Annotated in this window: 48 protein-coding genes and 3 tRNA genes (1 of these 51 running past the window's edge); 39 read left to right on the top strand and 12 right to left on the bottom strand. The window is 54.8% G+C overall.

What is annotated here, in order from left to right:
• Positions 1 to 3: 3 nt before the first annotated feature.
• A complete protein-coding gene (rimO, locus tag CKW31_RS06610) occupies positions 4 to 1,347 on the bottom strand; it encodes a 30S ribosomal protein S12 methylthiotransferase RimO (protein WP_087274386.1) in 1,344 nt (447 codons plus the stop codon).
• Positions 1,348 to 1,637: 290 nt separating this feature from the next.
• Between rimO and CKW31_RS06605 the strand changes: the two genes are divergently transcribed.
• Positions 1,638 to 3,536: a potassium transporter Kup gene (locus tag CKW31_RS06605; RefSeq protein ID WP_095093559.1), complete on the top strand. Its 1,899-nt coding sequence runs from the start codon at positions 1,638 to 1,640 to the stop codon at positions 3,534 to 3,536.
• A 193-nt stretch (positions 3,537 to 3,729) separates the two neighbouring features.
• Here CKW31_RS06605 and CKW31_RS06600 read toward each other — a convergent pair whose 3' ends face one another.
• From CKW31_RS06600 to CKW31_RS06585, 4 genes are all read right to left on the bottom strand, one after another.
• Positions 3,730 to 5,064: a virulence factor family protein gene (locus CKW31_RS06600; RefSeq protein ID WP_095093558.1), complete on the bottom strand. Its 1,335-nt coding sequence runs from the start codon at positions 5,062 to 5,064 to the stop codon at positions 3,730 to 3,732.
• Entirely contained in the window at positions 5,064 to 7,706 is a 2,643-nt protein-coding gene (gene mprF / locus CKW31_RS06595) for a bifunctional lysylphosphatidylglycerol flippase/synthetase MprF (protein WP_095093557.1), read from the bottom strand. Before mprF ends, CKW31_RS06600 begins: the two co-directional genes overlap by 1 nt.
• Before the next feature lie 327 nt (positions 7,707 to 8,033).
• A tRNA-Met gene (locus tag CKW31_RS06590) sits at positions 8,034 to 8,110 on the bottom strand.
• Positions 8,111 to 8,350: 240 nt separating this feature from the next.
• Positions 8,351 to 8,427, bottom strand: a tRNA-Met gene (locus tag CKW31_RS06585).
• Between the two features lie 261 nt (positions 8,428 to 8,688).
• Between CKW31_RS06585 and dinB the strand changes: the two genes are divergently transcribed.
• The gene (dinB, locus tag CKW31_RS06580; protein WP_095093556.1) at positions 8,689 to 9,750 is read left to right on the top strand and encodes a DNA polymerase IV; all 1,062 of its coding nucleotides are present in this window, start codon (positions 8,689 to 8,691) and stop codon (positions 9,748 to 9,750) included.
• Positions 9,751 to 9,898: 148 nt separating this feature from the next.
• On the opposite strand, the gene CKW31_RS06575 is transcribed toward dinB, so the two are convergent.
• From CKW31_RS06575 to CKW31_RS06565, 3 genes are all read right to left on the bottom strand, one after another.
• Positions 9,899 to 10,852 carry a hypothetical protein gene (locus CKW31_RS06575; protein ID WP_095093555.1) on the bottom strand — a complete coding sequence of 318 codons (954 nt, stop codon included), beginning with the start codon at positions 10,850 to 10,852 and terminating at the stop codon, positions 9,899 to 9,901.
• Between the two features lie 73 nt (positions 10,853 to 10,925).
• A complete protein-coding gene (locus CKW31_RS06570; RefSeq protein ID WP_095093554.1) occupies positions 10,926 to 12,641 on the bottom strand; it encodes a proline--tRNA ligase in 1,716 nt (571 codons plus the stop codon).
• A gap of 171 nt (positions 12,642 to 12,812) precedes the next feature.
• Positions 12,813 to 14,150, bottom strand: a complete 1,338-nt coding sequence (locus CKW31_RS06565; protein WP_095093553.1) for an OprD family porin — start codon at positions 14,148 to 14,150, stop codon at positions 12,813 to 12,815.
• A 1,000-nt stretch (positions 14,151 to 15,150) separates the two neighbouring features.
• Here CKW31_RS06565 and CKW31_RS06560 point away from each other — a divergent pair.
• The gene (locus tag CKW31_RS06560) at positions 15,151 to 15,582 is read left to right on the top strand and encodes an HIT domain-containing protein (RefSeq protein ID WP_095093552.1); all 432 of its coding nucleotides are present in this window, start codon (positions 15,151 to 15,153) and stop codon (positions 15,580 to 15,582) included.
• The gene (locus CKW31_RS06555) at positions 15,579 to 15,785 is read left to right on the top strand and encodes a SlyX family protein (protein WP_095093551.1); all 207 of its coding nucleotides are present in this window, start codon (positions 15,579 to 15,581) and stop codon (positions 15,783 to 15,785) included. The genes CKW31_RS06560 and CKW31_RS06555 overlap by 4 nt, the downstream gene beginning before the upstream one ends.
• 71 nt (positions 15,786 to 15,856) lie before the next feature.
• On the opposite strand, the gene CKW31_RS30200 is transcribed toward CKW31_RS06555, so the two are convergent.
• The gene (locus CKW31_RS30200) at positions 15,857 to 16,459 is read right to left on the bottom strand and encodes a cold-shock protein (protein WP_162874446.1); all 603 of its coding nucleotides are present in this window, start codon (positions 16,457 to 16,459) and stop codon (positions 15,857 to 15,859) included.
• Between the two features lie 379 nt (positions 16,460 to 16,838).
• Between CKW31_RS30200 and CKW31_RS06545 the strand changes: the two genes are divergently transcribed.
• The 26 genes from CKW31_RS06545 (at position 16,839) to xerC (ending at position 48,457) form a co-directional block, all read left to right on the top strand.
• Positions 16,839 to 17,312, top strand: coding sequence for a Dps family protein (locus CKW31_RS06545; protein ID WP_027898221.1), 474 nt, complete (start codon positions 16,839 to 16,841; stop codon positions 17,310 to 17,312).
• Between the two features lie 340 nt (positions 17,313 to 17,652).
• Positions 17,653 to 17,994: a ribbon-helix-helix domain-containing protein gene (locus CKW31_RS06540; RefSeq protein WP_176469798.1), complete on the top strand. Its 342-nt coding sequence runs from the start codon at positions 17,653 to 17,655 to the stop codon at positions 17,992 to 17,994.
• Positions 17,995 to 18,311: 317 nt separating this feature from the next.
• Positions 18,312 to 20,087 (top strand): aspartate--tRNA ligase, encoded by a 1,776-nt coding sequence (gene aspS / locus CKW31_RS06535; RefSeq protein ID WP_095093550.1) that lies wholly within the window; start codon positions 18,312 to 18,314, stop codon positions 20,085 to 20,087.
• A 136-nt stretch (positions 20,088 to 20,223) separates the two neighbouring features.
• Positions 20,224 to 20,970 carry a YebC/PmpR family DNA-binding transcriptional regulator gene (locus tag CKW31_RS06530; protein ID WP_095093549.1) on the top strand — a complete coding sequence of 249 codons (747 nt, stop codon included), beginning with the start codon at positions 20,224 to 20,226 and terminating at the stop codon, positions 20,968 to 20,970.
• A gap of 128 nt (positions 20,971 to 21,098) precedes the next feature.
• On the top strand, positions 21,099 to 21,623 hold the full coding sequence (ruvC, locus tag CKW31_RS06525; protein WP_027898225.1) for a crossover junction endodeoxyribonuclease RuvC: 525 nt from the start codon (positions 21,099 to 21,101) through the stop codon (positions 21,621 to 21,623).
• A gap of 144 nt (positions 21,624 to 21,767) precedes the next feature.
• Positions 21,768 to 22,376: a Holliday junction branch migration protein RuvA gene (gene ruvA, locus CKW31_RS06520; protein ID WP_095093548.1), complete on the top strand. Its 609-nt coding sequence runs from the start codon at positions 21,768 to 21,770 to the stop codon at positions 22,374 to 22,376.
• On the top strand, positions 22,377 to 23,435 hold the full coding sequence (ruvB, locus tag CKW31_RS06515; protein ID WP_095093547.1) for a Holliday junction branch migration DNA helicase RuvB: 1,059 nt from the start codon (positions 22,377 to 22,379) through the stop codon (positions 23,433 to 23,435). It abuts the gene before it with no gap.
• 138 nt (positions 23,436 to 23,573) lie between these two features.
• Positions 23,574 to 24,041 (top strand): tol-pal system-associated acyl-CoA thioesterase, encoded by a 468-nt coding sequence (gene ybgC / locus CKW31_RS06510; RefSeq protein ID WP_027898228.1) that lies wholly within the window; start codon positions 23,574 to 23,576, stop codon positions 24,039 to 24,041.
• Complete coding sequence (gene tolQ / locus CKW31_RS06505) at positions 24,031 to 24,726, top strand: protein TolQ (protein WP_095093546.1); 696 nt, start codon at positions 24,031 to 24,033, stop codon at positions 24,724 to 24,726. The genes ybgC and tolQ overlap by 11 nt, the downstream gene beginning before the upstream one ends.
• 14 nt (positions 24,727 to 24,740) lie before the next feature.
• Positions 24,741 to 25,205 carry a protein TolR gene (tolR, locus tag CKW31_RS06500; RefSeq protein WP_027898230.1) on the top strand — a complete coding sequence of 155 codons (465 nt, stop codon included), beginning with the start codon at positions 24,741 to 24,743 and terminating at the stop codon, positions 25,203 to 25,205.
• Positions 25,205 to 26,284: a cell envelope integrity protein TolA gene (tolA, locus tag CKW31_RS06495; protein ID WP_087274352.1), complete on the top strand. Its 1,080-nt coding sequence runs from the start codon at positions 25,205 to 25,207 to the stop codon at positions 26,282 to 26,284. Before tolR ends, tolA begins: the two co-directional genes overlap by 1 nt.
• A gap of 50 nt (positions 26,285 to 26,334) precedes the next feature.
• Complete coding sequence (gene tolB / locus CKW31_RS06490; RefSeq protein WP_231665751.1) at positions 26,335 to 27,585, top strand: Tol-Pal system beta propeller repeat protein TolB; 1,251 nt, start codon at positions 26,335 to 26,337, stop codon at positions 27,583 to 27,585.
• Positions 27,586 to 27,642: 57 nt separating this feature from the next.
• Positions 27,643 to 28,143, top strand: coding sequence for a peptidoglycan-associated lipoprotein Pal (pal, locus tag CKW31_RS06485; RefSeq protein ID WP_027899119.1), 501 nt, complete (start codon positions 27,643 to 27,645; stop codon positions 28,141 to 28,143).
• 6 nt (positions 28,144 to 28,149) lie between these two features.
• Positions 28,150 to 28,968, top strand: coding sequence for a tol-pal system protein YbgF (gene ybgF / locus CKW31_RS06480; RefSeq protein WP_095093544.1), 819 nt, complete (start codon positions 28,150 to 28,152; stop codon positions 28,966 to 28,968).
• Between the two features lie 174 nt (positions 28,969 to 29,142).
• Positions 29,143 to 29,790 (top strand): 7-carboxy-7-deazaguanine synthase QueE, encoded by a 648-nt coding sequence (gene queE / locus CKW31_RS06475; RefSeq protein ID WP_095093631.1) that lies wholly within the window; start codon positions 29,143 to 29,145, stop codon positions 29,788 to 29,790.
• Between the two features lie 16 nt (positions 29,791 to 29,806).
• Positions 29,807 to 30,481: a 7-cyano-7-deazaguanine synthase QueC gene (gene queC, locus CKW31_RS06470; protein ID WP_176469797.1), complete on the top strand. Its 675-nt coding sequence runs from the start codon at positions 29,807 to 29,809 to the stop codon at positions 30,479 to 30,481.
• A gap of 63 nt (positions 30,482 to 30,544) precedes the next feature.
• Positions 30,545 to 30,620: transfer RNA gene (locus tag CKW31_RS06465), tRNA-Lys, on the top strand.
• Positions 30,621 to 31,603: 983 nt separating this feature from the next.
• On the top strand, positions 31,604 to 33,286 hold the full coding sequence (locus CKW31_RS06460; RefSeq protein ID WP_176469809.1) for a ShlB/FhaC/HecB family hemolysin secretion/activation protein: 1,683 nt from the start codon (positions 31,604 to 31,606) through the stop codon (positions 33,284 to 33,286).
• A 36-nt stretch (positions 33,287 to 33,322) separates the two neighbouring features.
• Entirely contained in the window at positions 33,323 to 44,920 is an 11,598-nt protein-coding gene (locus tag CKW31_RS06455) for a filamentous hemagglutinin N-terminal domain-containing protein (protein WP_095093542.1), read from the top strand.
• 11 nt (positions 44,921 to 44,931) lie between these two features.
• The gene (locus CKW31_RS06450) at positions 44,932 to 45,336 is read left to right on the top strand and encodes a hypothetical protein (RefSeq protein ID WP_010428178.1); all 405 of its coding nucleotides are present in this window, start codon (positions 44,932 to 44,934) and stop codon (positions 45,334 to 45,336) included.
• Positions 45,337 to 45,354: 18 nt separating this feature from the next.
• The gene (locus CKW31_RS06445; protein WP_176469808.1) at positions 45,355 to 45,693 is read left to right on the top strand and encodes a polymorphic toxin type 50 domain-containing protein; all 339 of its coding nucleotides are present in this window, start codon (positions 45,355 to 45,357) and stop codon (positions 45,691 to 45,693) included.
• Positions 45,690 to 46,007 carry a hypothetical protein gene (locus CKW31_RS06440; protein ID WP_095093541.1) on the top strand — a complete coding sequence of 106 codons (318 nt, stop codon included), beginning with the start codon at positions 45,690 to 45,692 and terminating at the stop codon, positions 46,005 to 46,007. The genes CKW31_RS06445 and CKW31_RS06440 overlap by 4 nt, the downstream gene beginning before the upstream one ends.
• Before the next feature lie 128 nt (positions 46,008 to 46,135).
• Positions 46,136 to 46,426 (top strand): hypothetical protein, encoded by a 291-nt coding sequence (locus tag CKW31_RS29470; RefSeq protein ID WP_141230115.1) that lies wholly within the window; start codon positions 46,136 to 46,138, stop codon positions 46,424 to 46,426.
• Complete coding sequence (locus CKW31_RS06435; protein ID WP_095093540.1) at positions 46,423 to 46,869, top strand: hypothetical protein; 447 nt, start codon at positions 46,423 to 46,425, stop codon at positions 46,867 to 46,869. Before CKW31_RS29470 ends, CKW31_RS06435 begins: the two co-directional genes overlap by 4 nt.
• 133 nt (positions 46,870 to 47,002) lie before the next feature.
• On the top strand, positions 47,003 to 47,347 hold the full coding sequence (locus CKW31_RS06430) for a hypothetical protein (RefSeq protein WP_141230114.1): 345 nt from the start codon (positions 47,003 to 47,005) through the stop codon (positions 47,345 to 47,347).
• Between the two features lie 12 nt (positions 47,348 to 47,359).
• Positions 47,360 to 48,457, top strand: a complete 1,098-nt coding sequence (gene xerC / locus CKW31_RS06425) for a site-specific tyrosine recombinase XerC (protein WP_095093538.1) — start codon at positions 47,360 to 47,362, stop codon at positions 48,455 to 48,457.
• A 384-nt stretch (positions 48,458 to 48,841) separates the two neighbouring features.
• On the opposite strand, the gene CKW31_RS06420 is transcribed toward xerC, so the two are convergent.
• Positions 48,842 to 49,165 (bottom strand): addiction module antidote protein, encoded by a 324-nt coding sequence (locus tag CKW31_RS06420; RefSeq protein WP_095093537.1) that lies wholly within the window; start codon positions 49,163 to 49,165, stop codon positions 48,842 to 48,844.
• A 279-nt stretch (positions 49,166 to 49,444) separates the two neighbouring features.
• Here CKW31_RS06420 and CKW31_RS06415 point away from each other — a divergent pair, with 279 nt between their 5' ends.
• The 5 genes from CKW31_RS06415 (at position 49,445) to CKW31_RS06395 (ending at position 52,021) form a co-directional block, all read left to right on the top strand.
• Positions 49,445 to 49,819: a hypothetical protein gene (locus CKW31_RS06415; protein ID WP_256582501.1), complete on the top strand. Its 375-nt coding sequence runs from the start codon at positions 49,445 to 49,447 to the stop codon at positions 49,817 to 49,819.
• Positions 49,816 to 50,349: a hypothetical protein gene (locus tag CKW31_RS06410; RefSeq protein ID WP_095093536.1), complete on the top strand. Its 534-nt coding sequence runs from the start codon at positions 49,816 to 49,818 to the stop codon at positions 50,347 to 50,349. Before CKW31_RS06415 ends, CKW31_RS06410 begins: the two co-directional genes overlap by 4 nt.
• A gap of 247 nt (positions 50,350 to 50,596) precedes the next feature.
• Complete coding sequence (locus tag CKW31_RS29760; RefSeq protein ID WP_176469796.1) at positions 50,597 to 50,779, top strand: hypothetical protein; 183 nt, start codon at positions 50,597 to 50,599, stop codon at positions 50,777 to 50,779.
• On the top strand, positions 50,776 to 51,279 hold the full coding sequence (locus tag CKW31_RS06400) for a hypothetical protein (RefSeq protein WP_095093535.1): 504 nt from the start codon (positions 50,776 to 50,778) through the stop codon (positions 51,277 to 51,279). The genes CKW31_RS29760 and CKW31_RS06400 overlap by 4 nt, the downstream gene beginning before the upstream one ends.
• Positions 51,280 to 51,793: 514 nt before the next feature.
• On the top strand, positions 51,794 to 52,021 hold the full coding sequence (locus CKW31_RS06395; protein ID WP_095093534.1) for a hypothetical protein: 228 nt from the start codon (positions 51,794 to 51,796) through the stop codon (positions 52,019 to 52,021).
• 393 nt (positions 52,022 to 52,414) lie between these two features.
• Here the strand turns inward: CKW31_RS06395 and CKW31_RS06390 are convergent, their stop codons facing one another.
• Together CKW31_RS06390 and CKW31_RS06385 are read right to left on the bottom strand one after the other, a co-directional pair.
• Entirely contained in the window at positions 52,415 to 53,023 is a 609-nt protein-coding gene (locus tag CKW31_RS06390) for an Imm5 family immunity protein (protein WP_095093533.1), read from the bottom strand.
• Between the two features lie 72 nt (positions 53,024 to 53,095).
• A complete protein-coding gene (locus CKW31_RS06385) occupies positions 53,096 to 53,518 on the bottom strand; it encodes a hypothetical protein (protein ID WP_095093532.1) in 423 nt (140 codons plus the stop codon).
• Positions 53,519 to 53,884: 366 nt separating this feature from the next.
• Between CKW31_RS06385 and CKW31_RS06380 the strand changes: the two genes are divergently transcribed.
• The 4 genes from CKW31_RS06380 to CKW31_RS06365 form a co-directional block, all read left to right on the top strand.
• Positions 53,885 to 54,364, top strand: coding sequence for a hypothetical protein (locus tag CKW31_RS06380; RefSeq protein ID WP_256582500.1), 480 nt, complete (start codon positions 53,885 to 53,887; stop codon positions 54,362 to 54,364).
• A gap of 65 nt (positions 54,365 to 54,429) precedes the next feature.
• The gene (locus CKW31_RS06375) at positions 54,430 to 55,416 is read left to right on the top strand and encodes a T6SS immunity protein Tli4 family protein (protein WP_256582499.1); all 987 of its coding nucleotides are present in this window, start codon (positions 54,430 to 54,432) and stop codon (positions 55,414 to 55,416) included.
• 185 nt (positions 55,417 to 55,601) lie between these two features.
• On the top strand, positions 55,602 to 56,711 hold the full coding sequence (gene tri1 / locus CKW31_RS06370) for an ADP-ribosylarginine hydrolase Tri1 (protein WP_176469795.1): 1,110 nt from the start codon (positions 55,602 to 55,604) through the stop codon (positions 56,709 to 56,711).
• Between the two features lie 102 nt (positions 56,712 to 56,813).
• A protein-coding gene (locus CKW31_RS06365; RefSeq protein WP_095093531.1) for an ankyrin repeat domain-containing protein crosses the window boundary here: on the top strand, positions 56,814 to 57,671 show its 5' portion. 204 nt of this gene lie beyond the right edge of the window; the window shows 858 of its 1,062 coding nt (coding positions 1-858); the start codon lies at positions 56,814 to 56,816; its stop codon lies beyond the right edge, outside the window.

The following is a 57,671-nucleotide window of genomic DNA, read 5'->3' as shown; positions in this document are numbered from 1 at the left end:
AGATCAGAGCGTCTCGGCCCACAGATCGTATTCATCTGCGTCTGTAACGCGGCACATCACTTTGTCGCCTGGCTTGAGGGTGCTGTTGTCATCCAGAGCGATGAACACGTTACCGTCGATTTCCGGCGCGTCGAAGAAGCAGCGGCCTACGGCGCCTTGTTCGTCGACTTCGTCAATCAGCACTTCGATTTCACGACCAATCTTCATCTGCAGGCGGGCGGCGCTGATGGCCTGCTGGTGAGCCATGAAGCGGTCCCAACGATCCTGTTTGACGTCGTCCGGCACAATGGCCGCGTCCAGCAGGTTGGCCGGTGCACCCTCGACTGGCGAGTACTGGAAGCAACCGACGCGATCCAGCTGCGCTTCGGTCAGCCAGTCCAGCAGGTACTGGAAGTCTTCTTCGGTTTCGCCCGGGAAGCCGACGATAAAGGTCGAGCGGATGATCAGGTCCGGGCACTGTTCGCGCCAGTTCTTGATGCGGGCCAGGGTCTTGTCTTCGAAAGCCGGGCGCTTCATCAGCTTGAGGACTTTCGGGCTGGCGTGCTGGAAGGGGATATCCAGATACGGCAGGATTTTCCCGGCTGCCATCAGTGGAATCAGCTCGTCAACGTGCGGATACGGATAAACGTAGTGCAGACGGACCCAGACGCCCATGGTGCTGAGGGCCTGGCACAGCTCGGTCATGCGTGTCTTGACCGGAGCGCCATTCCAGAAACCGGTGCGGTACTTGATGTCGACGCCGTAGGCGCTGGTGTCCTGGGAGATCACCAACAGTTCCTTCACGCCGGATTTCACCAGGCGCTGGGCTTCGTCGAGTACATCGCCTACCGGGCGGCTGACCAGTTTGCCACGCATCGACGGGATGATGCAGAAGCTGCAGCTATGGTTGCAGCCTTCGGAAATTTTCAGGTACGCGTAATGGCGCGGCGTCAGCTTGACGCCTTGTGGCGGTACCAGGTCGATCAACGGATTGTGATCGAGCTTTGGTGGCGCCGCATCGTGCACGGCGTTGACCACTTGCTCATATTGCTGCGGGCCGGTAACGGACAGCACGCTTGGGTGCACGTCACGGATCACGCTTTCATCAACGCCCATGCAGCCGGTGACGATGACCTTGCCGTTCTCCTTGATGGCGTCGCCGATGACCTCAAGCGATTCGGCCTTGGCAGCGTCGATGAAGCCGCAAGTGTTGACCACCACCACGTCGGCGTCCTGATACGTCGGTACGACTTCGTAGCCTTCCATGCGCAGTTGGGTGAGGATGCGCTCGGAGTCAACCAAAGCTTTTGGGCAACCCAGACTTACAAACCCGACCTTGGGGGCGGATGGCGTGGTGACGGTGGACATTGACTAACCTCGGCGGAGATGTGGGCTTCGGCATTTAGCCGAGGCAACAGCTGGGCGCTGGTATCCCGGACAGGATTCGTGCGCCTCTGATCAAAAAGTGCGCAATTCTAGCGATCAGCCCGGCGATTGACCAGTGTTATGCAGAGAATTACGACGAGTGCTGCGCTATGCTTCGCGTCGTTACGAAATATGTCTGGTTTTTGCGTAGCCACCAGCACGCAATCTGTACGGGTGAGTCTGAACACCGTCGTGTGTTTCTGCAGTTCAAACCCAGGTTTCAGGAGTGGTAAATGAGTCAATCAAGCAGTCAGGCTGGGACCGGGCATCCAGTGTCAAAACCTTTCGCGCTGTTGATCGCCGCGGTTGGTGTGGTTTATGGCGACATCGGCACCAGCCCGCTGTACACCTTGAAAGAGGTGTTTCAGGGCGGTTATGGCGTAGAAGTCACCCATGACGCAGTGCTCGGTATCCTGTCGCTGATCTTCTGGTCGTTGATCTGGGTCGTTTCGTTCAAATACATGGCGTTCATCCTGCGTGCTGATAACCAGGGCGAGGGCGGCATCATGGCGCTCACTGCGCTGGCTCGCCGGGCCACGATCAAGTATCCGAAACTGCAAATGACCATGGTGGTTTTCGGCCTGTTCGGTGCCGCGCTGTTTTATGGGGATAGCATGATTACCCCGGCGATTTCGGTGCTTTCGGCCATGGAAGGGCTGGAACTGGCCTTCGATGGTATCGACCACTGGGTAGTGCCGATGGCGCTGGTGGTGCTGGTTGCGCTGTTTTTGATTCAACGCCATGGCACTGCGCGTATCGGCGTTTTGTTCGGCCCTGTGATGGTGACCTGGTTTGTGGTGCTCGGGCTGTTGGGCATCAATGGCATTGCGCATCAGCCCGAAGTGCTGCACGCCATGAACCCGGTATGGGCCGTGCGCTTCTTTATCGTTCATCCAGGCATCGGCGTCGCCATCCTTGGCGCAGTGGTGCTGGCGCTGACCGGTGCCGAAGCGCTGTACGCGGACATGGGCCATTTTGGTCGCAAGCCCATCGCACGTGCCTGGTTTGCGTTGGTACTGCCTGCGCTGGTGCTCAACTATTTTGGCCAGGGCGCATTGGTTCTGGAAAATCCAGAGGCGGCACGCAACCCGTTCTATCTGTTGGCACCCGGTTGGGCGTTGCTGCCGCTGATCGGGCTGTCGACGTTGGCAACGGTGATCGCCTCACAAGCGGTGATTTCCGGCGCATTTTCCATGACATTGCAGGCGATCCAGCTCGGCTACATCCCGCGCATGCACATTCAGCACACGTCCAGTGACGCCCAGGGCCAGATTTATATTGGCGCGGTGAACTGGTCGTTGATGGTCGGTGTGATTCTGCTGGTGCTGGGATTCGAGTCATCTGGCGCGCTGGCTTCGGCCTATGGCGTGGCAGTGACCGGGACCATGTTCTGCACCACTATTCTGGTGTCGTCAGTCATGCTGCTGCTCTGGAAATGGCCTGCACTTCTGGCGGTGCCGCTGTTGTTGGCGCTGCTCCTGGTAGACAGCCTGTTCTTCGCTGCCAACGTGCCGAAAGTGATTCAGGGTGGCGCGTTCCCGGTCATTGCCGGGGTGGTGCTGTTTATCCTGATGACCACCTGGAAGCGCGGTAAGCAACTGCTGGTTGAGCGTATCGACGAAGGCGGGCTGCCACTGCCGATTTTCATCAGCAGTATCCGTGTTCAGCCACCGCACAGGGTTCAGGGTACAGCTGTGTTTCTGACCGCCCGCAGTGATGCCGTTCCCCACGCGCTTTTGCACAACATGCTGCACAACCAGGTGTTGCATGAGCAGGTGGTATTGCTGACGGTGGTGTATGAAGACACGCCTCGTGTGCCTGCGCAGCAGCGTTTTGAAGTCGAGGCCTATGGCGAAGGGTTTTACCGGGTGATTCTACACTTCGGCTTCATCGATGAGCCGGATGTGCCCGCTGCACTGGCCCTGTGTCATTTGGATGAACTGGATTTCAGTCCGATGCGCACGACTTATTTCTTGAGTCGCGAAACGGTGATCCCTTCGAAGATCGTAGGGATGGCTCGTTGGCGAGAGGCGTTGTTCGCGTTCATGCTGAAGAATGCGAATGGCAACTTGCGGTTCTTCAAGCTGCCGTTCAACCGGGTGATTGAGTTGGGGACGCAGGTAGAGATGTAGGTGGTTTTTAGCGAGGTCATACCGTGGGATCGGCTTTAGCCGGGAATAGGCCAATACATCCGACGCCGATGCGTTACCTGTAAAAGACAGCTTTCCCGGCTAAAGCCGGTCCCACGTCACTGGATCATTCAACAAAAAAAATCCCCGCAGCCTCACAGCTGACGGGGATTTTTTTGTGCTGCCAGGACGTGACTTACTGAGCTGTGGTCTTACCCTGACGCTTGTTGATGAAAGCAATCAAACGCTTGGCCAGCGCCGGGTAGTTTTCATCGAAGTGGTGGCCCCCAGGCAGCTGCAACTTCTCGCCGACAGCGGTGGTGTCGGTGCAGCCACTTTCCTTGGTCTCTTCCACGCCATAGACGCAGAGCACTTTGTCACCCGGTAGTTTCGCCATTTCCGGACCTGTCTGCAGATCCTTGCCCGCTGCACCCAGCCAGCCATCGACGCGAATCTCGAAACTGCCAGTGCGTGCGAAGGCCAGCAGGATCATGCCGTCGACGCGGTCCTGATCCTCTTGCGCCAATCGGTTGTAAACGGCGGGCAGGACATCGGCACCAAATGAGTAACCCGCCAGAATGAAGCGCTTGGCGCCCCATTTTTGCCGGTAGTGCTGCATCAGCTCGGTCAGGTCGGCTGCGGTCTGTTCAGGGGATTTGTGCTCCCAGTAGTAGCGCAGCACGTCGATGCCTACGACTGGATAGCCCATCCCGGCCATATCCCCGGCAACAACTTTGTCCAGATCACGCCAGCCACCGTCACCGGACAGGAACAGCGTCACGGTATCCGATGGTTGCGCAGCAGGCACTTCTACGACAGGGATACCAAGACCGCCACCTTTGTCGTCTTCGCCGACCAGCTTGCGGCGCAGCTCGCTGTTGAGGACTTGCGGCAGCTTGATGTCGTAATCGCTGATGCTGGTATCGGCGTTAGCCTGATCGCGCACGAACGCGGCAGGTTCATCGTCCGGTGCATCGTTCCACGCCACCATCCAGTGACCGTGTGGAGCAGATTTGGGCAATGGCACGTCACAGATCACGGGGGGCGTTTCGTCTGGCTCAAGCGCCTTGACCGGCTGAGAAGGTACTTCCAGATAGAAGCCTACTGAAATGGCCTCCGCCTTGTCGTTGTTCTGCCCAGCGAGCCAGCGCCACGCCAGCGTTGCCCCTGGGCCAATACCGGCAACCACGGTCGGTGCTTCATCGAGTTTGCCAAGCGCTTCATTTAAGGTCTTCTGCTGCAGGGTGCAGTCGTCCTTGGGCAGTACAACCTGGATAATTCGGGCAGAAGCATCCTGGCTCAGCGCCTGCAATTGCTTGTCTGACAGCAAGTCGTCTGCGGTGACTGCCAGTGCGATACGAACCTTGGCTCGGGTGCCCGGTGTGACAGTGGTCAGGGCCGAGCCGTCGGTCAATGTCGAACGGTCCAGTGTTGCCGGTGGGGCAGGGCGGCTCCACAGCCACACCCCGAGAATCAGAACCAAAACAATCAGCAGTGCTGCGAGCAAAATGCGCCGGTAGCGTTGAATCATCAGCGTTTCACCAATCCAGTCAGGCCGCCCGCAATCAGGGCAGCGGTGTCAGCCAGTGCCACCAGCGGATCGAGTCCGGCGGGCACGGCCATATAGCGGGGTTCCCAGTCAGGCTGGAATTTGTCTTTGAAGCGACGCAGGCCCTGGAAGTTGTAGAGCTGCTCGCCACGACGGAACACCATCGAGCCCAGGCGCTGAGTCAAGGGCGCGCCACGCCGTGGCTGCAGGCCCGACAGCGGCACCATACCGAGGCTGAAGCGTTCGTAGCCGTGCTGTTTGTAATACAGAATCAGCCCGACCATCATGAACTCCATGGTCAGCTTCGGTGCATCAGGGTGAGCGCGCATCAGGTCCAGGCTGGCGAGGTCGCGACGTGAAGTCTCCAGCAGGTTGGCAAACGCCACCGGCTTACCTTCGAAGTGGATGATAGCGATACGGAAATGCTTGAGGTACTCAGGGCTGAAACGACCCAGTGAGAAGCCTTTTTCACGGACGTTCTTGCCGGTGAGCCATGCGTCCGAGATAATTTTCAGCTCGTCCAGCGGTGCCTGACCTGCTTCATAGATTTCCAGCGACAAGCCATCACGCCCACCGCGATTCCAGGTGTAGCGCAGGTCTTTCATCTCCTTGCCCTTGGCTTCGATATCAAAGCGCAGCAAGTTGACGCGTGCTTCTTCACCCAGCTTGATCGCAGTCAGGCCGATGTCCATATAGAACGGCAGATTTTCTGCGCGCACCTGATAGAACACTGGCCGGGCGTGGTGCACGTCACACAGATCACGGAATTGCCAGATCAGCTCGGCGCGTTGTTGCGTTGGGCCGATCGGGTCGTAGAGGGCAACCAGGCTGCGGCCCCGATGGGCATACATCAGAAATGCATTGCCCTGCGGGTGCAGCAGAACAGCTTTGTCACCGGTCAGCACCAGTCCGCCGTCAGGCTGTGACGAAGCGTTGACGATCTCGGCGGCTTTGGCGAGCTCCGAAGCATCCGGCAGCTTGATAACCGGGCGCGCAGTGCGCAGTAGCCAGGTGAGGGAAATAATGATCAGCAATACGGCGCTGCCCAATGCCGAACGCAAGCCGCGAGGAGCATCCGCGTCCAGCGTGAACTGCCACCACAACTGGTGGCTGTAGGGCACGTCCTGATAGGCGAACAGCAGCAGCCAGAACGATGCGCCCAATACGCATAAGGTCGCTACCAGATACAGCGGCGAGAAGGGCAGTTCCAGCAGACGGCTGGGGCGGTAGAAAGAGCGGCGGAAGATAGCCAGCAGCGCTGCGGTCAGAATCAGCAACGTGGCTTCTTCATAGTCGAAGCCTTTGAGCATCGACAGCGCGGCACCTGCCAGTAGCAGAATGACCGTCAGCATCCATGCGGCCGACAGGCGACGGCGCAGCCCTTGGGCTAGCAGCAGACACAGGACGCCAATCAGGCTGGCGCCAAAGTGCGAAAGGTTGATCAGACGATGAGGGATGAGAAATCCCAGGTCTTCCAGACGCGTATCGATTTCAGGAGTCGCGCCAGAGAACAGCAGCACGACACCGGAAAGGAACACCAGCAACGCCAGAATCGGTGCCGCCAGGCCCGACGCGACGCGCATCGCCTGTTTGGTTGGCAGCAGGCGCTGACCTTCAGTGAACAGCAGCACCAGACAGGCCAGTAACAGTGGCAGGACGACGTAGATCATCCGATACAGCAGCAACGCTGCGGCGAGCGGCGCTGCGCCCAGTTCGTTGGCGAACGCGGCAAGCAGGATGGCCTCGAAAACCCCCACGCCACCGGGCACATGGCTTAGCACGCCTGCGGCGAGGGCCAGCAAATACACCAACACAAATGCGCCAAAGGGTGGTGATTGTGGCAGCAGGAGATAGAGAACAGTCGCAGCGGCTGCAACGTCCAGTGCCGTAATCACCAGTTGCATCAGCGTCAGGCGAACGCCGGGCAGGCGCAGAGTCCGGCGTCCTGCACGCACCAGCAGGGTATGCGGGATGGTCTGCTCAGGCAGTCTGCGGCGATAGACCGCAACGGCCAGCACGGCTGTCAGCACGAGTACGCCAATAGCGATGCCCGCCAGCACGTCTACCGGAGTATGTAGAGCCAGCGATGCCCCGGACAGATTGCTCAGGGTTGCCAGTGCTGCCAGCGGTGGCAGGGCGCAGCCCAGCGACAGGCTGGCGAACAGCGTCATGCGGGCTACTTCGACTGCGCCAATGCCTTTTCGTGAATACAGGCGATAGCGCACCGAGCCGCCTGACAGCATCGACAAGCCCACGGCGTTACCAATGGCGAAGGCTGTGAAACCGCCCATGGCGAGGGTTTTGTTGGGCAGATCAACCCCGGCGTAACGACTGGCAGACCATTCATAGCCCAGCAGAATAATGAAGCCGATCACCGTGGCCAGCAAAGCACCTGCCAGAGACGGAGTCGGTACGCTCAGTAATGAATCCTGCAGCGCATAGAGGTCAAGCTCGCTCAACATGTGTCGGCAAGCAATCAAGGCCACGGCAAATAGCAGCAACGTAACGCCCAGCCCTATGGGCTGGCGATATTTACTCAACAACTCCAGCCACTGGAGGCGGGCAGGTTGGATGGGTTGATTCGCCGTAACTGCTTCGTTCGGTTCTGACGGGTTGGCGCGCATCAATCACTCCTTGGATCGTGCGCGACAGAATGGAGGTATACAGCCAACTTACCAATCCCTACGCAAAAAATATTTCGAGATGTTAGCGCGTCATCGTCTAACGAGCGAATGGAGCCTGTTCGTTCATGGAGCTGTTCAGCAACAGTTCAGCTACTAAACAGCTATCGGCAGAGTGCTGCAAAACTGTCGGGTTTTGTAATGTTACGTTACAAGGCGGGGAGGTGCTGCGCAGAGAGGAAGGGAAAAGGTCTGTCCAGACAAGACCTTGCGTCGCTTTTCAGACACGCACAAAAAAGGCCACTCTTTCGAGTAGCCTTCTTTGATGTTTGGTTGCGGGAGCCGGATTTGAACCGACGACCTTCGGGTTATGAGCCCGACGAGCTACCAGACTGCTCCATCCCGCGTCTGTGTGGCGGCATTCTACAGCCGAACGACGAAGTGTCAACCTTTAATGAGGAAAGTCGGCAAATTAGTCTGATTCAGGTGGTTGGAGATTTAAGTCCCGGTCGGGCAAAGATTTTTGCTCATCAGGTCACGGGAGGTCACTGCCTTTCGGGTTGACCCTTTTCTGCAGGAGCTCACGCATCCTCCTCAAACGACAGGCACAAAAAAGGCCACTCTTTCGAGTAGCCTTTTTTGATGTTTGGTTGCGGGAGCCGGATTTGAACCGACGACCTTCGGGTTATGAGCCCGACGAGCTACCAGACTGCTCCATCCCGCGTCTGTGTGGCGGCATTCTACAGAGGAACGCCGGGCTGTCAATGGCTAATTTTCGGAAATTGCTTTTCCTTCAATCGGTTAGCGCTGTTTATTGACCGCCTGGACAGGCTGTAGGCCCCGCTGTGTGGGCCTGTCATGCAATGTTCAGGGAATTGAATAGCGATTCAAACGCATCAATTTTTCTCGGGTGTGCGCATCATGAGATGTCACATGTCGATACGAGTGAGATACTGACCAGCCACGTCTCCCGCATAATGCCTACATGACGCAGCGAAAAATCATCCATGTTGACTGTGATTGCTTTTATGCAGCCATCGAAATGCGCGATGACCCTCGACTGGCGGACAAGCCGCTGGCGGTGGGTGGCTCTGCGGATAGGCGAGGTGTCATTGCGACCTGCAATTACGAAGCACGCGCTTACGGTGTGCGCTCGGCCATGTCATCGCGGCACGCATTGAAGCTCTGTCCTGACCTCACCATCGTCAAGCCGAGAATGGATGCCTATAAAGAGGCGTCCAAAGAAATCCAGGCCATCTTCCGTGACTACACCGACCTCATTGAGCCCTTGTCGCTGGATGAGGCGTACCTTGATGTGTCTGACGCCAGCCATTTTTCAGGCAGTGCGACGCGTATTGCCCAGGATATTAGACGCCGGGTGTCCAGACAGCTCCATATCACGGTGTCGGCTGGCGTTGCGCCTAACAAGTTTCTGGCCAAAATTGCCAGCGACTGGAAGAAGCCCAATGGCCTGTTTGTGATAACCCCCGATCAGGTCGAAGATTTCGTTGCGCAATTACCCGTCAACAAGCTTCACGGTGTCGGTAAGGTCACGGCCGACAAGTTGGGAAAGCTGGGAATTGTCAGCTGTACTGATCTGCGGGACTGGAAAAAGCTGGCGCTGGTGCGAGAGTTTGGTTCGTTCGGCGAGCGTCTGTGGGGACTGGCTCGTGGTATTGATGAGCGACCGGTACAAAATGACAGCAGGCGTCAGTCTGTAAGCGTGGAAAATACTTACGACACTGATCTTCCTGATCTGGCCAGTTGCCTGAAAAAGCTTCCAGAATTGCTGGAAACCCTCAACGGGCGGGTAGAGCGGATGGAGGGGCAATACCGGCCCGGCAAGCCGTTCGTGAAAGTAAAGTTTCACGATTTCACTCAGACGACACTTGAGCAAGCAGGGATAGGCCGGGATCTGGACAGTTTCGAGCATTTGCTCACCCAGGCATTTGCCCGGGGCGGCAAGCCAGTCCGCTTGCTGGGGATTGGTGTGCGTTTGCATGATTTGCGAAAAGCACATGAGCAGTTGGAACTGTTTGCGCGCTGATCGGACTTTTGCAAGCTTCCTGACACCGCGCTCTTTCGCGAAACAAACATCTGACTCGTAGGAGCTGCCGAAGGCTGCGAAGGCGGTGTGTCAGGATAAATGCTTCGCAGCCTTCGGCAGCTCCTACAGAAAAACAGGGCGTTTCAGGTCACTTTTCCGCAGCGGGATCGGCCACCAGTCGGCCCGCATCCTTGGCCAGGGATTTCAGAAATTCGCGCTGCAACTGCGGATCGTCCCGGGTCAGTTCGATCAGGCTTTGTTCAAGGTCGCTGGCCTCTTCTTCAAGGCCCAGATCAGAAAGGCGCTTGACCCGGTAAACCCACTGGCTGACCTCGTCATCTTCCAGGTCGTCATAAATCAGGCCGTGGGCTTCGATCAACTTGCCGCGCAAGTCACGGCTGACCACCAGATCTGCATTGGCATGGGTGTTGTCCTGGTCGTCCTCGACGCTCAGATACAGGCGGGTGACATGACTCAAATCCTGCTCAGCAAACGGGCTGTCCAGCAGGCTCAGGCGCAAGACGCCATTTCGGTCGGTCATCAATTCGTGGGTCTGGGGTCCGGCCTTGACCATGACCGGGCGCTCACTCCACGGCAGAGTGGTGTTCTCGATTCTTTTATCCTGCTGTACCTCGTTGATACCCGCCAGGTTTTGCTGAGCGCGACCGTGGGAGGGCGCATTCATGAACGGGTTGAGCCCGGCGACACCGTAGTTGATCCAGTCTTTGGTCATGCTGTCCGGCAGGCGGCCCAGCGCGAAGACGTTCGCTACGTTGGCACCGACGCCCGCGACAACCGCCACTGCGCCGAGGGGAATCTCGTAGATTTCTCGCCAGGGCTGGTAGGGCGTGTATCGGTCGTAATGACGAGTCACTTCGAATTCGGTGACCTCAAAGGTCCGTTGTTCGTGGATACGCACACGTCGTTGCGGTAGCTCAAGGGTCTTGGGCTCGCCGAGGTCGATTTGTACGCTGTGCGAGAGCAATTTACGCTCGATGCGTTCTTCGTGCTCGCTACGTTGCGACAGTTGATTGGCGCAGCCGCTGACCAGGGTGGCGCAAACCAGCACGCAACCCAGGCTAAAGGGGGATCGCTTGAACATGAGATCTCTTGCGGATTAAGGCGCGTCATTGCTGAAACGAAAGCGCCCACCTTTCGATGGGCGCTTTCGGGACTCAGCGGCTGACGCGGCCCTGGATGAAGGACAGTACCTCGGCAACCGGAAGGGCCTGGGCTTCGGACTCGGTCCGACTCTTGTATTCCAGGTTCCCTTCGGCAAGACCGCGATCACTGACGACGATACGATGCGGAATGCCAATCAGCTCCATGTCGGCAAACTTGTTGCCAGGGCTGGTTTTCTTGTCGCGATCATCAAGCAGTACTTCGAAACCTGCGGCGGTCAGTTCGGCGTACAGCTTGTCGGTCGCCTCGCGGACTGCATCCGTTTCGTAACGCAGTGGCACCAGGGCGATCTGGAAGGGCGCCAGGGTGTCATTCCAGATGATGCCGTTGTCGTCGCTGTTCTGCTCGATTGCAGCAGCAACTACGCGGGAAACGCCGATGCCGTAGCAACCCATGGACAGGTTGACCGGTTTGCCGTTCTCGCCGAGCACCTGGCACTTCATGGCTTCGCTGTATTTGGTCCCGAGCTGGAAGATGTGGCCAACTTCGATACCGCGTTTGATCTCGAGCGTGCCTTTGCCGTCCGGGCTCGGATCACCTGCGACTACGTTGCGCAGATCGGCAACGGCCGGTACAGGCAGATCACGTTCCCAGTTGACGCCGAAATAGTGCTTGTCATCGATGTTCGCACCAATAGCGAAGTCGCTCATCAGCTCAACCGATCGGTCAATAATGCAAGGCAGTGGCAGATTGAGTGGGCCCAGCGAGCCTGCACCGGCACCGATTGCAGCGCGCAGTTCGGCTTCGGATGCCATGACCAGCGGGCTGGCAACCTGCTCAAGTTTGGCGGCTTTGATTTCGTTGAGCTCGTGGTCGCCACGAATGATCAGGGCAATCAGCTTGCCTTCTTCAGCAGCGTGCACCACCAGAGTCTTGATGGTCTTTTCGATCGGCAGATTGAAGCCTTCCACCAGTTGCGCAATGGTCTTGGCATCAGGGGTGTCGATCAGGCGCAGTTCTTCAGTTGCAGCGCCACGGCTGGTTTCCCGAGGTACGGCTTCGGCTTTTTCAATGTTCGCGGCGTAATCGGAAGCATCGCTGAACACGATATCGTCTTCGCCAGATTCGGCCAGTACGTGGAACTCGTGCGAGCCGGCACCGCCGATCGAGCCATTATCGGCTTCAACCGGGCGGAATTTCAGGCCCAGACGCGAGAACACGTTGCAGTACGCCAGGTGCATGCGATCGTAGGTGACCTGCAGGGAAGCATGATCAGCATGGAACGAGTAGGCGTCTTTCATGACGAACTCGCGGCCACGCATCAAACCGAAGCGTGGGCGGATCTCGTCACGGAATTTAGTCTGGATCTGGTACAGATTGATTGGCAGCTGCTTATAGCTATTAAGCTCGTTGCGGGCCAGATCGGTGATGACTTCTTCGTGGGTCGGGCCCAGGCAGAATTCACGGTTGTGCCGGTCAGTCAGGCGCATCAGTTCAGGGCCGTACTGTTCCCAGCGGCCGGACTCTTGCCACAACTCGGCGGGCTGAATACCGGGCATCAGTACTTCCAGTGCGCCAGCAGCGTCCATTTCTTCACGAACGATGGCTTCGACCTTGCGCAACACACGCAAGCCCATGGGCAGCCAGGTGTACAGGCCGGAAGCAAGTTTACGAATCATGCCCGCACGCAGCATGAGCTGGTGGCTGATCACGACCGCATCGGAAGGGGTTTCTTTCTGTGTGGCGAGCAAAAATTGACTGGTGCGCATGGTTGGCCGTTGTCGGTTGCTGAGACTGGAAATGACTGGGCATTGTACGGGCAGTGTCTAGTCTCGTACAGGCCGCGACCGCTTCAGGATTGCAGTGAAATCAGATTCGCCCATGTATGAAAAAGCCCGGCATGAGCCGGGCTTTTCTTTAAACGAGAAGCTGAGTGGCGATTACAGGATCGAGATCGGGTAGTCGACGATCAGGCGGAACTCGTTAACGTCGCCTTCAGCCTGGGCGTCGTTGCCACGGTGCCATGCCTGACGGATGCGGAACGACATGTCTTTGACGGGGCCATTCTGAACCACATACTTGGCTTCAAGGTTGGTTTCGTGGTGCTTGCCGTCAGCGAGGTAGCCATAAGCTCTGTAGGGGCTATCGGCTGCCATTTTAGTGCCGTCGATGTCATCACCGGTCACGTAACGGGTCATGAAGCTCAGACCAGGCACGCCATACGGTGTCATGTTCAGGTCGTAGCGAGCCTGCCAGGATTTTTCGCCAGGGCCGTTGAAGTCAGAGTACTGAATGGAGTTATTCAGGAAAATCGAGTCGCCACCCTTGTTGTTGTCACCGATACCGATGTAGTCGAATGGGGTGTCACCGTTGATTTTCTGGAAGGCCAGAGTCACGGTGTGTGCTGCGGCGAACGAGTAAGCAACCGAGCCGGAGAAGGCGGTGTTGCTGATGTCACCTGCTTTCGAGCTGCCAGTATCGGTGGTGCGATAGATGTTGGCATCGAAAGCAAGGGACTGATCGTCAGTCAATGGCAGCGCGTAGTTCACGTTGGCGTAGTACTGGTTCCAGATGTCTTCCAGTTTCGCGGCGTAGAAAGCAACGCCAAGGCCGTCGGTGATGGCGTATTTGCCGCCTGCGAAGTCTGCGCTACTTGCTGTAATGGGCGTGCCCACTGACGCGTAGGTGGCGAAGATATTGCCATCGTGGCTGTTGTCGTTCTGGCTGGTGCCGGAGTAGAAGTGACCTGCTTCAACATCCAGACCTGCGATCTCGCTGCTTTGCAGGCTGAGACCGCTGGCGGTCTGAGGCAAGAGGCGGGAGCCGCCCACTGCGAATACAGGGCTGGTAGGCTGCATGTCGCCGATTTTCAGTTCAGTCTTCGAAACGCGGAATTTAACAGCGCCGCCGGCCTTGCCCTGTTCATCGCGGTTATCGCCATTGCCATCGAGGCTCAGGTTGCCCGAGCCGGCATATTGGTTCTGACCATCCAGCTTCAGACCCCAGTAGCCGAATGCTTCAAGGCCGACGCCGACAGTGCCCTGAGTGTAGCCAGTGCTGAAGTTGCCCCAGAAACCTTGAGTCCAGTCACGCTGATCACCGCCACCATTTTTGCCATCACGGTTGAAATAGTAGTTGCGAGCCTTGACGTCCAGTGTGCTGCCGTCAATGAAACCCTTGGCATCAGCCTGGTCGCTGACAAACGGTGCAGCCGTTGCCAATTGGGTGCTGGCAGCAGTAACGGCCAGTGCGATTGCGCTCCACTTCATCACTCTCATTGTGACTTGCTCCTTTGGTTTTTAAGAGAAGAGTACTGCCGCCCACCTGTTTTTTTATCTGGACGGCTCTTTCTTTTTTTGTGTCGGCGAAACTTATATCTCGCTGACAATGGTGGCTATAGTTACAGACCTAACCTTGCAGAATCTTTACAGCGCTGTCGCAAATAATTACGGTCCATGTCGCAAACACAAAGCCTTCGATGGTGCCTGACTTCAATGATCTGGCTATCGAAACATCGAGCCTGCGCCCTGCCTGCGTATCCATTGGTGGATGATTTTCTCCACCTTTCGTGATTGATCGCTCTCTGTTTTCCGCCAGAGGATCGTTCAACCTTGTCCAGTAACATAGCAACAACCGTGCACAAAGCTAAGCAGAATGAGAAAAAAACGTGAAAAAACTAGTATTTACTTTCGTTTTTCTCGTTAAGGCTATGAAATAGAACGAAAAAATACCTCATTGTTTTTTGAGGGGGTATTGAATTTCATCGCTGGAATAGCAGGTCTGGCCGTCGGCAGCGTTACCTTGATGCTCCTGGAACGGGGGGATTCCTCATGATCAGGCAATCCGTGGATAGAAGGTGGGTTGTTTTGGTGCGGTGACTGCGTTTGATGCATTAATGTGGGTCCTTGCTCTCGCGCGTCATTCCTGAATTGGCCCAACGCGTTTCATTTTCCTGACGCAATCCGTTTTTCAGCTTCGGTCGCCACGGTTTCGACCACTAGAGCTGTAGCGATACGTAACAGCTGTTGTAACGAGCGCGTTCACACGTGTGTGCCAAAAAGGGGCATTTGTTGCGTGGCAAGGCGTTTGCTGGTGCGTATAGCTACGGGCTGTCGAACAGATCGGGCCAGACCCGGAATCAAGGCACGGGGCAAAACCTGGCCGGGAATCAGGTAAGCGGTGAAGTTGAGGTTTTTCCCGCGTATCCTCCTGCTTACTATGCGGCGATATCTAAACTACAGATCGGCGCAAATCTAACCTGTAAATCAGGAGTTACTCGTGTTCGCTCTGGATTCACGTTTGCAAGAAGATACTTTACTGATCGGCGATTTCCCGCTGTGCAGACTGCTGCTGTCCAATGATTCGAATTATCCCTGGTTCATTCTGGTGCCTCGGCGTCCGGATATCTCCGAAGTGTTCCAACTGGATGCGCACGATCAATTGCAGTTGTGGCAGGAAACGACTGTGCTTTCAGAGCAGCTGAAGGGCTTGTTCAACGCTGACAAACTTAATGTGGCAGCTTTGGGTAACGTCGTCAGTCAGTTGCACATGCATGTGATCGTGCGGCGGAGAATCGACATCGCCTGGCCAGCGCCTGTCTGGGGCAAGCATCCGGCCAAGCCTTACACGGCGCAGGAGTTCTCGCTGATCAAGGATCAGCTACGAACGATTCTGGTCAAGGACTTCATCTTTGCGCAGGAGTCGGTATGAGTCTTGAAGCGCGCGTGACCGATCTGGAGAGCCGACTGGCTTTTCAGGACGATACGATTCAGGCGTTGAACGACGTACTGGTTGCTCAGCAGCGAGCCCTGGATCGCCTGCAGCAGCAATTCGCGGCAATGCTCAAGCGCCAGGAGGAAATGGGAAGTCAGTTCGAGATTTTCGGCGAGGATGAGCCGCCGCCTCATTATTGAGCTTTTGCTCAACACAAAAAAAACGGCCTTCTATATATAGAAGGCCGTTTTTTGTATTGCGGCAGAAATAATCAGCGGCGTGGCAAAGCGGCAATCACATCCTCTGCCTGCAAGCCCTTGTCGCGATTCATCACCGAAAACTCTACGCGTTGACCTTCAACCAGTACCCGGTGACCTTCACCGCGAATGGCCCGGAAGTGCACGAAAATATCGTCGCCGGAGTCGCGGGAAATGAAGCCGAAGCCCTTGGACGTGTTGAACCACTTTACGGTGCCCGTATCGCGGTTGGTCATGTCGTGGCTTTGTGCAACAGGTGAAGGAGATGACCGATAAAAGCTGACGGCCAGATGCAAGGCGACTGCGATCAGTGCTGCGGTCAGCGCTGCGATGATTGCCGGTTGACCAGCGATGGTTTCGAGGGGGACAAGCAAGGTCAGGATTTGAAGAACAACAGCGAGAACGAGTAATGCACTGACCAGATTTTGCAGATGGTGACGTGGGCCTCTGTTCCAGTAGGGGATCACGGGTGCCAATACAAGATTGAGCAGACCGAAGAATGCCAGATAAAGCGCATCGGGTTGCAGCAGCGAAGACAAGGCTTCACTGCGCAGGCTGGGGATAAAGGAAAGCAGCAGGGCTGCGGCTCCCGTTAGCAGGTGGACTATTTTCAACATGTTGATGACTCACATTAAGATGGATCGCAAGGAAATAGCTGAAGGCACCCGGTACGCTTCTTGAAAAGTTGAGGCGTGAGGCACGCGTGATCTTTCAGCCTATGCGCGGCAGCCTGATCAATCAGCTGTCGCGACACGCGGTGTATTTAACAGCAAAGCTCAGAGCTACTCAAATCAACAGCTTGCGTTACATCGCACAGTTGCAGCCCCGGACGTGACAAAGCGACGGGCGGTGTCCGCTGTCCACGATCAGGGATTCTGCGTTCTGGCTGCCGCAAGGGGCAGGTATTTGCAATGCAGGGCTGCGTCCTGCTCTGCGTCTTGATACAGTGACCCCTGTACCTGCTGGATTAAAACCATCAATTGAAAGGGGAAATACATGGCAATCGATATCGGTATCAGCGAAGAGAATCGCAAGTCAATCGTCGATGGTCTTTCTCATTTGCTCGCAGATACCTACGTGCTTTACTTGAAGACTCATAACTTCCACTGGAACGTCAGTGGCCCGATGTTTCGTACCCTGCATCTGATGTTTGAAGAGCAGTACAACGAACTGGCTCTGGCGGTTGATTCCATTGCTGAACGTATTCGTGCACTGGGCTTCCCGGCTCCGGGCACTTATACAACGTACGCGCGTCTTTCTTCTATCAAAGAAGAAGAGGGTGTGCCGGGTGCCGAAGATATGATCAGAAGTCTGGTTCAGGGGCAAGAGGCTGTAGTGCGCACTGCGCGTAGTCTCTTTCCTCTTCTGGATAAGGTTAGCGACGAGCCGACTGCAGATTTGCTGACGCAGAGAATGCAGGTCCACGAAAAAACCGCGTGGATGCTTCGCTCGATGCTGGAAACCAAGTAACCATTCAGGCGAGTGTCAGGCGAGTGGTGCCTGGCACTCGCCTGCCTGACTTCCGCGGGCTGCTAATCCTTTCGCCCTTGGCTCAGGGCTCATGTGTCGTTGCGGCTCAACTGAGACACTTTTCTTGTAACTCCATAACTATTCATTACCTTTAGGTGTGGTCAGTGTTTAGTGACCGCTACTTAGTCTTTATTCCTCAGTACTTTGTGGTCATGTCCTACACACTCTAAGTCTTAATGCGGCTGGTTATCAAAACGTAAATCGGGCCTGATAGACGGGCATTTATTTATATTTAAATGTTTCTCATGGGACCCGATTTTATTGTTTAGAGGAAGCCGCTATGGTTCAAGAGGTCGAAAGCGACGTAAAAGACCTGAAACGTCACGCGAAGATTTGCAATGATCCGTTTGTCGAAGATTTCAATATGGCGCTGGCTCAACCGCATTCGAAGTCGGTGCGGCTGAATGGTCTGGCAACCTGTCTGCGTCTGGAAAATGTGTACTGGAATATTCTCTCCACGATTGCGAGATCAAATAATTGCTCTGTCAATGCGGTACTTTCTTATATCGACAGAGAAGTACATCTGCGCTATGGCGGCGTAAAGAATTTCAGCGGCCTTATCAGAGTCGTATGTGTCGCTCATCTTTTGAAGGGTGACAGCCTGGATCTGACACAAGCGTAACGCAGTTGACGTACCCCCTATTTTTGCGGGCTCGCTTTCCCGGCGGGCCTGCGTTTGTAGTGCTTGCCTGTGGCGGCTGCGCTGACCTGAGCGGCAAGCCGCAGCAAGTTATCTTGATCGGTTCGCTTCGCGCGGCTGCACGCTCTTGATTAACGCTATATAATCCCCGGCCTTGCCAAAAACGGGCACGTCTGCGCCTGTAGTGCGCAGCGACGGGCTGATTGCTTGAACGCGTGCCTGGGCTCTTGCACTATTGAGCGCAAGCCAAGAGCGAAAGCTCCACCGAATTTCGAATTACGAGAAGTGAACAGACCATCATGATGCGCAGCCATTATTGCGGCCAATTGAACGAGAGCCTGGAAGGTCAGGAAATTACCCTTTGCGGATGGGTCCACCGCCGTCGTGACCACGGGGGTGTGATTTTCCTCGACATCCGCGATCGTGAAGGTATGGCTCAGGTGGTGTTTGACCCTGACCGTGCAGACACCTTTGCTGCCGCCGACCGTGTTCGCAGCGAGTATGTCGTCAAGCTTACCGGCAAGGTGCGTGCTCGCCCGGCCGGTGCCGTCAATGCCAACATGGCGTCCGGCGCCATCGAGGTGCTCGGTTATGAGCTGGAAGTGCTGAACGAGTCGGAAACCCCGCCGTTCCCGCTCAACGAATACTCCGATGTCGGCGAAGAAACCCGTCTGCGCTATCGCTTTATCGACCTGCGTCGCCCGGAAATGGCCGAGAAGCTGCGTCTGCGTTCGCGCATTACTACCAGCATCCGTCGCTACCTGGATGACAACGGCTTCCTGGATGTCGAAACGCCGATCCTGACTCGCGCTACTCCGGAAGGGGCTCGTGACTATCTGGTGCCTAGCCGCACACACCCGGGCAGCTTCTTTGCCTTGCCGCAATCCCCTCAGCTGTTCAAACAGTTGCTGATGGTTGCCGGCTTTGACCGCTACTACCAGATCGCCAAGTGCTTCCGCGATGAAGACCTGCGTGCCGACCGCCAGCCGGAATTCACCCAGATCGACATTGAAACCAGCTTCCTCAATGAAGAAGACATCATCGGTTTGACCGAGAAAATGATTCGTCAGCTGTTCAAGGAAGTACTGGACCTGGAGTTCGGTGACTTCCCGCACATGACTTTCGAAGAAGCCATGCGCCGTTATGGCTCCGACAAACCGGACCTGCGTAACCCGCTGGAACTGGTCGACGTTGCCGATCAGCTCAAGGACGTTGATTTCAAGGTGTTCAGCGGCCCGGCCAACGATCCGAAATGCCGTATTGCCGCGCTGCGCGTTCCAGGCGGGGCGAGCATTCCGCGCAAGCAGATCGACGACTACACCAAGTTCGTCAGCATCTACGGTGCCAAGGGCCTTGCGTACATCAAGGTCAATGAGCGTGCTGCCGGTGTTGAAGGTCTGCAGTCGCCAATCGTCAAGAACATCCCGGAAGCCAACCTCAACGTGATCCTTGATCGTGTGGGCGCGGTCGATGGCGATATCGTGTTCTTCGGGGCTGACAAGGCCAAGATCGTCAGCGAAGCCCTTGGCGCGTTGCGGATCAAGGTGGGTAACGACTTCAAGCTGCACACCTGTGAGTGGGCTCCTATGTGGGTTGTGGACTTCCCGATGTTCGAAGAGAACGAAGACGGTAGCTTCACTGCATTGCACCACCCGTTTACCGCACCGAAGTGCACCCCGGAAGAACTGGAAGCCAACCCGGCAACCGCTCTGTCCCGTGCCTACGACATGGTACTCAACGGCACCGAGCTGGGTGGCGGTTCGATCCGTATCCATCGCAAGGAAATGCAACAGGCGGTCTTCCGCTTGCTGGGTATTGCCGAAGACGAGCAGCAGGAGAAGTTCGGCTTCCTGCTCGACGCCCTGAAGTACGGCGCACCACCGCACGGTGGTCTGGCGTTCGGTCTGGATCGTCTGGTCATGCTCATGACCGGCGCGCAGTCCATTCGTGAAGTGATCGCGTTCCCTAAAACCCAGAGCGCTGCTGACGTCATGACCCAGGCTCCAGGTGTTGTAGATGCCAAGGCACTGCGTGAGCTGCATATCCGTTTGCGTGAACAGCCTAAAGCTGAGTAACGCTCGCTGAGGCGCGTTCCGTCGTTTGACGTGAGCGCGCCCTTGCATGGTTACACCCCCGGTCAAGTAAACCCTTTTGCCTGTTTATCGTTGGGCGAAAGGCGAAGGTGTTTGAAAAAAGAATCTGGAGCGAGATATGGCAGGTCATTCTAAGTGGGCGAACATCAAGCACCGCAAAGAGCGTCAGGATGCCAAGAAAGGCAAGATTTTCACCAAGTGGATCCGTGAGCTGACCGTCGCTGCCCGTCAGGGTGGTGGTGATCCCGGCTCCAACCCTCGTCTGCGCCTGGCGCTGGACAAGGCGCTTGGTGCGAACATGACCCGTGACACCATCGATCGCGCAGTGGCCCGTGGCACCGGTGCAGCAGATGGTGATGACGTTGAAGAGCTGGGCTACGAAGGCTACGGCCCGGGCGGCGTGGCGATCATGGTTGAAACCATGACTGACAACCGTAATCGCACGGCAGCGGCTGTACGCCATGCCTTCACCAAGTGTGGGGGCAACCTTGGCACTGATGGTTCCGTCGCTTATCTGTTTGATCGCAAAGGCCAGATATCCTTTGCTGCAGGTGTTGATGAAGATGCCTTGATCGAGGCTGCCATGGAGGCGGACGCCGATGATGTCGTTACCAATGAAGACGGCAGCATTGACGTATTTACTTCATTCGCGGGTTTTTACGCGGTGCGCAACGCCCTTGAGGCTGCAGGTTTCACCGCTACGGACGCTGAAATCGTCATGTTGCCGACGACCAGCGCGGTACTTGATCTGGAAACAGCAGAAAAGGTGCTCAAGCTGATCGACATGCTCGAAGACCTGGATGACGTGCAGAACGTTTATTCCAATGCGGAAATTCCGGACGAGGTCATGGAGCAGCTGGGCTGACAGGGCGCTTTCAGTCCTGAATGCGAAGCCGGGGGCCGATAGCGATGTTGCCAACATTGCTATCGGCCCCCGGCTTCTGCCTTTATGCTGCGACCTTTGCTGGCAACACTTCTCAAGCTGCAGGCGTTATGACTCTTATTCTTGGTATTGACCCCGGTTCACGAATCACTGGTTACGGCGTGGTACGAGATACCGGGCGTGGCTGTGTTTATGTGGCGTCGGGTTGTATTCGAACAGGCAGTGGCGAGCTGCATGAACGTTTGCAGATCGTGTTTCGTGGGGTGCGGGAAGTCATTCAAACCTACGGCCCTGTGACCATGGGCATTGAAAAGGTCTTTATGGCGCGCAATGCCGACTCGGCTCTCAAGTTGGGCCAGGCACGGGGTGCCGCGATTGTTGCGGGGGCAGAGGAGGGGCTGGAGATTGCCGAATATTCGGCGACTCAGGTCAAGCAGGCGGTTGCAGGAACCGGGGGCGCAAATAAAGAGCAGGTCATGATGATGGTCATGCATTTGCTCAAGTTGACCCAAAAGCCGCAAATCGATGCCTCTGATGCGCTGGCCATCGCCCTGTGTCACGCGCATACGCGTTCAAGCCTGATTCCTCACGGCTTGAACACGGCGCGCAGCCGAGGCGGTCGGCTGCGCCTCTAATGCGTGCAATAGTGGTGCTGTGTCTCTGGTAGCATCATCTTCTTGAATATTTCTGCTGGCGGATCTTGTCACGCCTGCAATGATTGCGACCATTATTTCGCGCCGGTCACGCGGTCTGACCGGCAATACGAAAGGATCTGATACGTGATTGGACGCTTACGCGGCTTTTTGGCTGAGAAACAGCCGCCGCACCTGGTGCTTGATGTAAATGGCGTTGGCTATGAGATCGAGGTCCCGATGACCACGCTTTATCGCTTGCCGCACGTCGGCGAGCCGGTGACGCTGCACACGCACCTGGTCGTCCGTGAAGATGCGCACCTGCTGTACGGCTTTTATGAAAAGCGCGAGCGCGAGCTGTTTCGTGAATTGATACGCCTTAATGGCGTTGGCCCGAAACTGGCGCTGGCCTTGATGTCGGGTCTGGAGGTTGATGAACTGGTGCGTTGCGTTCAGGCTCAGGACACCTCAGCGCTGACTCGCATTCCAGGCGTTGGGAAAAAGACCGCCGAACGTTTGCTGGTTGAACTCAAGGATCGTTTCAAGGCATGGGAAACCCTGCCTGGGACCTTTACGCTGGTATCCAGTGGTCCGAATGCGCCAGAGCCGGTGGCGACCGCCGAAAACGATGCGGTCAGTGCGCTTATTTCTCTGGGCTACAAGCCTCAGGAAGCCAGCAAAGCTGTTTCCGCAATCAAGGAAAAAGATTTGAGCAGTGCTGATTTGATTCGACGTGCCTTGAAGGGAATGGCTTAAGTGATTGATGCTGACCGCCTGATAACCGCCACTGGCGGGCGTGATCGTGATGAACAGATTGATCGCGCCATTCGGCCGCTGAGCCTTGCCGACTATATTGGTCAGCCAACGGTGCGCGAGCAGATGGAGCTTTTCATCCAGGCCGCTCGCGGACGTAACGAAGCGCTGGATCACACCCTGATCTTCGGTCCGCCCGGTCTGGGCAAGACCACACTGGCCAATATCATTGCCCAGGAAATGTCGGTGTCGATCAAAAGTACGTCCGGTCCCGTGCTGGAGCGTCCGGGCGACCTTGCCGCGATCCTGACCAATCTTGAGCCCAACGATGTGCTGTTTATCGACGAGATTCACCGGCTTTCGCCTATCGTCGAGGAAGTGCTGTACCCCGCGATGGAAGACTTTCAGCTCGACATCATGATCGGTGAAGGCCCCGCGGCTCGCTCGATCAAGCTCGACTTGCCACCGTTCACGTTGGTAGGGGCTACCACCCGGGCGGGCATGCTGACCAATCCGTTGCGTGACCGTTTTGGTATCGTGCAGCGTCTGGAGTTTTACAGCATCGCGGATCTGGCAACCATCGTCTCGCGTTCTGCGGGGATTCTCGGTTTGCCGATCGAGCCGGAGGGCGCATTCGAGATCGCTCGTCGGGCTCGTGGCACGCCGCGGATTGCCAACCGTCTACTGCGTCGGGTGCGGGATTTCGCCGAAGTGCGCGGCAAGGGCGAGATAACCAAGCCTATCGCAGACCTTGCTCTCAATCTGCTGGATGTCGACGAACGCGGTTTCGATCATCAGGACCGGCGTTTGCTGCTGACCATGATCGAAAAATTTGATGGCGGCCCGGTGGGTGTCGACAGCCTCGCTGCGGCCATCAGCGAAGAGCGCCATACCATTGAAGATGTGTTGGAACCCTATTTGATCCAGCAAGGCTATATCATGCGCACACCGCGTGGGCGGGTCGTGACCCGGCATGCGTATCTGCACTTCGGGTTGAATATTCCGTCCCGAATGGGGGAGATGCCGGGGGCTGAACAATTTGTTGCAGATGAAGACATTTAAAAAAGCGTAAAACACTGATTTATTCAGGGTTTGCGCGGTCAGACTGGCAACTGCGTCAGGCTGACAGGAAATAACCGGTGAAACGTTGAAAAACAGTTGCCGTGGCGGATTGGCAACCTGAGGAGTAAGCACTAGAGTATGCGCGCGCAAAACGGGGTTCAGTCGTTCGCACATCGCTGTCGCGTTTATTACGAGGACACCGATGCTGGCGGCATTGTCTATTACGTCAATTATCTGAAATTCATGGAACGGGCTCGTACCGAACGGCTGCGGGAGTTGGGTTTTGCCCAATCCTCAATGGCGAAGGAAGGCTTGTTGTTCGTTGTGCATTCCAGCGAGGCTCGGTATCACAAGCCGGCGCGATTGGATGACGAATTGCTGGTCAGCGCTGAAGTAATCGAATTGAACCGTGTCAGTCTGCGCTTCAAACAGGAAGTCAGGCGGGCTGCGGATGCAACGCTGCTCTGTGAGGGGCAGTTTTTGGTGGCGTGTGTAAACGCCGATAGTTTGAAACCCCGGGCCATTCCCGAAGCTCTGCGTACGGCCTTTGCCGGCCAGGGCGGCGCGGGCACACATACAGAGCAGGAGAGCAAGCGTGGAAGCTAACGTCGTCGACCATTCCTCCATGTGGAGTTTGGTCAGTAATGCCAGCATTGTCGTTCAGTTAGTTATGCTGATCCTGGTGGCTGCTTCAGTCACTTCATGGATCATGATTTTTCAGCGCAGCAACATGCTGCGTGCTGGACGCCGGGCATTGGACAGCTTCGAGGAGCGTTTCTGGTCCGGTATCGATCTGTCCAAACTGTACCGTCAGGCGGGCAGCAATCCAGACCCGGATTCGGGTGTGGAGCAGATCTTCCGTGCCGGCTTCAAAGAGTTCTCGCGTCTGCGTCAGCAGGCAGGTGTCGATCCAGAGGCCGTGATGGAAGGCGTGGCTCGTGCCATGCGTGTTGCCATCTCGCGTGAGGAAGAGAAGCTCGAAGCGGGTCTGCCTTATCTGGCCACCGTTGGCTCCGTCAGCCCGTACATCGGCTTGTTCGGTACCGTCTGGGGGATCATGAACTCCTTCCGCGGTCTGGCCACGGCGCAACAGGCGACACTCGCCACCGTTGCACCCGGCATTGCCGAAGCACTGATCGCAACAGCCATTGGCCTGTTCGCGGCGATCCCTGCAGTAATCGCCTACAACCGTTTTGCCGCTCGCAGCGAAACCTTGATTAGTCGTTACTACACCTTCGCCGATGAATTCCAGGCCATCCTGCACCGTAAAGTGCACACCAGCGAAGAGTGAGCAGGTAATTCCCAATGGCTTTAATCGCTCGAGATCGCCGCAGAAAACGCAAGCCGGTCGCCGAAATGAACGTAGTGCCATACATCGACGTGATGTTGGTGCTGCTGGTCATCTTCATGGTCACCGCTCCCATGATCAATCAGGGCGTGAAAGTCGATTTGCCCAAAGTCTCCAGTGAGGCTTTGCCGCAAGACAACAACAATCAGGTCCTGACCATTTCGATCAAGGCTGACAAGACCTATTACTGGAACCTTGGCAGCGAAGTCGACACCGATAAGCAGATGGACAAGGCGATGACCTTGCCGCAGCTGACGTCGGCCGTTACCAAAATCGTTGCCGCCGGGCGTGATGCCGGCAAGCAGACGCAGGTTTTCATTCGTGGCGACAAAACCGTGGATTACGGTTCGGTCATGGGCACCATGGGTGGGCTGCAGAAGGCAGGGGTCGGGAATGTCGGCTTGATTACTGAGGCCCCCTGATGCAGCCAATTCGAGAGCCGTCCGCCTCGGAGAATTATTTCTGGCCTAGTGTCTGGGCCGTGGCGTTGCATGTCCTGATTTTTGGCTTGCTGTTTGTCAGCTTTGCCATGACTCCGGAATTGCCGGAAGCCAAGCCTATCGTGCAGGCGACCCTGTACCAGCTCAAGTCCAAGAGTCAGGCGACGACCCAGACCAACCAGAAAATTGCCGGCGAGGCGAAAAAGACCGCTGCACGACAGACTGAAGTCGAGCAACTGGAACAGAAGAAAGTCGAGCAGGAAAAGCAGGAAGCTGTAAAAGCTGCGGAACAAAAGAAAGAAGAGGCTGCTCAAAAAGCGGAAGAACAGAAGGCTGAAGAAGCAGCGCAGAAAGCGGCGGAAGCGAAAAAAGCCGACGAAGCGAAGAAAGCTGATGAAGCCAAGAAGGCTGATGCCAAAAAAGCTGAAGAAAAGCAGCTGGCCGACATAGCCAAGAAAAAAGCTGAAGACGACGCCAAGAAAAAGGCCGAGGAAGACGCCAAGAAAGCTGCAGCCGAGGAAGCCAAGAAACAGGCCGCCGACGACGCGAAGAAAAAAGCGGCTGAGGATGCCAAGAAAAAGGCTGCCGAAGACGCTAAAAAGAAAGCAGCTGACGACGCGAAGAAAAAAGCCACTGCCGATGCTGCCAAGAAGGCGCAGGAAGCAGCCCGTAAATCTGCTGAAGACAAAAAGGCTCAGGCCTTGGCTGACTTGCTGTCCGATAAACCGGAGCGGCAACAGGCATTGGCGGATGAGCAAGGTGATGAGGTCGCGGGTAGTTTCGACGATTTGATTCGTGTTCGAGCCTCCGAGGGCTGGAGTCGACCACCGTCAGCACGTAACAACATGTCCGTAACACTGCAGATTGGTATGTTGCCGGATGGCACCATTGCCTCGGTATCGGTTGCCAAGTCCAGTGGAGACGGGCCGTTTGACAGTTCAGCAGTCGCAGCAGTCAAGAATATTGGCCGTTTGACAGAAATGCAGGGTATGAAGGCCGCGGACTTCGCTCCCTATCGTTCATTCAAGATGACATTTACACCTGGAGATCTAGCCTTGTGATCAAGCTTTTTCGAGGACTGCTAGTAGTCGTTCTCTGTTGTGCGGCCGGTATGGTTGGCGCAGAAGAGAAGAACATTCTGGTCACCAGCGGCAGTGACCGTGCCACGCCTATTGCGGTTGTGCCTTTTGGCTGGCAGGGCGGCAACGTACTGCCAGAGGACATGTCGGAAATCATCGGCAACGACCTGCGCAATTCGGGTTATTACGCGCCAATTCCGCGTCAGAACATGATCAGCCAGCCAAGCCAGGCCAGCGAAGTCATTTTCCGTGACTGGAAAGCACTGGGTGCGCAGTACGTGATGGTTGGCAATATCGTGCCAGCAGGCGGTCGTCTGCAGGTGCAATATGCGCTGTTCAACGTGGCAACCGAGCAGCAGGTGCTGACCGGTAATGTGTCCGGCACGACTGACCAGTTGCGCGACATGTCGCACTACATTGCGGACCAGTCGTTCGAGAAACTGACCGGCATCAAGGGGGCTTTCTCTACCCGCATGCTGTACGTGACTGCCGAACGCTTCTCCGAAAACAATACGCGCTTCACTTTGCAGCGTTCGGATTACGACGGTGCCCGCGCAGTGACCCTGCTGCAATCCCGTGAGCCGATCCTGTCGCCGCGCTTTGCGCCGGATGGCAAGCGCATCGCCTATGTATCGTTCGAGCAGAAGCGTCCGCGCATCTTCGTCCAACACATCGATACCGGTCGCCGCGAGCAAATCACCAACTTCGAAGGCCTCAATGGCGCGCCTGCATGGTCGCCTGATGGCACGAAACTGGCATTCGTATTGTCGAAGGACGGTAACCCGGAAATTTACGTGATGAATCTGGCCTCGCGTCAGCTGAGCCGCGTGACCAACGATTCATCCATCGATACAGAACCGTTCTTCGGCAAAGACGGCTCGACGCTGTACTTCACGTCGGACCGTGGCGGCAAGCCGCAGATCTACAAGACAAATATTAATGGTGGTGGTGCTGAACGAGTCACTTTCGTCGGCAACTACAACGCCAACCCGAAATTGTCAGCTGATGAAAAGACGCTGGTAATGATTCACCGGCAGGACGGCTTCACTAATTTCAAGGTGGCAGTGCAGGATTTGGCCCGCGGAAGCGTAAAAATCCTCACAGATAGCAACCTTGATGAGTCGCCTACTGTTGCGCCCAACGGCACCATGGTAATCTACGCCACCCGCCAGCAGGGCCGGGGAGTCTTGATGCTCGTGTCCATTAATGGACGCGTAAGGCTCCCGCTTCCTACCGCTCAAGGCGAAGTCAGAGAACCTTCCTGGTCCCCTTACCTGAACTGACGCGGCGCTACACAAAAAGATTTGCTTAACACACTGGGGTTCATTAGGAGTTTCACGATGGAAATGCTGAAGTTTGGTAAATTTGCTGCGCTGGCTCTGGCCATGGCTGTAGCTGTAGGTTGCTCTTCCAAAGGCGGCGACAACGCTGGCGAAGGCGCTGCTGTTGATCCTAACGCTGGTTACGGCGCAAACACTGGTGCCGTTGATGGCAGCCTGAGCGAAGAAGCTGCTCTGCGCGCAATCACCACTTTCTACTTCGAATACGACAGTTCGGACCTGAAGCCAGAAGCCATGCGCGCTCTGGACGTTCACGCCAAAGACCTGAAAGGCAATGGCGCTCGCGTAGTTCTGGAAGGCAACACCGACGAACGTGGTACTCGCGAGTACAACATGGCACTGGGCGAGCGTCGTGCGAAAGCCGTTCAACGCTACCTGGTTCTGCAAGGTGTTTCCCCAGCTCAGCTGGAACTGGTTTCCTACGGCGAAGAGCGTCCAGTTGCTACCGGCAACGACGAGCAGTCCTGGGCTCAAAACCGTCGCGTCGAACTGCGTAAGTAATTTGACATGCGAACGTGCCGACGTGCTCTAACCGTTTTGGCCCTCACCCTTCCACTTGCTGCGTGGGGTGCGGTTCCTGTGGTCGATAACAATTCTGGCTCTGGCAGCAGCAGTTATCCGCCAGCTGGTTATGGCACGTCTGGCGCCTATGCCGGGGGAGGGGTTACGGCCCAGCCCTCGGCACAAGGTCAGCTGTTCATGCAGCTGCAACAGATGCAAGACGAAATCGCGCGTTTGCGCGGTATGGTCGAGGTTCAGCAGAACGATATCCAGCGCATGAAACAAGAAGCGCTTGAGCGGTATCAGGATCTGGATTCACGCATAGGAGCAGGCGGCGCAGCCGCAGGTGCTTCCAATAATTCTCAACCGGCTGGCGCTGATATCAACGCCAGCGGTACGCCTGCTGCCCCGGCTGCGCAAGCGCCGTCGGCGGGCACTGAACCACCTGATCCAGCGAAGGAAAAGCTTTATTACGAAGCTGCCTTCGATCTGATCAAAGCCAAGGATTTCGACAAGGCCAGTCAGGCTTTCGGTGCCTTCCTTCGCAAATATCCAAACAGCTCATACGCGGGCAACGCTCAGTACTGGCTGGGTGAAGTGAACCTGGCCAAAGGTGATCTGCAAGGTGCAGGTCAGGCGTTTGCCAAAGTCAGCCAGCTTTACCCGAAGCATGCCAAGGTGCCTGATTCGCTGTACAAGCTTGCTGATGTTGAGCGCCGTCTCGGTAATACCGATAAGGTCAAAGGCATTTTGCAGCAGGTTGTAGCTCAGTATCCGGGTACATCCGCCGCTCAGCTGGCACAGCGGGATCTTCAGCGACTTTAAGGTTCTGACCCGTAATTCAAGAAAGCCGCGCTTGTCGCGGCTTTTTTCGTTAGAATTCGGCACCCGAATTTTCGGTACTTTTAAATACGCTTCTCTGGATTCTGCCATTGCAGGGTGCTTTGAAGTGCCTGACGGAGGCGGACGGCCTGTTTAGCTGTTACGCCCGTGGCCTATATGCAAGAAACGTTACGTATCACCGAAGTCTTTTACTCTCTGCAGGGTGAGACTCGCACCGCCGGCTTGCCCACTGTTTTTGTGCGGCTTACAGGCTGCCCGCTTCGTTGCCAATACTGCGACAGCGCCTATGCATTCACTGGCGGCACCATTCAGACACTGGACGACATACTCGGTCAGGTGGCTGATTATCGCCCACGCTATGTCTGTGTGACTGGCGGTGAGCCGCTTGCTCAGCCCAATGCCATCCCACTGCTCAAGCGTCTCTGTGATGCAGGCTATGAGGTGTCTCTGGAAACCAGTGGCGCGCTGGATATTTCGGCTGTTGACCCGCGTGTCAGTCGCGTCGTGGACCTGAAAACTCCAGGTTCCATGGAAGTCACTCGCAACCGCTACGAGAACATCGAGCTGTTGACGCCCAACGATCAGGTCAAGTTCGTGCTTTGCTCTCGTGAGGACTACGACTGGGCCGTCTCCAAGCTCATTCAGTACGCTCTGGAAAGTCGAGCGGGCGAAGTATTGTTCTCGCCCAGCCATCACCAACTGAACGCCCGCGACCTCGCAGACTGGATCGTCGCCGACAACCTGCCTGTACGCCTGCAAATGCAGCTGCATAAATTTCTCTGGAACGATGAGCCAGGGCGCTGAAATGAGTGAATCAACCATGACTGAAAAAAGAGCGGTAATCCTCCTGTCTGGCGGCCTCGACTCGGCCACTGTCGTCGCGATGGCGCGTGAGCAGGGCTATACCTGCTACACCATGAGTTTTGATTACGGTCAGCGTCATCGCGCCGAACTCGATGCGGCAGCGCGTGTTGCACGCGATCTGGGCGTGGTCGAGCACAAGGTCATCGGCCTGAATCTCAATGGCATTGGTGGCTCGGCACTCACCGACGATTCCATCGCAGTTCCTGAAACGCCGGGCGAAGGCATTCCGGTGACTTATGTCCCTGCACGCAACACTGTGTTTCTGTCATTGGCGCTGGGCTGGGCGGAAGTGCTCGGCGCGCGTGACATCTTCATAGGCGTCAACGCTGTGGACTACTCGGGTTACCCGGATTGCCGACCTGAGTTCATCGAGTCGTTCGAGCGCATGGCCAACCTCGCCACCAAGGCGGGTGTAGAGGGGCAGGGGTTCACCATTCAGGCGCCGCTGCAGAATCTGAGCAAGGCCGATATCGTCAAGGCTGGCGTGCGTCTAGGCGTTGATTATGGCCTGACTGTTTCCTGCTATCAGGCTGACGATCAAGGCCGTGCATGCCGCAAATGTGACAGCTGTCGTTTGCGTGCAGAAGGCTTCGCAGCCGCCGGAATCAGCGACCCGACACGATATTTTTAAAATAATTGAAATTAGGTGTTGAATTACTCATATAAATCAGTAATATACGCGCCACGCAACAGAGGGTCGTTAGCTCAGTTGGTAGAGCAGTTGGCTTTTAACCAATTGGTCGTAGGTTCGAATCCCACACGACCCACCATTTTTTAGCAGTTTGAAAACCTGGAAGGCCCACGCAAGTGAGGATTTTCAGGTTTTTTTTTGCCTGTACGATTGGCCTTATCAGCCTGGCGACGGTATACCTTTGATTCCGAATGCTCAGGTACCCATGCAAGTAGCCGTCTACCGCGAAACATAGCGTAGCTCTGCAAATAGAACTTGTTCGAGCCGCACGCCTCATACGACTGCCCCCCAAGGGCAAGCGATACTAAATTTACAGCGTCAGCTCGATATCTGGCAGCTTACGAAGGCTTCAGCAATGCGATCCTTCGCAAGACTTCCCCCTCTTGGCCGCCCCCAACGGTGTCATTAGCAATTGCCTTTAATGATTGTTCCAGCTGGTCATCTGGGCCAGCTGATTAAGCTGTGAGGTAATTTTCTGGTCGTTGTTCAGTGCTGGAGATGGGGTTGCATTGCCTCTTCGTTGCTAAAGCCACTCAGCCAAGTGTGACAGCAGGCGATCCAACTCTTCTGAGCTTATCGCCTCCTGTTGCAGGTATGTTTCCGCTTGGTAGATTTTCTTCGCTCTAATCATCAATGCATCTTCAGGTTGATCATCAAGTTCTCGCCGAGAAGCTGAATAGGCAGGTTTCGGCGATTTGCGGACATACATCGTATTTGTGTCATTCAGTGAGATCGAATCATTCTTTTTGGACGATCAGCCGCGTGCCACTGATGCAGAATTGACCCAGCTGCAGAAATTTCGTTGGCCCAAGCTTCTTCGTAAGGCGTTAGCAGGTCTGAGTTGGGGTTGAATACCTATGGGTTAACGCCAAGTCGCCAGCAGCGTCAATTCTGCATCAGCGACAACATCGTCAGCATCTACGTAGCAAGGCTGGCCTCCGTTGTTTTGAAAATTCGACTCTCGATCGAACTAAAGTTTGACGCCAGTATGACGGCGCTCTAATATCGCCGCCACCTGATAGTGGCACTGTGATATTGCAAGGACGCGCCGTGTATCTTTTTATCTTGAGGGCTGCCCTGGTTGCACTGGCTGTCCTACCTCCTGCTTATGTGCTTGCCGCCACTCCTGGCGAGCAGGATCTTATTCGTGATCGCCAAGACCGCTTGCTTGAAGAGCAGCGTCGTCGCCTCGAAGATCTAAAGGATCTGCCTGGCAAACAGAGCCTACCCGTCCCGCCCTCAAATGCGGAAGAGGGCCGCTGTTTCACCATCCAGCGCATTGAACTCAAAGGCGCCGACTCGTTGTCGGCCGCCGACCGTGAGCATCTGATCGGTTCATATCTGGGTCAATGCCTGGGTGTAGCGCAGCTCAATGAGCTGCTCAAAGTCATCACCAACCATTACATCGACAAAGGTCTGGTCACCACGCGTGCGTATCTGCCACAGCAGGATCTCTCGAAGGGCGACCTGCAGGTGTTGGTCGTCGAAGGCCATCTGGAAAAGCTGCGCAGCGATGCTGCCAGTGGACTGTCGGAACGTGAGCTGGCAATGACCTTTCCCGGTCAGGAAGGGCGACTGGTCAATCTGCGGGAAATCGAGCAGATGGTTGATCAACTCAATCGTCTGCCATCCAACAAGGCGCAGATGGAATTGATGCCGGGCCAGCAAGTCGGCGGCAGCGACGTGGTGGTCAAGAACACCTCGCAAAAACCCTGGCGTACCACGTTGTCGCGCACCAACGACGGCCAGCGCAGCACGGGTGAACAACAGTGGGGCGCGGGGCTTGAGTGGGACAGTCCGCTGGGGCTTGCCGACCAGCTTGGCGTGCGTGGCGGCCATGATGCGATCAGCGACCACCAGCAAACCTCGCGTAACGGTCTGCTGTCCTACAGCTTGCCGTGGGGTTGGTGGACCTTCAGTTATTCGTACAGCGTCAATGAGTACCGCTCGGTCGCCAAGGCGCAGGGCATATCCTTCAAACAGACCGGTGACAGCCAGAACCATCAATTGCGCGCTGAGCGAGTGATATATCGCGATGCGCTGAGCAGGACCTCGCTCAGTGCCGGGTTCGCTCACCTGCGTAGCAATAACTACATCGAAGACAGCAAGCTGGCGCTGAGCAGCAACCGCCTGAGCGAAGCGCAATTTGGCATCAACCATGGGCGGCGTGTGGGCTCGGCGTTCGTCAACCTGGATCTTGGCCTGCAACAGGGCATCGGCGCCTTGGACGCTCAGGGAAACGGCCATCCCGGACCCGGCGAGCCGGACGCCCGCTATCGAAAATACACGGGCACCATGAGTTACCTGCACCCGTTCCAGATGTGGGGCGAACAGTTGACCTTCAGCAGCCTGGCCACCGGGCAGCGCAGTGAAGACGTGCTCTTCAGCCCGCAACGCACAAGCCTGGGCGGTTCGTCCTCGGTGCGCGGTTACAAGAACCAATTTTTGTCCGGCGACAGTGGTGGCTATTGGCGCAACGAACTGCGCCTGACGCGCCCGATAACGCTCGACTGGCTGCGTCCCGCTTTTGCCGAGTACGGCGCCGCTGCAGGTTATGACCAAGGCGTGATTCGCAACGACCGATACAACGGCGACGAGCATGGTCGCCTGTCCAGTCAATCGCTGGAGCTGTTCGCACGGGGTCAGCACATCGCCGCCTCAGTGACCTTTGCGCATTCCCTGGAACGCCCAGACATGATCGAGCGCGAGTCGCCGGTCTACTTACGCCTGGACTTTTTCCTCTAATCACGCCGCCCCCACCACGCTGCCGAGGTTGCCTACATGGACGTTCATCAACTGGCTCTGCTGAGCCGTCAGCCTTCTGCAGCCCTGAGCGATCGCCCCAATTTCTGCGGCATGCCCAAGCGCGGCCTGGCGTTGATCCTGGCCAATGCGATGTTCTGGCAGCCGTTGTTGGTGCAGGCCGAAGGTATCGTGGTCAGTGGCACCACCAACACGAGCCTGAATCAGGCGGGCAACGGCGTGCCAGTCGTCAATATCGCCGGGCCGAACGCCGCTGGCTTGTCCCATAACCAATACCAGCAATACAACGTCGACAGCCGCGGGGTCATTCTCAACAACGCCACCAGCCAGACCCAGAGCACCCAGCTGGGCGGCATTATCGTTGGCAACTCGAACCTAAATGGCCGCGCCGCCAACGTCATTCTCAACGAAGTGATTGGCGCCAATGCCAGCCAGCTCAAGGGCTACACGGAGGTGGCCGGGCAATCGGCACGAGTGATCGTCGCCAACCCCTACGGCATCAGTTGCAACGGTTGCGGCTTTATCAATACCCCGCGCGTGACGCTGACCACGGGTAAGCCGATGCTGGACGGCAATGGACAGCTTGACCGTTTCAACGTGCAAGGCGGCAGCGTCTCCATTGATGGCGAGGGGCTGAACGCAGGTAACGTCGACCAGTTCGACATCATCACCCGCAGCGCGAAGATCAACGCCGAGCTACATGCCAATAAGCTCAACATCATCGCCGGGCGCAACGACGTCGACGCCAACACTCTCAACGCCACGGCGCTGGCCGATGACGGCAGCGCAAAACCGGAACTGGCCATCGACAGCTCGGCACTGGGCGGCATGTATGCCGGGGCGGTCAAACTGGTAGGCACCGAAGCGGGCGTCGGTGTGAAGCTTGCCGGCAACCTTGCCGCCAGCGCAGGCGATATCCAGATCGATGCCAACGGCAAACTGACCATGGTGCAGGCCGCGGCCAGTGGAGCAATTTCCGCTAAAGCCGCCAGCGCGGACATCAATGGGCCCGTTTACGCAGGGTCGTCCACCACAATTTCCACGACCGGCGACCTGGCTGTGCGGCAGAACATTGCGGCGCGGGATGTCGTGAGTTTGTCGGCAGGCGGCCAACTGACCAACGCGGCGATCATCGAAGCCGGAGTCAATGCCGACAACAGTCGCAACGCAACGGGTGACGTGATCCTGTCAGCCAGCTCGCTGACCAACACCGGCAGCGTGACCGCCAGCCGCAACCTGCAAGCGAACGTCACTCAGACCCTGACCAACAAAGGCGCAACCCTGAGCGGTCAAGCCAGCACCGGTATCACGGCGGGCACGCTGGACAACCGCCAGAGCGGCAAGGTCCTGAGCCAGGGCGGTACGGTGGCGTTGAATGTCGACCAGCTACTCAACGAGAAAGGCACGATCACCAGCGCCGGGAAGCTCACTGTCAACGCTGGCACACTTAATAACAGCAGCGGCCGGATCAGCAGCGATGCGGATCTGGTGCTGACCGCAAACGGCGCGGTCTTGAACCAGCTGGGCGAACTCACCAGCGCAGGCTCTACGACCTTGACCGCCATGAGCCTGAGTAATGGCGACGGTCAGATCATGGCCGACCGCTTCCTTAGTCTGATTGTGACCAATGTCGTCGACAATCAGGCGGGGACGCTCGGGGCTGGCCTGGGTCTGGATATCAAGGCGGCGAGTATCGACAACCGCCGCGGTACCCTTGTTACCGACGGCAATGCCAGGTTGGCCGTCACCGGCACCTTTGACAATCGCGCGGGCGGTAGCTTGCAGACCAAGGGGCGAGCAGATATTTCCACCCTGAGTCTGAACAATCAGGGTGGTTTCATTCGGGCTCAGACCGGCATGCAACTGCTTGTGGACTCTCTCGACAACAGCCAGATCGGCCTCAGCGGTTCAGGCATCGGTTTGATTTCCAGCAATGCGGGGCTTGAACTGGTAGGCATGCAACTGGACAACCGCAGCGGTCGGCTCAACGCCGACGGCCCATTGCAGATCACTGCGGGTACCGTGCTCAACGACCAAGGCCGTATTGCCAGCCAGGCCGGTTTGGTTGCTGCGATCGACAGCCTTACCCAGAAGGGCGGCGAACTGGTTGCGACAGGCGACCTGACCTTGACGGGCAAGACGCTGGTTAATCAGGCAGGCGGTCTGGTCGGCTCGACGAAAACGGTGAACATCACCGTGGACAACGTCGACAATCGTGGCGGCGAGATATCCAGCGATACAAGCCTGGACATCATTGGGCAGAGCCTCGACAACAGCACCGGCGGCAAGGTGCTCGCCGGTACTACGCTGGGCCTTGCGGTGGCCAATGTTATCAACGGTAAAAAAGGATTGTTGTTCGGTGACACGGTCACGGTCACTGGCGCGAGCCTCGACAATACCGGGGGCAGGTTGGCCGCGCAGAAACGCATGAACCTCGATCTTTCAGGCGTGCTGGATAACAGCGCTGGCCTGCTGAGCAGCGAAGGCACATTGACCGTCAAGGCTGGCTCTGTGATCAACACCCTGGGCAGTCTCTCCAGTGCCGGTGAGTTGCAGGTCACTACTAATGGCGCGTTAAACAACCAGCAAGGTTCGATCACGACAGACGCCGGTCTAGTGCTCGTCACCGGCAGCCTCGATAACAGCAACAAAGGGTCGTTGGCTGGCAAGGGCGCAACACGAGTCGAAACAGGTCTGTTCGACAATAGCCAAGGCGGTTACCTGATCAGCAGCGACACACTGCAACTGACCGCAGCCAAGGTTATCAACCAGAGTGCCGGGCGTATTGCCAGCGCATTAGCCCTGACCGCCAGCGTCACCGGCCTCGACCAGCAGGGCGGCGAGCTGTTCAGCAATACCGCCTTGAGCCTAGATCTAAACGGTGGCCAACTTAACAACCAGGGTGGCCTGATCATGGCGCCCGGCGCGTTGCTGCTGAAAAACCTCAAGGGCGTGGACAACCAGAACGGGGAAATTTCCAGCGAGCAATCCTTTGATCTGAGCGCCGAATCGCTCGACAACAGTGGCGGCAAACTGCTCAGTAACCAGACTCTTACGCTGGTGGTAGACAAGGCCCTGCGCAACCTCAAGGGCACTATTTCTTCAGCCGCCCTGAGCATTTCCAGCGATAGCCTGGACAACACCGAAGGCCTGATCAGCAGCCGTAGTGCTTTGGATCTTACAGTCGACACCGCCCTGACCAACATCGAAGGCACGGTCATTTCCGACGGTGATCTCGAGTTGAATGCGAGCACCGCGAACAACACCAAGGGCCAGATAGCCAGCAAGCAGAACCTTAATGCCAATGTCGACCGCTTTGAGCAGTTAGCCGGCGAGCTGGTGGCACAAGGCTCGCTGACCTTAACTGGCAAAGAATTGGTCAACGGCGGCAATGGCTTCGTGGGCGCGACGCAAGGGCTGAATCTGATTGTCACTGACGTGGATAACCGCAGTGGCGAGATCTCCGGTCAGGGCGCAATTTCCTTCACCGGTGACCAACTGAATAACAGCGACGGCGGTCGGGTACTGGCGCAACAAGCGTTAACCGTCGATATGGCCAAGGTCATCAATCGCGCAGGCGTACTGCAGTCGTCCAAGGCGGGTCTGACTCTGACCGGTGTGTCGTTGGACAATACCGGCGGTTACGTCTCCGCGGTTCAGGGTGTCGGCATCGATCTATCCGGCGCTCTGGAAAACAGTAGGGGGCTGATCAGCAGCGAAGACCAACTGACTATCGAGGCCGATAGTCTGGTCAACGCAGCAGGCAGTGTTTCCAGTGCAGGCAAGCAAACGCTGAAAGTTGTCGGAGCCATCAACAATGACAGCGGTGAACTGGTCACCGACGATGCCCTCGATCTGAGGAGTGCCAGCCTGACCAACCGCCAAAGTGGCACTATCAGCGGCAAAACGCTGCTGACTCTCAACACCGGCAACTTCGACAACAGCTATAAGGGGCGGGTAAGCAGCGGCGACCAACTACACCTGACCGCGGCCAAGCTGATCAACGGAAGTGAAGGCAGCATCGGCAGCAGCAAGGCGCTGGTCGCCATTGTCACGTCGCTGGATCAACAAGGAGGACGCCTCTTCAGTAACACGTCCCTGAGCCTCGATCTGAATAACGGCGAGTTGAACAACCGGGACGGTTTGATCAATGCGCCTGGCACCATGCTGCTGAAGAACCTTGGAATTGTCCTCAACCAAGGCGGAGAAATCTCCAGTGCCGAGGCCTTCACCTTGTCCGCCCAGGCTTTGGATAACAGCGGCGGCAAACTACTCAGCAACCAAAATCTGACCCTGCGCGTCGCCCAAGCGCTGAATAACGTCAAAGGTACGATTGCTGGCGCGGGAGTAGAGATAGAAGCTGACACTTTAAATAACAGCGGCGGCACGCTGATCAGTCGTAATAACTTGGCTCTCACCTTAACCGGTCAGGTTAGTAACCGAGACAATGGTCTGATCAACAGCGGTGGTGCATTGGTCCTGACAGCTGCCAGCCTCGACGCGGGCAATGGCGGTGAGGTGTCCGCATCAGGCGATATGACCCTCACTCTGGGTGCGTTGTCTCTGGACGCCGGTCGCCTGATCGGTGATGCCGCGGTGTCCATTGACCTCAATACTGGCGACCTGAGCAATCAGGGTGGCCTGATCACCGCCAAAGGACCGCTGACCATCAAGCGGCTCCGTGACCTTTACAACCAGAGCGGCGAAATTTCCAGTGGCCAGTCTTTTACGCTGAGCGGTCGCAACCTGAACAACAGCGGCGGCAAGATCATCAGCAGCAACCTGCTGACGTTGAATGCCCCCACCTTGAATAACCAGGGCGGCCTGTTTTCCGGCTGGGAAGGTGTGACCGTCACAGGCGGCGCCCTCGACAATAGTAGTAACGGCACGGTATCCAGCCGCAACGGCGACGTAAATGCCACCCTCAGCGGTGCGTTGCTAAACAGCAATGCAGGTGCGCTGGTCAGCCAGAAGGCTCTGACTGTCGGAGCGGGTAGTCTCGACAACTCCAACGGCATCCTGTCCAGCGGCGCTGGTCAGGTGCTGACGATCACTGGCCTGCTGAACAACAGTCAAAAAGGACTGATCGACAGCGGCGCGGGTCTGGATATAAGAGCCGACACGCTGAATAACAGCGCCGGTAATGTCACGGCGCAGAAAGATGTCACTGTCCAGGCCCGCGCGCTGGATAACAGCAGCGGTAACTTCAGCAGCAAGGGCGCTATGACCCTAGAGCTGCTGGGCCAACTGGTTAACACCCAAGGCAAGCTGGCCAGCGGTGGCGCGATGTTGTTGCGCCGTAGTACCCAGATCAACAACCGGGGCGGCCAGCTGGTCAGTCAAGGGCTGATGACCCTCAATACCGGCAGCCTGGATAACTCCGGCCGGGGCACCGTAGCGTCCAACAGCAGCCTGATACTCAATGCGACTGGCAAGGTATTTAACAACGCGGATGGCCTGATCTATAGCCAGAACGCTGACCTGCAACTGACAGCGGCCGCCATCGACAACGCTCGCGGCACACTTCAAAGCCAGAGCACGCTGAACATCGTCGTTTCCGGCGACATCGACAACCAGAGCGGCCGCATCATTGCCCAGGCAGGGACGTTTGACGTCACAGCCGCCAACTTGGACAGCCGCGGCGGTGTACTGTCCAGTGTGCAAGGAGCATTTACAGCTACCGTCACGGGTGTGCTGCGCAATGGTTACGACCTGACCAACAATCGCCAGGGCGGTGTGATCCAGGCGCATAGCATGAATCTCTCGGCGCTGGGCGGCTTCGATAACAACGGCGGCCGGATCTCGGCCCGTACCGGCGACGCGCTTATCACCACAGGCAACTTCGATAACCGCAGCGGCGGTCTGTACGGCAAAGGTCTGATGCGCGTCATTGCCCGCGGCTTCGACAACAGCGCAGGCGGACAAATCGCTGCGGGCCAGATCGATCTGCGGTTGAGTGGGGCGCTGAACAACCAGACCGGCATCGTCGAAAGCGACAGTACTTTGGCAGTCGCAGCCACTGCCGTTGATAACCAGAGTGGACGACTGCGTGCGTTGGGCTCCAGTGGCAAGGCCGACTTCCAGATCGGCAGCCTGTTCAACAACACAAACGGTACGCTAGACGTCGCCAACACTAACCTGACACTCAATGTACCGACCTTCCTAAACAGCGGCGGCAGCCTGCTGCACACCGGCAGCGGCAAGTTCGACATTTCCACCCGCAATGTCATCAACGCAGGTGGTAGCGTCCTCACTCGAGGCGGCCTGACCCTTACGTCAGACAGCTGGACCAACAGTAGCGTCATTCAGGCAGGAGATTTGACCGTCAATGTGGGCACTTTTCATCAGACCGCCAGCGGGCAACTTCTCGCGTCTACATCATTTACCGGGTTAGGTGGGAACTGGACCAATGATGGGCTGATTGCCAGTGATGGCGGTATAGATATACGGGTTGATGGTACTTATTCGGGCAATGGTAGGACAAGCAGTGCCGGTCTGTTGGCGCTCAAAGCCGCACGAATTAATCTAAGCTCGGCTACTGCCGTTACGGCTGGTACAAGCGGGATAGTCACCAGTGTCGGAGGCATTAGCAACTTTGGGCGCCTTTCCTCAATAGGGGACCTTGTTGTTAATGCCGGGTCCTTGGACAACCAAGGCACGTTAGGCAGCGCTAGCAATTTGCGAATCAACACTGAATCGCTGAGCAATCAGAATGGCCTGATATTCAGTGGCGGAAATATGGCGCTGCGTGTAAACGAATTCACTAATCGATTTGCAGATGTTTATAGTTTAGGCGATCTCAGTGTTGCTCGGGATGATAATAACGGCTGGAGCTCCGTTATCAATAACGTATCTGCGACCATGGAAAGTGGTCGGGATATGACGCTTGCAGCTAATCAGATAAATAATCGCAAAGATGTTTTTGAGGCGGTTGGTGGCTTGGTGTCGGGCGCGATTGGAGTGCAGTGCAATAGCTGTACGGTCTTGAGGAATAGAGCTGAATCCAGTCATCTCGTCTGGATTGAAAACTATTCGTCCACCGTGATTCAGGATTCAGCATCTTCTAACATGATAGCCGGAAGCAATTTTACCGCCAACGGAGGCGACTTTACCAACAATGCCTCAGTGATCACTGCAGGCAAAGATCTCAGCCTCAATCTTAGTAATTTCTCGAACAAGGGGGCAACAACAGGCGATTACACCCTCAGGCGCTCCTTAAGCGCGCCCAAAGACCTTAAATCTTGGCGTGCGATTATGACCTACAACGCCGCCAATGATCCTGCGTATGGTTCTTTGGATTCCTCGAACTTCTTCAGGCCAGCGATGCACTTTTGGACTGCTAGTGGCGAAGAATCCATAGTTGGATTCGGTACAACTGGTAGCGGAGGTGAAAGAACACCTCAGGTGCGATATGCTACAATCTGGATCGATGACCTTACCTCTGGATATCAACCTCCAAAACCTACTTATGATCGGGGAATTCGAGTTGACGCTCCGGCGGCCATAAGAAATGCTAATTTTTCTGAAAATGTAATTATATCCAACAGTAGCTCAAGTGCTGCAAACGCCATCGTGCAGGCTGGTGGCGCTGTGCGCATAAACGCCACTCAAGACATTACCAACGGCGTTGTTCGCGAGGGTATTACTTTAGGATCCGGCGCGTCTCGTGTTGGCGTCACTGCACTTAGTGGTAGAGCTGCACCTACGGTTGTTTTACTAAACGCCCAACTCCCACCAAACCTGGCTCAACAACAAGTCAATCCACTTTCATTACCTGGCTTCAGCCTGCCCACTGGCCAGAATGGGTTGTTCCGGCTAAGCAGCCAAGCCATAAACGCCACCAGTACCGGTGATAAGCCTTCGCCAAGCTGGACTTTGGGCGCAGCAGCCGTTTCACTCCAAGAACGTGACCGTGAAGTAACACCCGCCCCGGCACGTCTCACTGCGTTGGGCTCGATCGGCCAACTGACTGGTTCAACGCGCCAACTGGGGGCGACGGAGCGCCTGAGTTCTGTTTTGGACACCCAGGCATCCGCATACGACACCAGCGCCCCCAACTCCTCAAACAATGGTGGCCTGCTAATCCCAGCACACAGTTCAGGCGTCGCGAACGGTGTCGCCTCGGTAGGCCGGGTGCAAGGTTTGCCAAGTATCATCGGTAAGTCCAAGCCTCAGAAATATCTGATCGAAACCAACCCGGTATTGACCGAGCTGAAACAATTCATGAGCTCGGATTACCTGCTTTCGAAGTTGGGCTACGACCCTGATACGAGCGCCAAGCGATTGGGCGATGGACTGTATGAACAACGTCTTGTGCAACAGGCTGTCGTCGCCCGAACCGGCCAGGCATTCTTGAGTGGGCAGACGTCCAATGAAGATCAGTTCCGCTATCTAATGAACAATGCGATCGCCAGTAAAGATCAGCTAAATCTTTCAGTAGGCGTATCGCTAAGCTCACAGCAAGTGGCGGCCTTGACCCACGACATCGTGTGGCTCGAAGAGCACGAAGTGAACGGCGAGAAAGTGTTGGTGCCGGTCGTTTACCTGGCTCAGGCAGACAATCGTCTGGGCCCTACAGGGGCGCTTATTGCGGGTAAGGATGTCAGTCTGATTGCCGGTGAAAACCTGGATAACGTCGGCACATTGCGCGCCCTGAATAACCTCTCGGCGGTTGCCGGGAAGTCAATTGTGAACGACGGCCTGATCGAGGCAGGTAATCGTCTGGAGTTGCTGGCTGGTAATGACATCACCAACAAATCAGGCGGAATCATCGCCGGACGAGATGTCTCAGCTACCGCTGTCAGCGGCGATATCACTAATGAGCGCACCCTCACTTCAATGGATAACAGCACAGGCGGGAAGGTCCATAAAGACTTCGCCGACAGCGCTGCGCGCATCGAAGCGACCAATGATCTGAGCCTGAAGGCAGGTCGGGACATCAACAACGTCGGCAGCGTGTTGCAGAGTGGTCGCGACATGACGCTGGATTCGGAGCGTGACACCAACATTACCTCAACGCAGGTGACCCAAAGTAAATTCATCAACCGCAACAACAACAGCAGCGCAATTACCCAGGTAGGCTCTACCGTAACTGTAGGGCGTGATCTGACCATACAGGGTGGTCGCGATATAAATGCCATAGCCAGCCAGATCGACGTCAAACGTGACATTGCCATGGCCGCGACGGACAACGTGATCATAAGCTCGGCTGCGGACGAAGAGCATTCCTATAGCAAGAGCAAGAAAGTCACTCGTCAGGAAGACCACGTAAGCCAGGTCACCACCGACATTACTGCCGGCGGTAGCGTCGTAGTAAGCGCGGGGCAAAACTTGGCAATAGTATCCAGCCGCATCACTGCAGGTAACGAAGCCTACCTCGTCGCTGGCGGCAAGCTCGACATACTCGCCGCTCAGGATAGCGATTACTCCCTTTACGACATGAAGAAAAAGGGCAGTTGGGGCAAGAAGAAGACCCGGCGCGACGAAATCACCAAAGTCACAAACATCGGCTCTACCATCACTACAGGCGGCAACCTGCTGCTGGCCAGCGGGGGGGATCAACACTATCAGGTCGCGAAACTTAACAGTGGCGGCGATCTGACTATCAACAGTGGCGGGGCTATTGCGTTTGAGGGGGTCAAGGACCTGCACGACGAGAGTCACGTCAAAAGCAACAGCAACTCCATGTGGTTTTCATCCAAAGGCAAGGGCAAAACCGATGAGACCCTTCGACAAAGTGAGCTGAATGCGAAAGGCGCGATCATCATTCAGGCCGTAGATGGTCTGCAGATCGACATCAAACAGGTCAATCAGCAAAGCGTAAGTCAAAGCATCGATGCAATGGTCAAGGCCGATCCACAGCTGGCATGGCTTAAGGACGCCGAGAAACGGGGCGACGTTGACTGGCGCCAGGTCAAGGAGATCCACGAGAGCTTCAAGTATGCCAACTCAGGTTTAGGCCCGGCAGCACAGGTCATCATCGCCATCCTGATGGCTGCAGTAATGGGCCCTGCAGGCTTTGGGCTGCTCGGCACGTCCGGTGCGCTCGCTACGAGCGTAGCGACGACTGCCGCCACTAGCGTCATTAATAACAAGGGCAACCTTGGCGCAGCTTTCAAGGATATGACTTCCTCCGAAAGCATGAAGGGCTATGCCCTGTCAGCAGCGATGGGCGGTCTGATGCCCACGATTGATCCTACAAAGTTAGGACTTAATCTCGCCAGCCTCTCGGCCGTTGCAAGCAGGGTAGCTACAGAATCCTTACTCAAAACCGCCATTATGGGTGGCAGTTTCAAAGATAATCTGGGTTCGGCTGCTCTAGGCGCGGCAGTCAGTATTGGTGGCGCGAAGATCGCACACAAGATTGGTGATTTCACCGTATTTGAAGACGGCAAACTTACCAAAGTCGCAATGCACGCCGCACTGGGTGGGCTAATGGCAGAAGCCATGGGCGGTGATTTCCGCTCTGGCGCCCTCGCGGCTGGGGCTAACGAAATGGTAGTGGAATATCTCGCCCGCCAATTGCTGCCAGCCAATGGTGACCCCAGCAGTGATGCATACCAAGCTGGAGTCAGCAAGCTGTTGACCGCGTCCCAATTAATCGGAGCGCTGACTGCAGCAGCGACGGGGGGGGACGCGTCAGCTGCTGCTGCGGTGGCAGCCAATGGCACTCAATACAATCAGCTTGCCCATTTCCAGCTCAAGGAAGCCGCTCAAAAACTAAGAACATGCACTCCTTCCGAATGTGAGGCGATTGTTGCTGAGTACAGGCAGATCAGTATTGAGCAGGCGATTGACGCGCTCACTAATTGCATGTTCGATGTTTCGTTATGCGTTGCTCCTTCAAGAGATGAAGCTAATACGGCCGCTAACCTTTCGAGCATTCATGAGGCGTTGGGGGATGGGTCTAACTATGCCAAGGACGCGCTGCAGGTCCTGATCAACGAAAATCTCGGGTTCCAGGGCATTATGGCTATGGCCACGACCGGGGCGACCTCCGACGCCATTGCGTCTGCGGTGCAAGCCCAATTCAACCTTACGCCTGAGGAAACTAGTGCTCTAAGTCAGATCATATCTGAGGGGCTGGGTGCAGCTGCTGGGGGCCCAGTCGGTTTTAGGCAGGTGTTGAAGGCAGCATCAGCGCGTGGTAAAAATAATGCACAAGCGCTGGGTGATGCTGTTGGTGCAAAAGAGGTAGCAAGCCCAGATGCGACGGGCGGGAAGAAAGTTGGTCCAGAGACCGACCTAGCCCCCGAAGTAAATCTGCATTCAGATGGAAGCTATCGAACCCCTGACGGAAAATTTGCTAGCCCGAAGGGTCTAGCTCCTCCGGGAACAGTTAAGGCAGATGAGTTTGCTAAGCATTTAGAAGCAAATGGAATGGAAGTTGTAGGCACTGAGATGGTCGTTAAAGGGCCTCTCGGTGATCGTAGGTATGACATTGTAGTCCGTGACGCAAATGGTAAATTACACGGTCTTGAGGTGAAAAGCGGAACTGCTAGTAAGACCAGCTATCAAGAATTCACCGATTATTTTGTCAATCAGTTTGGGGCGCAAGGGAAGGGACGGCTAAAAGGCGAAGTCATCGAAAGCGCTACAACAGTTTATGTGCCGTGAAGGTGAGGAATATGAAGCTCGAAGCCGAAAATAGTCCCGTATTAATTGACGTTAACCAGGCGCAGCTTGTAAAAGTGTTAAAAAAATTAAAAAGCTACGGTCCAAGCTCATACGCATGCATAACTGACGACGACGGTAATTATGTGCAAGTGGCAGGAGGCAGATTCACTTGCTTTATTGAAAGATATGACGCAAAAAGTAAAGCTCTGTTTAGAGGGTATCATTCAAATTCCAGCACGAACTTTGAAGATGGGAGCTTGCTGTCGTTTGGTGCAGGGCGTGTTCAATTAAAGAAAGATGAGTGGTTTAATATTGACGATGTGATAGAAGTTTTCTCCCGATTCAATCAGAATCAGCCTTTACCAGAAAATATTTACTGGCGCGAGGTAAAGATTTTGAATCAGAGCGACAGTTGATGAGTTGGTCCAAAAGGAATACTTACACCTAAAGACTTTCCTGAGGTCTCAACAAAAATAAGCCAGAGGCAGAATCGTCATACTTCAGGGACACAGCAGCTTGAGGAGCGGGGGAGCGTTGGTTTCGTGAACAGTGTTTCAGATGCTCAAAAAGTGCTTGACGCTTACCACTCCGGCCAAGTGAAAATCCTAGGAAAGAATGGTCAAGGTTTTCCAGTGGTTAAATTTGAGGGTGTTACTGGAACTAACGTTAATCTCGGCGTTGGTATAACTGATCAGCCGACTAACGTATTTGTTATCAAGGGAACAAAAAAGCCGAGCATTGTCCCCACTAATCCAAACTGGAGTCAGAAATGAGTGATCAGCCTGTGCTGGAAGATTGGAACTTTCAAGTGCTAATGCTTGTTCAGGCGTTGGTAGGGGCGGTTTCTGCCAACTTTAGAATGGTCGCATTGCTGTGGTGTGGTGATGAGTGGGTATTGAGGTTCTATCTTGAAAAAAACCTTGAGGATGACGTCGAGGAGATTGAAGATATTGTTTGTCAATATACGGCATATCAAAATTCTAGCTTGAGATGCCGTTCTGAATTGATTGTGGGTAGCGAAAGACTTCCGGTGTTATCTGAGCTTGGGCGGGTCGTGTACCGTCGCAGAGAGGCCCTTGGCAGTTAGTTGGTGCAAAAGGCGCAGGTACATCTCTAGAGCGAGGTCTTGCCTACGACAACCCATCTAACCTTATCCAAAGCCGTGTAAGTGAAATTCAGTCACAAATACCTGCGAATTCTCAAGGCCGAATAACTATGGGTGTTGCGGTAGTAGAGGATGCCAATGGTGTTCGCTCTGTTCTGGTCAGTACAAGTGAACCTCGTGGCTATCTTCGTCCTGGAGTGAGTTTGCAAGAAGGCGAGAAAGTAGTTGTTGGAACTGGCCACGCAGAAGCGGATATTGTCAGCTATGCCAACGCTAACGGATTGAAAGTTGTTGATATCGGTGCGACACGTCCTGTCTGTGCATCATGTCAGAACGTAATTGAGCCGACAGGGGCCAATGTGTCAACGCCATTAAAACCACTGCCAAAGGCTAAACAATGATTATGCGTTTAGAAATGGTTGAGAAAGGACTTGTAGAAAAGCTTAAGTTGGTCAGTGAGGAGCAACGAAGAGTTGCTGTAAAAGTGGCTTGCGAACTTGCTTTTCAGGCTTGTCCAGTAGAAGTGCCTATTGTTGTCGAGTCTCTTAGGCAAACGCTGTCTGGTAATAGACTCACAAATGATCAGGTTTCTGGGCTAGATGCCTTAGCTGCACAGTTAGATGAGAAGTATTTTGACTTGCAAGACAGCCTGGATGAAGGGCAAAACTTAAATCTAGAAGGTCTTCAGTTGTTTAGCCAAGCTCGTGCTGTATCGGCGCTGTCCTTAGCTGGTGGAGAGAATTCGCTTATGACAGCGACCGAAGCAATATATGAAGCATCGTCAGCCGTTGATGATGGAACTCATATTTTTAAAGCAGTACTTTCGGTTTTGCCAGAGTCTTAATCATCAGGTGTTTTGCTTTGGCTGAGATCCGGCGCACTCTTGCGCCGGTATTTCCAGTTTCTGTTGCGCCCTGATAGCACCCTATTTGCACTCTTTCTGCATCCTATTTGCCACTGGCTGGGGTGATACCCAGTTGAAAATCCACTTGGGCCGATTGAGCGAACTGGAATACCTGCTGCTGCATCGCAAAGGATTAGCGCATGAATACACCCTGACCTATGACGGCAAAAGCGGCAACCAACCGCACTTGATGGGCTTGATCGATGCCGACCAGCTCGACAATAAATCCGCACGGTCGGGGGAATCAGAAGAATGGTCGGACTCAGGTCGGGCCATGGTCGGTAGTCAGTCGGACAGATTGAACCACGCGCAAAGCCACGCCGTTTCTGGCCTTGAGCCGAAAGCGGTCGGCCTGAACGAAAAAGCACTGATCCAGCCGCCACAAAAAAACCACTCCGCGTTGTCCAGCGCCGTCTAAGTCGAGGTGGTTATGCCGAAAAAAGGCGAGAGCAAAAAGCAGCGAGTTTCGGAACAAATCATTGGCCCGCTGGGCGATCCCGGCAGCCTGTATTTTCAGATGAAACAGTTCCTGCAATACCAGCGCGAACGTGGTTATTCCGAGCGCACCGTGGGCAACCGCGAAAGTCTGCTGATTGCGTTTATCCGCTGGTGTGATGAACGAGGTTTGACGCGGCCACAGGAAATCACCCGACCGATTTTAGAGCGCTACCAACGTCATCTTTTTTTGTATCGAAAAGCCGATGGCGAAGCGCTGTCAGCGCGAAGCCAAACGGTGCGCATTACACCGATTCGAGTCTGGTTCAAGTGGCTGACCAAAACCAACCGAATCCTGTACAACCCGGCTTCCGACCTCGATCTACCGAGGATGGAACAGCGTTTGCCGAAACATATCCTCAGCAGCGACGAAGCCGAACGCATCCTCAATGTGCCAGACACCCAAACCTCGACCGGCATCCGCGACAGGGCGATGCTGGAAACCCTTTACAGCACCGGCATGCGCCGCATGGAGCTGATTGGCCTGAGTTGGAGCGCCATCGATTACGAGCGCGGTACGGTGATGATTCGCCAGGGCAAGGGCAAAAAAGACCGCATGATTCCAATTGGCGAACGGGCACTGGCCTGGATCACCAAATACCGCGACGACGTCCGGCCCCATTTTGTCTTGGGTCAGGACGATGGCACGTTGTTTTTGACCCAGCAGGGCGAAGGATTCAGCCCCAACCGCCTGACGCAACTGGTGCGTGAACACATTGAAAAAGCCAACATTGGTAAGCGTGGCAGTTGCCATTTGTTCCGCCACACCATGGCCACGTTGATGCTGGAGAACGGTGCCGATATTCGTTTCATCCAGGCCATGCTCGGGCATGTCAGCCTGAACACCACGCAGATTTACACCCAGGTCAGTATCCGGGCGCTCAAGGAAATTCATACCGCGACCCATCCGGCACGTTTGCAGCGTCAGAACACAGCCAGCCAAACCATGGCTGAACCCCTTCCTGACGACCCCGTTGAGGCTCTGTTAACCGCTCTGGACGCCGAAGCGGATGAAGAGAGTGAGCAGGCCTGACAAATGGCAGAAAAACACCTGACAAGCACCTGAAGCGATGACAAATGCCTGACAACCTCCCTACAAATGCCTGACATCCCCGCAGGCCGCGAAGCGGCCTCAATCAACGGCAAAAAATACAGGCACGCCATGGATGTATACATCCGGTGCCAAAGGGGTGCCCTTTGAAACCCTAAGCCGCCTCTACGAGTCGATAAATCTGAGTCATCTTTAGGACCGGAAATGTTTTGTGGCCACCGCCTGCACGCAGTCGATGTCCGCAAAACCCTGATCAGGGCTGCGCCCCGACACCCCTTTAGGTCCAAAGCCTAACGCGCTGCGCTTGTTGGCCACAGCCGACACGGCGGCTACGCCACCGCATCGTCAGGGGCTACCGAACGGGCATCAGCCAGGTACTTCGCCACTGCATGCAGGCTCATCAGAGTCGATAGGGCAGACGGTCAGCTTCACGCCCAGCGTATGCACGATCACCAGCAGCGCGTCCAAGCGCAGGGTGTCACCGGCGCTGAAAAAACCTTCCAACTGATCGTGTGTAAGCCCTGTTGCTTCGGCGATTACACCGATGCCCTTGGCGCGTGCCGCCATGCCTAATACCTTGCCGACGTAACCTGCATCACCCGTCTGAAGCGCATCCGTGAGAAAGATGGCCACCGCTTGCGGGTCGGTCATGGCGTGCGCTGGATCGTATGGCATAAGTAGCTCGGGCATGGGAAATGGCTCGTGTGACAGAGATTTAAAATAGCGCATTGAGTGTGTTGAAACGGATTCAAAACCCGCGTCGGGGTGGTTTTATTCAGTGAGCGTGAATCAGCTGGGCCGACCGGCGCGCAGGCCGCGCCACGTCTGGCGTTGCGCGTGTAGACAACGAAAATCGCGTCGGGTGATACTGTTGGTCCAAAAGCGACAGGAGAATTAGCTAGTTCTGGTGGGAAACCCACCGTTGAGTTATTTGGTGGGAAAAATGCTCAAACTCCTGGTGCTATAAACGTGGATATCCGAGCAGATATTCAGTCAGGTATCCGTGCAGATGCTACGAAGCTACCTTTTCAGGATGGAACGCTTGGCGAAGTAATCGCTACAAATCCATATATGGGGCCTGGTGGGAAGATGATGGACTTTTTGTCAGAAGCTACTCGTGTAGTTGAGCTCGAAGGAAAAATATATATTAACGCGAATACTGCAAATCCTTACGGTAAATTGCCTAGTCAGACGGAATTGGATTCTTTAGGGTTGAGGGTTGTGCAAAATAATGGCGCTTTAGACTCGCGGTTTTCCGGTCAGACATTTATGCAGCCAGATGGAGTGACACCGGTTAAAGATGTTTCTAGCATGAGGACGATCGTTTTGGAGCGAATCAAATGAGACTGGAAGCTGACTTTGATTCGCTGGATACATATATGTCTGTGTATGGAGACAGTTTTTATTCAAAAAGCACCCTGAAAATTTATTTAAAGGAAGGGCTTGGGGTGTCTTTAGAAGTAAGAGATATTTTCCCGTGGAGGTATCTCTTTGATCCTTGGAGTGGGAAGAAATATCGTGATGCTAAGCTGGTTGATGGGCTTCTAGTTGCGCAGTTAGAAGGTTCTGGAGAATGGGTTGAGTATAAGGATAGAACAATTAGTAAGGAGGTCTTGAAATATGAATACGTTGGAGGCTGTTGGTTTGTTTTTGAGGGCGTTTCTTTTTCGGTTAGGAAAATAGAAAAATATGAAGGAGGTTGTAAGCAGGCGGAAGGGAATGAGTTGGTAGATGAGCTTGAACTTCCAAAGCAGGTGCCCCTAAATGTAAAAACGTTTTTTTTAGAGGGTGTGCTCGACACTCCACCTAGTCCTGGATGGGTATTTTGGGAAATTCACGCCAAATCATTTCACATAGAGATTCCTGAAAGTTGAGATCCAAAAGGAGCAGGTGTTGAGGTAGGTGATGTTGCTGTTGTCCGGCCATCGCACAAGCAGTCCGAAATAGATGTTGGAGCTGACCTTGGTCAAGGTGCTCGCCCGCAAGTTAGTTACAAAAATGGAAAAGAGGAGCGTTACGGAGCATCAGGCAGTGTTCGCCCTGACTGGTGTATCGGTGAAGTGTGCAGTGCTGAGGTGAAAAATTACAGCATTGCGACGAATCAGCATGGTTTAATCAGTAATGTCGCCAAACGCTGCACTGCAGCGTGCGAAGGATTTGCCGGAAGGTATGCAGCAGCAAGTAGTTATTGACATTCGCGGCCAAACTGTAACGGATGCACAGAAAAATGCAGTGATCAAAGGCATTGTGCAGAGATCAAACGGCGCAATCGGTCCCACTGATATAAGGTTTAAAACTGAATGAGAAAGCTGGGGTTTGATGGGGGGCATACGGTATATGAATTGGGGCCAATATCGGATGTTGTGTTGTTTTTTGAGTGTCTCAATGCTTTCGTAGTCAGTAAGTATCCAGATAGGGATTGGAGTTTGTTATCTGATCGACTTTATAAACGCTATTTGCGGAGAGGCGAGCTAGACGAGTCTTTAGCACTGATGGAGGAAGCAAAAAGCATATTCTTGACACTACCAAGTTCCTCTGTTGAATGGGATGAGGATATGCAGGCTGATCGTGATAGAACATGGTTGGATTCTAGGGTGGATAACTTGGGGGAGGTTTTTTATAGGTATTTTGACTTGTTCTCAAAGGCTAAGGACTCTGCTGTTTCATTTTTGGATGAATTTGGAATCTATCAGCCTGTCAGAATCTTAGCGTCTGATATACCTGCTTTATTTTTTGAGAAAAATAGGCCGCTAAATGAATACGATGCGCTTGAGTTAAGTAGTTTGCCATTTTGGCTTCGTTAAACTGGCCTTTCATTCACATGAGTTTTGATCTTATCATATGAAAGCCTTAGATGGAGAAGGTGGGGGAGGACCATCATTGTGTACGCCTAGTTAGCTAACCTGGAGCTTCTAGATAAAGGCAAGGCGTCCACAAGCAGTAACTGTGATTTATTCGGGTCTAAATTTTTATTAGAGATTGAGTTCGTGCTGAGTGGAAGAGTTATCCGAGTCATCGCCGGCGACTCAGATAAGCGGGCATAGAGTTTTTATTTGCTTAATAATGGTCTGACCTCAATTCTTCTGCGACAGGAGCCAGTGCCGGCTTGGGTACTGCCATGGCGGCGGCTGGTAGTTCGGCAATGGTAACCGCGGGCACCGCGACGAGAAAATGGGGTCAGACCACCATTGTTTTATCATCTTGAAACTATCACAATGGACTTTCCACAATTTGGACCTGGAGGGGCAACTCAGGCGGTTACTACAAAACCGATTCTCGTTAATAAGGTGATTGACACCAAGACCGGGGAGGTGCTTTATGAGCGTGGAAAATAGATATGAGTGGGAGGTTGCCTTCAGAGGGTTGGAGCGATTCTTTGATGAAGGCATGACTTTGTGGCCGAAAGATAAGTTTGTCTTGTTATTTTCAAGCGAAGAGAGTGCTAATAGCAGTTATGTACTGGAGCAGTTGATTAATCTCGAAAAGCAAGGAGCTATCTCTTTTGTAGGTACTGATAAGGTGTATTTTAAAGTTCTGAATGTCTAGGTGGTGCAAAAGCACCTGGCAATTAATTACTCAGTATGGGCCTATGAATCAAGGGCCATTACCTAAAGAAATTGCGGACACATTCCTTAGTGGTACTTATTCTGAAGTTGTTACACAGCAGCCGACCGCGTTGTATCGCGTTTGTGGAGGGGCTGCGCAGGAGTTGGGTGGTTATTGGACCGCGACAAAGCCAGCAGGCTAGGAAAACCTGATTTTAAGTTGATGCAAAAGTTGCAGGTGCTGATATAGGTGATGTTTCGGGTGTCCGGCCTCGCGCAAGCAGTCCGAGATAGATGTTGGAGCTGAACTTGGTCGAGGTGCTCGTCCACAGGTGAGTTACAGGCTACGTGTTAGCCAGTCAGAGATATTCCCCCAAATTCGAGATCGCAGCTCTTACTCCTCGGAGATCACCTGCCCCACGGCAACAGTCAGATACCACTTCCAGAAAGCACGCCGCAATTCCGGGTCGCCATCGTCCGATAATCTGCTCGCGAACGCCAACCCTCCCGCAAACGCTGATGCGACTAAATAATCAGGCTCAAACGCTTCAGGATCCAGGTCTTGATCGCGTTGGTTGTCGTCATCGTCGAATTGAACGTCAGCGACTGCCGTTACGATTGTGTTGGCAGCAGCGTGCCCGACAAACATTGCAGGGTGCTCATCGGCTTCATACTCTTCATTCTCGACCACAGACACATAAAAATCGTCTCGTATGGCAATTGCGTCTGCTTCATCAAAAGCGCCACTGGCAGCTTGAAGCGCAGCGGTCAGAACCTGTTCAATGCGTTGAGCATCACCAAACTTCTTTGTCCAGAACCCAATGCCGTATTGCACGCAGGCGATATTCAGCTTTGTCAGTACCTGCTTTTGCTCGCTGGGGTTCCTGTTTTCAATGATCATCGCCCAGAGACGAGTTCGCAGAGGGCGTGCTAGCTCACCCTTGGGCGAATTTTCAACTTCAGTCAGGAGCTTTGTGATGAACGCTTCGTGTTCTTTTTTCATTTGAGCCTTGTGTGGGGTGGGCAGTATTTCCGTACTGAAACGATGTACGAGGTTCTCAGGCTTCTGCATGAGCTATGGAAATATGTTGATGTCAGCATAGTTGATGTTGAAATTCTTCAGGATAGTCATCGCCGTCTCCGAAACGACTAATCCATTGCTTTCGGCCACGCCAAAGTCGTCGACCCCAGCGACCCCATTTACCTGCAACCAATAAAAATCAGGTAAGGTTATATCGGGGTAAAGCTCCAGAAAGTTTTCTGATTCTGAAATGATGACGGACTCAAATGACACGCCTGAACATTTGCCCGCCGATAAAGCATCCGCAAAGGTGCAGGTACAGATAAAACACGGGAACATCTCTAGTAGCTCGTCACCCAGCCAGCCTTCAAATTGATACTCAAGTTGACTGACCTTTGGCGGCCAGCTCCCGGTGTCCATGACCGTCCGGTCTCCCAGGCTGCCGGCGACTTCGGGCTCTACGTAGTAATAACTCATAAGTGTTTCTGCTCAATATTTGGCTTTTTTCAGCACATACTCATCTTGATGCTTCTCTAGGGCAAGCATACCCAAATCTGTTCCAGCTCATGGCTCGATTGTCAGCTGAGCCAATTCAGTAAGCTGTCCTGTGCCCTGGTCACTGCTGCAGATGGGTTAGCATGGCGTCTACGTCGCGTGAGCCAATCGGGCGGGTGAGCGCGCAGCATCAGTAGGTCGGTCCATTACGGCGTATACAGGATGCACAATCTGCATTTTGTCTTTACAGTTGTTGAGGCGTGCTGCTTGGCTGAGATGCGGCATTGGGGGCATAAGACAGTCCGGTATCCGGATCAGGAAGTCTACAAATACTGATATGAAATTATAATGATGAACATTGATGTGGAACTTGAAAGGATAGGAAGAAGTCGGTTTTTTTCCAATATGGGCGTTTTGCTCTGTGGAGAGGAGCGTATTATCTGTATCGAGAATGTGCGTAAGGTATTTATTGAGCCCTCGGAACTCGATTTTCAAGGGTGCTACGAGGAAGTTGAGTGGCTCCCCACCTCTCCATCTCAAGGTGATCCGTTTTATAAGCTACCCAAGCCGCCTAAAGAATTAACCGGGCTTAGAATGGAAATCAATAAGTCTGTGATGGCAGCCACAAGAAATGTGGGGAAAGAGTTGTTCTTGTGTGGGTCACATGATTTTAGCGCTGCTGCTAGAAATGGAATTTGTTTTGCTTTCCGGCAGTATGTGTCTGAGCGTTATCACGGTCTTGGTGAACATTGGAAGGAAATCGTAGAAATTTATTACAAAGGGCATTGGCCCGTTGGATTTACGAAAAATAAATTGGTTGTCATCTAGTGGGTGAGGCTCATCCGTAGGTCGTTTCAAAATGACTCCAGGAAAAATGCATACCAAGGGCAAACATGAAAAGTTTTCTGACATTAAAGAAAGTAGTAGGGTGTATGATAGTTTTCTCTGTCTTTTATCCACAGCTTTCTTTAGCGCTACCTACGGATGGAAATAAAGCCATTAATGACCAATGGATCACTCATTATTTTGGCAGGTTTCAACTGGATATCCCTGCAGGGTCTGAAATTGCCGCCGACTACAAGCTCTACAATGAAAAGGTCGACCTCATTAGCACGAATGGAAAATCCGACCTGAACTCGATTGTCGACCAAAAAATTGAAGAGCTAAAAAAGGGAATCGCACACGGCACATCAAGCAGATATGAAAAAACGATACCCTTAAGTAATGGCAGCGTATTAATACTTTCCAGACTGGATAAGCTTTATACCTTTCATGCTTATCTTCTTACGTCACAGAACACCCTGTACAACATGCTGGTGAAATCGATTTCGGCTAAAGGGATAGAGGGCGCGATAAACAAAACCCGCCTGATAAGTGAATCCCTATTTTCCAGACCTCCCCAAGACGCTCCACCCCGAGGGGCTTTTGCTTTAGAAGAAGGCTATACCACCCTGGGGGCAGCTCAATCTCTGGAAGGTGTTTACATGGGCGCACAAATCTCAACGCACCCAGGCACGTTTGTCAGTCTACTCACTCAACGAATAGCTGAGCATGATGACTCATTAATGACGCGCTTCGAGGAAGAAAATGGCGGCGTTGTTTCAGGTATGGGCGACCTGTTGACCAGAACAAAAACGCTTAGAAAAAGAACGCGCAGGGTGGGCGACATCGAAGCAGAGGAGGTTGCTGTTGCAACGTCAATCGATGGAAAGCGTTTTTACACGTTTCAACTCGAGTATGAGGGCCAGCTAAAATCGAATACTCGTCCGTTTATAGATTTGAGATTGGGTACACATGAGGTCGGAAGTGACTTCAAAACCGATGAAGAGGCGCTAGCGTTTTGGGACAAATTAGTCGGTAGTTTGAAAGCACTCCGTTGATTTCAAATCGCGGAGGTGCCTGCGCCACACACAGCATTTACTACCTTGAAGCTCTAATAAAAATCACACCCATTCCCTGCATGAAAATCGTGTGCGTATGGCTTCAGCTTGACTGCCCGAGGAACCAAGGGGAAAGATATCCCTTTTCGGCTCATCCTTGGGTCGAAATGCTATAGGGAAATTCCTTGATTGATTTAAGAAGTCCTGACGAAGTTCTTGAAGAATACGCTGAGCGCTATGATTCCCTGCTTCCCCTGCCTTCTCCACAGTTACTTCAGCGCATGGATTACCTGTTGACGTCTGACGCCCCAAGGTTACCCGTGGTGAAGCCCGAATGGATCGCCTCGCGCAAGTGCACTTTGACCGAAGCAGAGGCGCTGGATCGGGCAAAAGGTTGCCTGCTTGGACTGGCCATAGGCGACGCCGTGGGCACAACACTGGAGTTTTTGCCTCGTGATCGTAGCCACGTTCATGACATGGTGGGTGGCGGTCCCTTCAGGCTCAATCCAGGAGAGTGGACCGATGACACCAGCATGGCGCTCTGCCTGGCAGACACTTATCTGGCGAAGGGCAGTTTCGACCTTATTGATTACGCGGACCGACTAGGCCGCTGGTATCTAAGCGGCGAAAACAGTCATAACGGTAAGTGTTTTGATATCGGCAATGTCACTCGAACTGCGATCGAAGAAAGGCTGAAAAATGGTGGCTTATGGCATGGAAATGATGCGCCATCCACCGCGGGTAACGGCTCGATAATTCGCTTGGCCCCCACTGCGATATTTCATCGACATACGCTCTCGGCTACGTGGCGTGACAGTGCGGCCCAAAGTTACTGTACGCATAGGGCGCTGGAGGCCGTCGCGTGTTGTCATCTGCTCGGCGCACAGTTGCACCTGGCCCTCAATGGTGCAGACAAAGAAGAAACCCTGTCTCCCATGATTCGGCCCTTGCGGCCAAGAGCCTTGATCATCAATGCGGGCGAATACAAAGAAAAAACCAGGGACCAGATACGTTCCTCAGGCTACGTCATCGACACACTGGAAGCAGCACTGTGGGCAGTGTGGAATACCGACAACTTCAAAGAGGCGATTCTGTTGGCTGCCAATCTGGCTGATGATGCCGACAGCGTAGCCGCCACCGTCGGACAAATCGCTGGTGCTCTGTATGGGGTGTCGGGTATGCCGGTGGAGTGGGTCAGGAACGTCGCATGGTCAGAGTATATTCAGGGGCTGGCTCAGCAATTGTTCGAGCGTGCGCCGCTGCATGATCCTTTGGAAGAGTCTATCCGCGATTGATAGACCTCGTTGTATGACCGACATCCAGTCCAGGTAACTGCTACCAAAAAAAATCGTGGTTCGATGATGAAAAACCTCTTTATCAGGATGATGACTGCCTTTATGGGTAAGCGTAAAAGAAAGACACTTCCGAAGGATTTCGATCAGTTGCTGAAGGACGCCCCGCTTGCCGAGTTGATCGCAGTGTTCGATGTGTGCGAGCTCGAAGCCACCGGGGGCTACAATAAAAGCACCGCGCTTGGTTTTTATAATTGCCCCGATGATCTGGTCCGGTGGTTGGTAGAGCAGGGCGCAAACGTTGATGCCCGTGACCTGTATCAGCAAACGGCTTTGCACCATCGTAGTTCGAGCTGGATAGGAGGTGTCGATCTGCTACTGGACCTGAGTGCTGATATGGAGGCCCAGGACTCTCAAGGCCATACACCGCTGCAGGTGGCGGTAGAAAGTCACAAGGCCGATTCAATCGCTGCTCTGATCCGTCGAGGCGCCAATACGGAGGTCAGAACACGGCGGGGACACGCCCTGTTGCTCCTCGCGCTGCTCACGACGTCCAACGGCGACATTCGGGCTACTGCCGAAATCGCTGAGATCCTGTTGAAGGCAGGTTCGCAAGTCGAGGACGCTATGCGATCCGAAGTTGAGCGTATCGGTCGTCAATTCGAATTTCACCGGGCCGACTTCAACCCTGATTACCTGGCGGCAACCGATGCAGCCCTTGCCACTCTCTATCGTCTTTTCAACGTCACTCCAGTTGCCGCGCGCAACATCCATGACGGCCAGGCTGCGATAGTCGTGACAGCCGATGACTGGCCTGCCCGGCATCAGCAATTGTGGGAAATGCTGGTGCCATCCTCTGGAGCAGCAACGACCGTGCAAGGTGAGGCCATCCGCATCAGTGGTCGTATCTCGATAGAGATCAACGAAAATGGCTCGGCCAACTGGGACGCCGACTTCAAAAAA

The organism is Pseudomonas sp. Irchel 3A5 (genome assembly GCF_900187575.1).
In the GTDB taxonomy this organism is placed as follows: domain Bacteria; phylum Pseudomonadota; class Gammaproteobacteria; order Pseudomonadales; family Pseudomonadaceae; genus Aquipseudomonas; species Aquipseudomonas folii.
Note: the sequence above shows the minus strand (reverse complement) of the source record. Positions and strands in the feature narration are given on the sequence as shown.

Bases quoted from the DNA above. Each gene is read 5' to 3' on its own strand.
- CKW31_RS06385 (WP_095093532.1), bottom strand. From the start codon at position 53,518: ATGAGTTATTACTACGTAGAGCCCGAAGTCGCCGGCAGCCTGGGAGAC.
- tolR (WP_027898230.1), top strand. From the start codon at position 24,741: ATGGCTTTAATCGCTCGAGATCGCCGCAGAAAACGCAAGCCGGTCGCC.
- ruvC (WP_027898225.1), top strand. From the start codon at position 21,099: ATGACTCTTATTCTTGGTATTGACCCCGGTTCACGAATCACTGGTTAC.
- CKW31_RS06400 (WP_095093535.1), top strand. From the start codon at position 50,776: ATGAGAAAGCTGGGGTTTGATGGGGGGCATACGGTATATGAATTGGGG.
- CKW31_RS06440 (WP_095093541.1), top strand. From the start codon at position 45,690: ATGAGTGATCAGCCTGTGCTGGAAGATTGGAACTTTCAAGTGCTAATG.
- CKW31_RS06530 (WP_095093549.1), top strand. From the start codon at position 20,224: ATGGCAGGTCATTCTAAGTGGGCGAACATCAAGCACCGCAAAGAGCGT.
- CKW31_RS06395 (WP_095093534.1), top strand. From the start codon at position 51,794: ATGAGCGTGGAAAATAGATATGAGTGGGAGGTTGCCTTCAGAGGGTTG.
- tolB (WP_231665751.1), top strand. From the start codon at position 26,335: ATGGTTGGCGCAGAAGAGAAGAACATTCTGGTCACCAGCGGCAGTGAC.
- CKW31_RS06570 (WP_095093554.1), bottom strand. From the start codon at position 12,641: ATGCGCACCAGTCAATTTTTGCTCGCCACACAGAAAGAAACCCCTTCC.
- CKW31_RS06450 (WP_010428178.1), top strand. From the start codon at position 44,932: ATGAAGCTCGAAGCCGAAAATAGTCCCGTATTAATTGACGTTAACCAG.
- CKW31_RS06410 (WP_095093536.1), top strand. From the start codon at position 49,816: ATGAGACTGGAAGCTGACTTTGATTCGCTGGATACATATATGTCTGTG.
- CKW31_RS06545 (WP_027898221.1), top strand. From the start codon at position 16,839: ATGGCAATCGATATCGGTATCAGCGAAGAGAATCGCAAGTCAATCGTC.
- CKW31_RS06435 (WP_095093540.1), top strand. From the start codon at position 46,423: ATGATTATGCGTTTAGAAATGGTTGAGAAAGGACTTGTAGAAAAGCTT.
- tolA (WP_087274352.1), top strand. From the start codon at position 25,205: ATGCAGCCAATTCGAGAGCCGTCCGCCTCGGAGAATTATTTCTGGCCT.
- CKW31_RS06375 (WP_256582499.1), top strand. From the start codon at position 54,430: ATGAAAAGTTTTCTGACATTAAAGAAAGTAGTAGGGTGTATGATAGTT.
- CKW31_RS06420 (WP_095093537.1), bottom strand. From the start codon at position 49,165: ATGCCCGAGCTACTTATGCCATACGATCCAGCGCACGCCATGACCGAC.
- CKW31_RS06540 (WP_176469798.1), top strand. From the start codon at position 17,653: ATGGTTCAAGAGGTCGAAAGCGACGTAAAAGACCTGAAACGTCACGCG.
- CKW31_RS29760 (WP_176469796.1), top strand. From the start codon at position 50,597: ATGTCGCCAAACGCTGCACTGCAGCGTGCGAAGGATTTGCCGGAAGGT.
- ybgF (WP_095093544.1), top strand. From the start codon at position 28,150: ATGCGAACGTGCCGACGTGCTCTAACCGTTTTGGCCCTCACCCTTCCA.
- CKW31_RS06390 (WP_095093533.1), bottom strand. From the start codon at position 53,023: ATGAAAAAAGAACACGAAGCGTTCATCACAAAGCTCCTGACTGAAGTT.
- CKW31_RS06380 (WP_256582500.1), top strand. From the start codon at position 53,885: ATGATGAACATTGATGTGGAACTTGAAAGGATAGGAAGAAGTCGGTTT.
- CKW31_RS29470 (WP_141230115.1), top strand. From the start codon at position 46,136: ATGGGTGTTGCGGTAGTAGAGGATGCCAATGGTGTTCGCTCTGTTCTG.
- CKW31_RS06600 (WP_095093558.1), bottom strand. From the start codon at position 5,064: ATGATTCAACGCTACCGGCGCATTTTGCTCGCAGCACTGCTGATTGTT.
- CKW31_RS06575 (WP_095093555.1), bottom strand. From the start codon at position 10,852: ATGTTCAAGCGATCCCCCTTTAGCCTGGGTTGCGTGCTGGTTTGCGCC.
- queE (WP_095093631.1), top strand. From the start codon at position 29,143: ATGCAAGAAACGTTACGTATCACCGAAGTCTTTTACTCTCTGCAGGGT.
- queC (WP_176469797.1), top strand. From the start codon at position 29,807: ATGACTGAAAAAAGAGCGGTAATCCTCCTGTCTGGCGGCCTCGACTCG.
- mprF (WP_095093557.1), bottom strand. From the start codon at position 7,706: ATGCGCGCCAACCCGTCAGAACCGAACGAAGCAGTTACGGCGAATCAA.
- CKW31_RS06555 (WP_095093551.1), top strand. From the start codon at position 15,579: ATGAGTCTTGAAGCGCGCGTGACCGATCTGGAGAGCCGACTGGCTTTT.
- ybgC (WP_027898228.1), top strand. From the start codon at position 23,574: ATGCGCGCGCAAAACGGGGTTCAGTCGTTCGCACATCGCTGTCGCGTT.
- CKW31_RS30200 (WP_162874446.1), bottom strand. From the start codon at position 16,459: ATGTTGAAAATAGTCCACCTGCTAACGGGAGCCGCAGCCCTGCTGCTT.
- CKW31_RS06565 (WP_095093553.1), bottom strand. From the start codon at position 14,150: ATGAGAGTGATGAAGTGGAGCGCAATCGCACTGGCCGTTACTGCTGCC.
- xerC (WP_095093538.1), top strand. From the start codon at position 47,360: ATGCCGAAAAAAGGCGAGAGCAAAAAGCAGCGAGTTTCGGAACAAATC.
- rimO (WP_087274386.1), bottom strand. From the start codon at position 1,347: ATGTCCACCGTCACCACGCCATCCGCCCCCAAGGTCGGGTTTGTAAGT.
- pal (WP_027899119.1), top strand. From the start codon at position 27,643: ATGGAAATGCTGAAGTTTGGTAAATTTGCTGCGCTGGCTCTGGCCATG.
- CKW31_RS06455 (WP_095093542.1), top strand. From the start codon at position 33,323: ATGGACGTTCATCAACTGGCTCTGCTGAGCCGTCAGCCTTCTGCAGCC.
- aspS (WP_095093550.1), top strand. From the start codon at position 18,312: ATGATGCGCAGCCATTATTGCGGCCAATTGAACGAGAGCCTGGAAGGT.
- dinB (WP_095093556.1), top strand. From the start codon at position 8,689: ATGACGCAGCGAAAAATCATCCATGTTGACTGTGATTGCTTTTATGCA.
- CKW31_RS06605 (WP_095093559.1), top strand. From the start codon at position 1,638: ATGAGTCAATCAAGCAGTCAGGCTGGGACCGGGCATCCAGTGTCAAAA.